The organism is Anaerostipes sp., assembly GCF_018381315.1.
In the GTDB taxonomy this organism is placed as follows: Bacteria; Bacillota; Clostridia; order Lachnospirales; family Lachnospiraceae; genus Anaerostipes.
Window position 1 is genome coordinate 1 of the sequence record NZ_JAGZSD010000025.1, and the last position, 42,867, is coordinate 42,867.

At 46.5% G+C, this 42,867-nt stretch carries 41 protein-coding genes; 9 read left to right on the forward strand and 32 right to left on the reverse strand.

Annotated features, from left to right (window positions below; all coding sequences use genetic code 11):
• Positions 1-222 precede the first annotated feature (222 nt).
• From KH180_RS14940 to KH180_RS14955, 4 genes are all read right to left on the reverse strand, one after another.
• On the reverse strand, positions 223-717 hold the full coding sequence (locus KH180_RS14940) for a hypothetical protein (RefSeq protein WP_290761694.1): 495 nt from the start codon (positions 715-717) through the stop codon (positions 223-225).
• Between the two features lie 99 nt (positions 718-816).
• Entirely contained in the window at positions 817-2,595 is a 1,779-nt protein-coding gene (locus KH180_RS14945) for an ABC transporter ATP-binding protein (protein WP_290761696.1), read from the reverse strand.
• Positions 2,588-4,318: an ABC transporter ATP-binding protein gene (locus KH180_RS14950; RefSeq protein ID WP_290761698.1), complete on the reverse strand. Its 1,731-nt coding sequence runs from the start codon at positions 4,316-4,318 to the stop codon at positions 2,588-2,590. Before KH180_RS14950 ends, KH180_RS14945 begins: the two co-directional genes overlap by 8 nt.
• The gene (locus KH180_RS14955; RefSeq protein WP_330624591.1) at positions 4,315-5,232 is read right to left on the reverse strand and encodes a cation diffusion facilitator family transporter; all 918 of its coding nucleotides are present in this window, start codon (positions 5,230-5,232) and stop codon (positions 4,315-4,317) included. The genes KH180_RS14950 and KH180_RS14955 overlap by 4 nt, the downstream gene beginning before the upstream one ends.
• A 156-nt stretch (positions 5,233-5,388) precedes the next feature.
• Here KH180_RS14955 and KH180_RS14960 point away from each other — a divergent pair, with 156 nt between their 5' ends.
• On the forward strand, positions 5,389-5,904 hold the full coding sequence (locus KH180_RS14960; protein ID WP_290761700.1) for a ferritin-like domain-containing protein: 516 nt from the start codon (positions 5,389-5,391) through the stop codon (positions 5,902-5,904).
• Between the two features lie 8 nt (positions 5,905-5,912).
• Here KH180_RS14960 and KH180_RS14965 read toward each other — a convergent pair whose 3' ends face one another.
• The 3 genes from KH180_RS14965 to KH180_RS14975 all read right to left on the reverse strand — a co-directional run bounded on the left by KH180_RS14965 (position 5,913) and on the right by KH180_RS14975 (position 8,784).
• Positions 5,913-6,719 carry an MBL fold metallo-hydrolase gene (locus tag KH180_RS14965; protein WP_290761702.1) on the reverse strand — a complete coding sequence of 269 codons (807 nt, stop codon included), beginning with the start codon at positions 6,717-6,719 and terminating at the stop codon, positions 5,913-5,915.
• Positions 6,716-7,501: a 4Fe-4S binding protein gene (locus KH180_RS14970; RefSeq protein WP_290761704.1), complete on the reverse strand. Its 786-nt coding sequence runs from the start codon at positions 7,499-7,501 to the stop codon at positions 6,716-6,718. The genes KH180_RS14965 and KH180_RS14970 overlap by 4 nt, the downstream gene beginning before the upstream one ends.
• A 152-nt stretch (positions 7,502-7,653) precedes the next feature.
• The gene (locus tag KH180_RS14975) at positions 7,654-8,784 is read right to left on the reverse strand and encodes a DUF6070 family protein (RefSeq protein WP_290761706.1); all 1,131 of its coding nucleotides are present in this window, start codon (positions 8,782-8,784) and stop codon (positions 7,654-7,656) included.
• A gap of 124 nt (positions 8,785-8,908) precedes the next feature.
• On the opposite strand from KH180_RS14975, the gene KH180_RS14980 reads away from it, so the two are divergent.
• Positions 8,909-10,036 (forward strand): zinc-dependent alcohol dehydrogenase, encoded by a 1,128-nt coding sequence (locus KH180_RS14980; protein ID WP_290761708.1) that lies wholly within the window; start codon positions 8,909-8,911, stop codon positions 10,034-10,036.
• Here KH180_RS14980 and KH180_RS14985 read toward each other — a convergent pair.
• Entirely contained in the window at positions 10,033-11,193 is a 1,161-nt protein-coding gene (locus KH180_RS14985) for an amidohydrolase (RefSeq protein WP_290761709.1), read from the reverse strand. The genes KH180_RS14980 and KH180_RS14985 overlap by 4 nt on opposite strands.
• 183 nt (positions 11,194-11,376) lie before the next feature.
• Between KH180_RS14985 and nox the strand changes: the two genes are divergently transcribed.
• Both nox and KH180_RS14995 read left to right on the forward strand, forming a co-directional pair.
• A complete protein-coding gene (nox, locus tag KH180_RS14990) occupies positions 11,377-12,717 on the forward strand; it encodes a H2O-forming NADH oxidase (RefSeq protein ID WP_290761711.1) in 1,341 nt (446 codons plus the stop codon).
• 31 nt (positions 12,718-12,748) lie between these two features.
• A complete protein-coding gene (locus KH180_RS14995) occupies positions 12,749-13,978 on the forward strand; it encodes a [Fe-Fe] hydrogenase large subunit C-terminal domain-containing protein (RefSeq protein WP_290761713.1) in 1,230 nt (409 codons plus the stop codon).
• A gap of 71 nt (positions 13,979-14,049) precedes the next feature.
• Here KH180_RS14995 and KH180_RS15000 read toward each other — a convergent pair whose 3' ends face one another.
• The 3 genes from KH180_RS15000 to KH180_RS15010 all read right to left on the reverse strand — a co-directional run bounded on the left by KH180_RS15000 (position 14,050) and on the right by KH180_RS15010 (position 15,656).
• Positions 14,050-14,877 (reverse strand): undecaprenyl-diphosphate phosphatase, encoded by an 828-nt coding sequence (locus tag KH180_RS15000; RefSeq protein ID WP_290761714.1) that lies wholly within the window; start codon positions 14,875-14,877, stop codon positions 14,050-14,052.
• 103 nt (positions 14,878-14,980) lie between these two features.
• Positions 14,981-15,244 carry a TfoX/Sxy family protein gene (locus KH180_RS15005; RefSeq protein WP_290761716.1) on the reverse strand — a complete coding sequence of 88 codons (264 nt, stop codon included), beginning with the start codon at positions 15,242-15,244 and terminating at the stop codon, positions 14,981-14,983.
• Between the two features lie 40 nt (positions 15,245-15,284).
• A complete protein-coding gene (locus KH180_RS15010) occupies positions 15,285-15,656 on the reverse strand; it encodes a MerR family transcriptional regulator (RefSeq protein WP_290761718.1) in 372 nt (123 codons plus the stop codon).
• A 176-nt stretch (positions 15,657-15,832) separates the two neighbouring features.
• Between KH180_RS15010 and KH180_RS15015 the strand changes: the two genes are divergently transcribed.
• Positions 15,833-16,198, forward strand: a complete 366-nt coding sequence (locus KH180_RS15015) for a carboxymuconolactone decarboxylase family protein (protein WP_290761720.1) — start codon at positions 15,833-15,835, stop codon at positions 16,196-16,198.
• Positions 16,199-16,271: 73 nt separating this feature from the next.
• On the opposite strand, the gene KH180_RS15020 is transcribed toward KH180_RS15015, so the two are convergent.
• Positions 16,272-17,141 carry an aldose 1-epimerase family protein gene (locus tag KH180_RS15020; protein WP_290761722.1) on the reverse strand — a complete coding sequence of 290 codons (870 nt, stop codon included), beginning with the start codon at positions 17,139-17,141 and terminating at the stop codon, positions 16,272-16,274.
• A gap of 125 nt (positions 17,142-17,266) precedes the next feature.
• Here KH180_RS15020 and KH180_RS15025 point away from each other — a divergent pair, with 125 nt between their 5' ends.
• Positions 17,267-17,962 (forward strand): GntR family transcriptional regulator, encoded by a 696-nt coding sequence (locus tag KH180_RS15025; protein WP_290761724.1) that lies wholly within the window; start codon positions 17,267-17,269, stop codon positions 17,960-17,962.
• 51 nt (positions 17,963-18,013) lie between these two features.
• Here the strand turns inward: KH180_RS15025 and KH180_RS15030 are convergent, their stop codons facing one another.
• The 6 genes from KH180_RS15030 to KH180_RS15055 form a co-directional block, all read right to left on the reverse strand.
• Positions 18,014-18,364, reverse strand: coding sequence for a PTS glucitol/sorbitol transporter subunit IIA (locus KH180_RS15030; protein ID WP_290761726.1), 351 nt, complete (start codon positions 18,362-18,364; stop codon positions 18,014-18,016).
• A gap of 13 nt (positions 18,365-18,377) precedes the next feature.
• Entirely contained in the window at positions 18,378-18,914 is a 537-nt protein-coding gene (locus KH180_RS15035; RefSeq protein WP_290761728.1) for a PTS sorbitol transporter subunit IIB, read from the reverse strand.
• Positions 18,915-18,936: 22 nt separating this feature from the next.
• A complete protein-coding gene (locus KH180_RS15040) occupies positions 18,937-19,302 on the reverse strand; it encodes a PTS sorbitol transporter (RefSeq protein ID WP_290761730.1) in 366 nt (121 codons plus the stop codon).
• Positions 19,303-19,353: 51 nt separating this feature from the next.
• Positions 19,354-19,983 carry a PTS glucitol/sorbitol transporter subunit IIC gene (gene srlA, locus KH180_RS15045; protein ID WP_290761732.1) on the reverse strand — a complete coding sequence of 210 codons (630 nt, stop codon included), beginning with the start codon at positions 19,981-19,983 and terminating at the stop codon, positions 19,354-19,356.
• A gap of 164 nt (positions 19,984-20,147) precedes the next feature.
• Positions 20,148-21,176 carry an iron-containing alcohol dehydrogenase gene (locus tag KH180_RS15050; protein ID WP_290761734.1) on the reverse strand — a complete coding sequence of 343 codons (1,029 nt, stop codon included), beginning with the start codon at positions 21,174-21,176 and terminating at the stop codon, positions 20,148-20,150.
• 189 nt (positions 21,177-21,365) lie between these two features.
• Positions 21,366-22,103 carry a glucosamine-6-phosphate deaminase gene (locus KH180_RS15055; protein ID WP_290761736.1) on the reverse strand — a complete coding sequence of 246 codons (738 nt, stop codon included), beginning with the start codon at positions 22,101-22,103 and terminating at the stop codon, positions 21,366-21,368.
• Positions 22,104-22,434: 331 nt separating this feature from the next.
• Between KH180_RS15055 and KH180_RS15060 the strand changes: the two genes are divergently transcribed.
• Positions 22,435-23,130 carry a GntR family transcriptional regulator gene (locus KH180_RS15060; protein WP_290761738.1) on the forward strand — a complete coding sequence of 232 codons (696 nt, stop codon included), beginning with the start codon at positions 22,435-22,437 and terminating at the stop codon, positions 23,128-23,130.
• Positions 23,131-23,190: 60 nt separating this feature from the next.
• Here KH180_RS15060 and KH180_RS15065 read toward each other — a convergent pair whose 3' ends face one another.
• A complete protein-coding gene (locus KH180_RS15065) occupies positions 23,191-23,577 on the reverse strand; it encodes a transcriptional regulator GutM (protein WP_290761740.1) in 387 nt (128 codons plus the stop codon).
• 279 nt (positions 23,578-23,856) lie between these two features.
• On the opposite strand from KH180_RS15065, the gene KH180_RS15070 reads away from it, so the two are divergent.
• Positions 23,857-26,751: an InlB B-repeat-containing protein gene (locus KH180_RS15070; protein ID WP_290761741.1), complete on the forward strand. Its 2,895-nt coding sequence runs from the start codon at positions 23,857-23,859 to the stop codon at positions 26,749-26,751.
• A 67-nt stretch (positions 26,752-26,818) separates the two neighbouring features.
• On the opposite strand, the gene treC is transcribed toward KH180_RS15070, so the two are convergent.
• Together treC and treP are read right to left on the reverse strand one after the other, a co-directional pair.
• Positions 26,819-28,459 (reverse strand): alpha,alpha-phosphotrehalase, encoded by a 1,641-nt coding sequence (treC, locus tag KH180_RS15075; RefSeq protein ID WP_290761743.1) that lies wholly within the window; start codon positions 28,457-28,459, stop codon positions 26,819-26,821.
• Positions 28,452-30,353, reverse strand: a complete 1,902-nt coding sequence (gene treP, locus KH180_RS15080; protein ID WP_290761746.1) for a PTS system trehalose-specific EIIBC component — start codon at positions 30,351-30,353, stop codon at positions 28,452-28,454. Before treP ends, treC begins: the two co-directional genes overlap by 8 nt.
• A 162-nt stretch (positions 30,354-30,515) precedes the next feature.
• Here treP and treR point away from each other — a divergent pair, with 162 nt between their 5' ends.
• Entirely contained in the window at positions 30,516-31,238 is a 723-nt protein-coding gene (gene treR, locus KH180_RS15085; protein WP_290761749.1) for a trehalose operon repressor, read from the forward strand.
• A 74-nt stretch (positions 31,239-31,312) separates the two neighbouring features.
• On the opposite strand, the gene KH180_RS15090 is transcribed toward treR, so the two are convergent.
• From KH180_RS15090 to KH180_RS15140, 11 genes are all read right to left on the reverse strand, one after another.
• Positions 31,313-32,182 carry a helix-turn-helix domain-containing protein gene (locus tag KH180_RS15090; protein WP_290761751.1) on the reverse strand — a complete coding sequence of 290 codons (870 nt, stop codon included), beginning with the start codon at positions 32,180-32,182 and terminating at the stop codon, positions 31,313-31,315.
• A gap of 100 nt (positions 32,183-32,282) precedes the next feature.
• Positions 32,283-33,083, reverse strand: coding sequence for an ATP-binding cassette domain-containing protein (locus KH180_RS15095; protein WP_290761753.1), 801 nt, complete (start codon positions 33,081-33,083; stop codon positions 32,283-32,285).
• Between the two features lie 10 nt (positions 33,084-33,093).
• Positions 33,094-34,632: an ABC transporter permease/substrate-binding protein gene (locus KH180_RS15100; protein ID WP_290761755.1), complete on the reverse strand. Its 1,539-nt coding sequence runs from the start codon at positions 34,630-34,632 to the stop codon at positions 33,094-33,096.
• Positions 34,633-34,635: 3 nt separating this feature from the next.
• Positions 34,636-35,289 carry a 4Fe-4S binding protein gene (locus KH180_RS15105; protein ID WP_290761756.1) on the reverse strand — a complete coding sequence of 218 codons (654 nt, stop codon included), beginning with the start codon at positions 35,287-35,289 and terminating at the stop codon, positions 34,636-34,638.
• A 122-nt stretch (positions 35,290-35,411) separates the two neighbouring features.
• Complete coding sequence (locus KH180_RS15110) at positions 35,412-35,678, reverse strand: TIGR04076 family protein (RefSeq protein WP_290761760.1); 267 nt, start codon at positions 35,676-35,678, stop codon at positions 35,412-35,414.
• On the reverse strand, positions 35,659-36,495 hold the full coding sequence (locus KH180_RS15115) for a pyridoxamine kinase (RefSeq protein ID WP_290761762.1): 837 nt from the start codon (positions 36,493-36,495) through the stop codon (positions 35,659-35,661). The genes KH180_RS15110 and KH180_RS15115 overlap by 20 nt, the downstream gene beginning before the upstream one ends.
• Before the next feature lie 15 nt (positions 36,496-36,510).
• A complete protein-coding gene (locus KH180_RS15120) occupies positions 36,511-39,708 on the reverse strand; it encodes a hybrid sensor histidine kinase/response regulator (RefSeq protein ID WP_290761764.1) in 3,198 nt (1,065 codons plus the stop codon).
• A gap of 89 nt (positions 39,709-39,797) precedes the next feature.
• Positions 39,798-40,400, reverse strand: coding sequence for a pentapeptide repeat-containing protein (locus KH180_RS15125; protein ID WP_290761766.1), 603 nt, complete (start codon positions 40,398-40,400; stop codon positions 39,798-39,800).
• Positions 40,401-40,410: 10 nt separating this feature from the next.
• Complete coding sequence (locus KH180_RS15130) at positions 40,411-40,755, reverse strand: TIGR04076 family protein (RefSeq protein ID WP_290761768.1); 345 nt, start codon at positions 40,753-40,755, stop codon at positions 40,411-40,413.
• Between the two features lie 31 nt (positions 40,756-40,786).
• Positions 40,787-41,527: a class I SAM-dependent methyltransferase gene (locus KH180_RS15135; RefSeq protein ID WP_290761770.1), complete on the reverse strand. Its 741-nt coding sequence runs from the start codon at positions 41,525-41,527 to the stop codon at positions 40,787-40,789.
• A complete protein-coding gene (locus tag KH180_RS15140) occupies positions 41,514-42,668 on the reverse strand; it encodes a glycerate kinase family protein (RefSeq protein ID WP_290761771.1) in 1,155 nt (384 codons plus the stop codon). The genes KH180_RS15135 and KH180_RS15140 overlap by 14 nt, the downstream gene beginning before the upstream one ends.
• Positions 42,669-42,867 lie beyond the last annotated feature (199 nt).

Sequence of the window (42,867 nt, forward strand, 5' to 3'; positions counted from 1 at the left end):
AGCCTCACTGTGCTGTGCACACCGCCTGCGAGTCTTTGCTGAAAGAAGAAAAACTAACATCCCTTCGAATGCAAGGCCTCCGAACTGGTCAAAATGGACATAATATCTGCTGGAGAAGGATACCCATAAAACAGTAGGTGCCTTTTAACGATAAGTTTTTCTTCACTGTCGGAAGGAGGCCTTTCCAGAGCCGACTGGAGATAGTGGAGAAAAACTCTTAATTTAAATGCTCAGCTGGATGATGGATAAGGAACGATTGATATATCCTAAAGCAGGGAAGTCTGAACTGATCTCTGCGCCTACTGCATCTCCGGCTGATAAGGAAGCCTGAACAACAAATGTCGAAGTGCTCCGGTTTGTCACTTTAAGATAGGTGGAGATATCACCGAAAATCGGTGCCCCATTCACGGTGATAATCGCAGTCAGATAAGGCTGATCCGTATCCGGTTCTGCTGTGGCCTCGGCGCTGATTGATAAGGATATCTGATAAATCCCGCTTTCTCCGGCCACTAGCTCATTGCCGGTCTGACTGACTTTGACCGTATCTGACAGCGGCCCAACTAACTGAAATGGTATGTTTTCAGGCGCTGCCCCGGGACTCTCTATACTGATTCCCCGCAAAGAACCAAAACCCAGTACAGAACCAGTCCCAGTGCATCCGCAGTGGCCTCCTTCGTTACAGGGGTTACAGTAATATTGCTTACATCTATTTGTCATAAATTTATCCTTTCTTGTCTGATTATGTGAAAATAACAGGAAAACTATCACTTTCACACTATCATTGTATGTGTACAGACAAGAAACGGTGATTGATGATTACACAGAAAACTGCGAATGGTACAGCTGTTCATAGTAACCTTTCTTATCAAGCAGTTCCTGGTGGGTACCGGTCTCAACGATCTGCCCTTCCTTCAGAACAAGGATTAAATCTGCATTTTTTATGGTGGAAAGCCGGTGGGCTATGACAAAGCTGGTCCTGCCGGCCAAAAGTTTATGCATGGCCTCCTGCAGCATTTTTTCCAGCCTTGTATCCACAGAGGAAGTTGCCTCATCCAAAATCAGAATCTTCGGATCCTTGAGCACAGCCCTCGCAATGGTAAGCAGCTGCTTCTCTCCCTGGGAGATATTGCTGCCCTCCTCGTCGATCTCCATATCGTATCCTTTTGGAAGCGTACGGATAAAGTGGTGGACATTTGCCGTTTTAGCCGCATCGATCACCTCATCTTTTCTGGCATCCAGACGTCCATACTTGATATTTTCATATATGGTCCCGGAAAACAGCCAGGTATCCTGTAAAACCATGCCGAACTGGCTTCTCAAATCTTCCCTTTTCATCGTTCTGATATCCACACCGTCGATCAGAATCCTTCCGCTGTCCGTGTCATAAAAACGCAGCAGCAGGTTAATAATGGTCGTCTTTCCTGCACCTGTAGGTCCTACAATAGCTACCATCTGCCCGTTCTTTATCTTTATATCCAGATCCCGGATTACCGGCGTATCCCCATATCCAAAAGACACATGTTCAAACACCACCTCTCCCTTTGTTTCCTTAAGGGGCACGCAGGGCTCAGGGTCCGGTATTTCTTCCGGTTCATCCAGAATTTCAAAAATTCTTTTCAGGCCCGCAAAAGCTGCCTGGATCTGGGATGAAAGCTGCGCTACCTGAGAAAGAGGTTCATTGCACTGCCATATATAACGGATAAATGCCTGGAGATTTCCCACTGTCAGCATTCCCTGAATAACAAAAACCGTACCCGAAACTGCTACACCGCCAATGCACAGATAAACACTCAGAGAAATGAGAGGGCTCATAATAGAGGATATAAACTGTGCTTTCAGTGCATGTTTCTGAAGCCTTCCGTTGATCTCCCTGAACTGCTCCAGTGAAGGCTTCTGTCTGCCGAATAAAATGATCTCATTGTATCCTGTGTAAAGCTCCGTAATAGCTCCGTTCAGTTCTCCCAGCGAATCCTGCTGGGCCTTAAACTGCTTCTGGCTCCTCTTTACGACAGCGATACTGATCAGAATACTGACAGGAATAATCAGCACTACCAGCCATGCCATCACAGGCTGGATGGTAAATACCATAACAAGAACCAGCACCAGGGTCAGAATTCCGCTGATCACCTGGATAAAGCTCTGCTGAAGACCGTTGGATACAGAATCAATATCATTGGTCACCCGGCTTAAGGTGTCACCAAAGCTGTGGGTATCGAAATATTTCACCGGCAGTCTCCGGATTTTATCCTGCACTGCATTTCTCATATCATGCATAGCGCTCTGGATCGAATTGGTCAGCAAAAACATACTGATGATCTGTGTCCCCATTTTTATAATATATATTACAGCCAGTATCAGAAGGATCTTAAGAATCACATCAAAATGAACTCCGGCTCCTGGAATTTTCCTTGTTATCTCCGATGCGTCTTTTGCCAGCTGAGTTGTAATCATTCCCTCAATTCTGGGCGCAGATGTCATAGCCGCCACACTGATGACCGCTGTCACAATTGTCCCCAGGAACCCCCATTTATACGGAGCAATGAACGGCTTTAATTTTTTCAGGACTTCTCCTGCCTGCTTCAGTTTTTTAATCATCGGCCAGTTCCTCCCTATCCAGCTGGGATGCAGCGATCTCCTGATAGATCCTGCAGCTCTGCAGAAGTTCTTTGTGGGTGCCGGCTCCGACAACCCGTCCTTCATTGAGCACCATAATTTTATCTGCATCCATGATGCTGGTGATCCGCTGCGCCACCACCATCATAATGGCATTTCCCAGTGTCTTTTTCAGTTCCTTCCTGAGCTTTGCGTCAGTCTTAAAATCAAGTGCAGAAAAAGAATCGTCAAATATATACACTTCCGGTTTTCTCACCAGCGCCCTTGCAATGGAAAGCCTCTGCCTCTGCCCGCCGGATACATTTGTGGCGTTCTCAGTAATCTGAACGTCAAATCCGCCTTTTTCCATAATAAAATCATAGGCCTGGGCCGTCCGTGCCGCTTCCTCCATCTCTTGAACAGAAGCATCCTCTTTTCCGAATCTTAAATTGTCTGCGATGCTCCCTGAAAAAAGAAGTGCCTTCTGCGGTATGAATCCGATGGAATTTCTCAGAGTACTGAGGTTTAATTCCCTTACATCTTTTCCGTTCACCAGCACTCTGCCCCCGGATACATCGTAGGCCCGGGGCACAAGACTGATCAGCGTGCTTTTCCCTGAACCTGTACTTCCGATAAAGGCAATGGTCTCCCCCTTTTTCACTGTGAAAGACACATCGGTAAGCACAGCTTCCTCCCCGTCCGGATATGCAAATGTCACATGGTCAAACTGAATCTCATCTATAGAAATTTTTTCGTCCGCCTCATTGGATCCGCCGGCTACTGCCGGGTGTGCATCAAACACTCTGGTGATCCTCTTTGCGCTGACGGCGGCTTTCGGATACATCATAAACACCAGACAGAACAGCATAATAGAAAACATAACGTGAAACAGGTAATCCATAAAAGCTACCAGCTGTCCAATATTCAGTCCTCCCTGCTGAATCATCACACTGGAGATCCAGTAGATCAGCATTCCTGCCAGATTCATAAGAAAATAAAAAGCCGGCTGTGTCACAGACATGAGTTTAAAAAGCTTTTTGGAATATCCCATGTAAGCACTGTTGGCTCCGTCAAACCGTTCTTTTTCATGCCGGTCGTTGGTAAACGCCCGGATAACCCGGATGCCGCTGATATTTTCTTTTGAAATCCGGTTGATCCATTCCAGTGAGGACTGCTGGCGTTCACTCAGCAGCTCTGAACGTTTTGCCACAATAATGACACCCACTATAATAAAAGGAATGGTTCCCAAAATAACCATGGAAAGTTTTAAGGATGCTTTCAGCACCAAAACGATGCTTCCCACAGTCATAACCGGAGTCATCAGGGCTGTGCGGAACAGAATGTTTAAAAACATCTGAATCTGAAAGGCATCATTGGTTGTCCTTGTAATCAGGGAGGCTGTGCCGAACTCCTTAAATTCCCTGTGTGAAAATTCCTGTGTCTTTTCAAACATATCGTTTCGGATATCCCTGGTGATGGATGTGGACAGATATGCACAGCAGTAGCCAAGCAGGATGGTTCCTGCGGTTCCAAGCAGTGAAACCAAAAGAATCACCCCGCCCATCTGAAAAATAAATCCTGTATCCTCTGCTGATACGCCCCGGTCAATCATCCACGCTACAATCGTCGGTATCCCCAGCTCTACCAGAGCAAAACCGAATACCGAAAATACATTCAGCGCAAACATTTTTTTGTAATTTTTCAAGTATGATAAAATCAGTTTCATTTTGTCTTTTCCTCTTCTATTCCCCCATCCTCATTCTTGACGGGATTCACATGTACCATACAATGTTTCACTTCTGCAAAATTTTCCTCTACTTTCAGATGAACCTGCTCTGCAGTTTCATGCGCCTGTTTCAAAGTCAGCGAGCCGTCCATGCATATTTCCACATCCACATATATCCTGGCTCCGAATTTCCTGGTCCGGATATCGTCGATTCCTTCCACTCCGGGCTGCCGGGATATAATCTGCTTCATTTGTTCCACAGTCTCCCTGCTGCAGGATTCATCGATCATCTTGCAGACAGAATCTGCAAAAATATCGTAAGACGCCTTTATGATAAAAATACAGATCACCACACTTGCCAGAGGATCCAGCACCGGAAATCCCATCCGTGCTCCCAATATTCCGATAAAGCTTCCCACAGAAGACAGCGCATCTGAACGGTGATGCCATGCGTCAGCCATCAGTGCCCCGGAATTTATTTTCACCGCTGTATTTCTTGTATACCAATACATTCCTTCTTTGACAGCAATAGAAACCAGAGCTGCGCCCATAGCTAAGGCCCCCGGAACTGCAAGGTTTTTTATATTTCCTGAAAAAATCTTTTGAAGCCCGGCAGCCCCTATGAGGATGCCGGTCGCACAAAGTACGGCTCCAAGCAAAATTGCCGCCACACATTCCATCCGTTCATGGCCGTATTGGTGCTTCTCATCAGCTTCTTTGGACGCCATGGCAACGCCTGCCAGTACAATGACTGTACTGAACACGTCCGATGCAGAATGCGCTGCATCAGAGATCATTGCGCCGGATCCGGCGGCCACTCCTGCAAACAGCTTGAATGCGGATAACATCAGGTTCACAAGAATGCTGTTGACAGAAACTCTCACTGCTGCTTGTTCATTTTTTGGCTGTTTCACGGGCCCTCTACATCCTTATTCTCTCAGTACCTTTATAATATGCAGAAGACCTCAGAACGTTTACTGACAGACAATCTTTTTTATTATAACATAGATTCACTGATTTCTTATCCCTGCATACTATAAAAACAACTGAAACAGCAAAGGATTTTTTATATGACATTTTCTGATTCTTACCGGCCGGAGGTTACTGCACCCCGTCCTTATCCGCCTGTGAAAGCAGCACGCAGAAATCCCCGCTACGCTGAAATGATCTTGCCGGCACTGCGGGCCCAGTCCAGTGAACTGACTGCTGTCACCACATATATTTATCAAAACTGGATCTTCCTTCAGAAATATTCTTCTTTAGCCGAAACGATTGCGAAAATTTCCAAGGTGGAAATGCACCATATGCAGATGCTGGGAACTCTTGTGACGCTTCTGGGCGGTGATCCAAAGTTTGCGGAAGACACCTGCCAGTGCTGGACCGGGAACGCTCCCGACTACACACACAACATTCGAAAAGCCTTGAAGGATAATGTAGAGGCAGAAGAAGCAGCCGCCAGCTTTTACCTGGAGACTGCCTCTAAAATACAGGATCAGTTCGTCTGTGCCGTACTGAACCGTATTGCCATGGATGAAAAGGTACATGCAAAAATCTTCCGGCATTACCTGAAAACCTTAAGCTGCTGAGAGAACCCTCACAGCTTCAGAACTTCCAGGTCATCCGGCACAAAAACATTTCCTGAAAACAGCAGTTCTGCCTCTTTTGTATACTGCTTTTTTCTGTTTTCTAAATCGGTATCCTCTGTATGATAAAGCACCAGATTCCCGGCCTTCAGTTTCTTTGCCAGATTTGCCGCGTCCAACGCCGTGCTGTGGTGCTTTTCATACGGATGAAATATATCCTTCTGACCATACAGACAGAATGCCTCGCACAGAAGCCAGTCTGCCCCCTCCACATAAGATCTGCACACACTGTTGTAAGGCTCATCCCCAAGACATGCCAGGGAAAGGCCGTCCTGCCAGTCCGCCCGGAATCCAAACTGTCTGGCCTTGGACGACTGAATATCGAAGAACCGGACCGCAATCCCGGAAATTTCCTGTCTCTCTCCGTCCTTTACTTCCTGAATCAGGATCTTGCTTCCAATAAACTTAAGAAACTTTTCTGCAAGAGTGAGCCTGCATATTTCTTTTAAAATATGCGCTGCCTCATCATGGCAGTAAATTATAAATCTCCCGTGATAAGCCTCTGCACCCATCATGGCAGCTATCTTTCTGACCATCCATACTGCTCCCAGGATGTGGTCTGTATGAGCATGGGTCAGAAACATGTGCCGGATCTGTTCAAACGGTATCTCTGCCTTTTCGATCTGGGCCAGTATCCCGTTTCCCCCGCCTGCATCCACAAGGAAATAGTCTTCTTCATTATGTATTGCAAAACATGTGTTAAAGCACTTTGTAACCATGGCATTTCCTGTGCCTAACATAATTAATTCGGGCCTCATAAGATCATCTCATTTCTTTTGGGCTCTGTACAGGCCTTTTTCAGCTTCATGGACGCCGCTGCCAGGACAGGCCTGCTGACACTTCTTGCATGTTCCAGGCAGACTGCAATACATCTCATGCAGGAGATACATTTGTCTGTGTCTGTTTCATTTGGGTGCTCTAAAGAAATGGCTCCCACCGGACACCGGACCGCACAGACGCCGCATTTTGTACATTTCTTTCCCGCGGAAGGCTTCATGGGGACCCCGCTGTATTCCCGGTATGGACGGTTTCCCTTTACAGAAAGCTCTCCGAAGTCTTTCAGCTCCTTTACCCCATTTACTTTATCCCGGATCTTTTCAGCAAATTCCTGCAGTTCTTTCCGGTCCTGTTCATCCGGCCTTCCTTTGGCATACTGGCGCATAATGGAATGCTCCGCCACTGCCGCCACCGCAGCAGCAGGCACAAATCCCTGATTTACCGCCAAATCCTTCATCTCAAGCAGGGTATCATCATAATCACGGTTGCCGAACACAGCCGCAAGAACAATGGGTGTCCCATTCCCTCTCATATTCCGGAATCTTTGGACCGCAGGTTCCGGAACACGTCCCCCGTAGGACGGAACACCGAAATAGACAATCTCGTCACTCTGAAATTCATACTGTTTCCCGGCATCCTTGTAACTGGATATGTCAATGGATTCACACAGTTCGTCTCCCCAGACATCTCCCAGAAGCCTTGTGATCTTTTCTGTACTGTACGTAGGGCTGAAAAATACAATATTAGCTTTTGATATCTCCATACCGTTCACTCCTTACCTGCTGTGGCTTTTCATATCTGCATTCCGGAAAACAAAACCTCTGCCGCAGATCACCTGCAGAAGAGGCCTTTTTTCATTTGTTTCATTATATCAGATATTCTTTTTTTCCGATAGAGTTTCTGCAAACATCTTTCCTATAGTTCCGGACGATGCTTCCGGTTCCTCTTTTCATACACCGGAAGCTTGTCCCTGTTTTCGGAAATAACCGTATTTTTTATAAACCGAACCCTTCCGTCTCCCTGCTTTTTAAGAACTACCTGATGGGTAAACGCCTGATCCGTGCCCTTTTGTCTTAAAAGAGCATCCACAGTCAGAACGGTAATGCCTCCCTTCCTGTGCACTGCCTTCACAACTTCCGGCACCGGCATTGACTGGGGTGTCAGATTCCAGCACCTAAGCGGCTCCCACAGATAAGCACGGTCACTCTCGCTGTAATCTGCTGCTTTCCGTATTTCCTGTTTTGTAAACGGCAGATAGTCCTGCAGGACAGCCTCAAATTTTTCAGCCGCTATCCTGTTTACGTCATTGTCATCCTGAAAATATCTGTGATGCTTCATATAATAAAAATATTCATACAGATCATTCAGATATAAATTTTTGTAATCTTTTCTGTCCCAGTCAGCCAGAAACAGATTATTTCCCCGATATCCCACAGGACTTATGTATTCTCTGCCCAGCCTCCGGCATTCACCGCTCAGCGGCAGCACCCTCACCATACAGTGGGTATCCATCTCTTCGTTTTCTGTAGGAACAGTCTCCCAGATCAGCCATCCTTTTTTTGTGTATTCCCATTTGGCAGCTGTTTTGAAATCCACATAGGACACACACGGTTTCTGCTTCTTATCCCAATCCAGATAAGCATCGGTTAGTTTCATTTTTTTATTCCGGAACTTCATTTCATACCGGTGAAGGCCTCCGGATGAAGTGACACAGTAAAATACAGTATGTTCTTCCTTTCCTTTTTCTGCACGTTTCAGCCCTCTGTTTATTTTCTGCATATTCTGCATATTGCAGTCGTTTTCCATACAGGCCGCTGCATACCCTTTTCTGCCCAGGCGGTCCACAATCCTGTGCACTTCCTTTTCAGGCAGGACAGCGTTTATCCCCCTGCCTTTCTCTGCCGTTTTATAAATGTCCTGATAGCTGCCGGCAGCCTTCAGAAGCTCTGTCTCAATGGTTTTATTTTTTTCTGTCTCCTTTTTCCCGCAGGCAGACAGTATACAGAAACTGCAGATCAAAATCAATAAACAAATGGTTCTTTTCATTGACGCTCTCCTTTTTCTTCGTTTTATAAATCTTACAACTGTAAGATTTAAATGTCAAGTATAGCCCGTCAAGCAGTAAGCCATATTATAACTAAGAAAATTTTTGAGAAAGGATGAAAATAAAATGGATGCAATCGTTTATCATGGAGTCAGGGACGTACAGGTGGAAAGAGTTCCTGACCCAAAAATAGAAAAATCTGACGATATCATTGTCAAAGTTACTTCCACTGCCATCTGCGGCTCTGACCTCCACCTGATCCACGGACGGCTTCCTGCTCTGAACCCTGGTTTTATCCTCGGACACGAAACCATGGGAATCGTAGTGGAAGCCGGAAAAGATGTGACAAAAGTGAAAAAGGGGGACCGTGTCATCGTCCCGTTTCCTGTGGCCTGCGGACACTGCTTTTTCTGTGAGCACGGAGAATACAGCCAATGCGATAACTCCAATCCGAATGGAGGAGCCGGCGGCTTATTTGGCTACAGCGATGCTTTCGGCGGTTATCCGGGAGGGCAGGCTGAATATCTGAGAGTTCCCTATGCCAATGTAGGCCCCGTAAAAGTTCCGGAAGAACTTGCGGATGAACAGGTTTTATTTCTGACAGATATCCTTCCCACATCCAGATGGGCTGTGGACATCAGCGGCATGAAACCGGGAGATACGGTCGTTGTCCTCGGCTGCGGCCCGGTAGGCCTTCTGACCATCAAATGGGCATTTCTGCTCGGAGCCAAACGCGTCATTGCTGTGGACAGCGTAGACTACCGTCTCAGACATGCGGCTTCCTACGGAGCCCAGACTATGAATCTTGAAGATTATGACAACACCGGCATGGAGATCAAAGAGATCACCCACGGCGGTGCTGATGTGGTCATTGACTGTGTTGGAATGGACGGCAAAATGTCCGCTGTTGAAAAAGTAGAATCTGCACTGAAGCTGCAGGCAGGCTCCAAATCCGCCATCGAAATTTCTTCTGAGGCAGTCAGAAAATGCGGCACTGTAGCAATGATCGGGGTCTATGGAGGAAGGTATAATCTTTTCCCTCTCGGAAACTTTTTTGACCGCAATATCACCCTGAAAATGGGCCAGTGCCCGGCTCAGCGCTATGTGGATCCGATCCTTGAACAGATCACTGACGGCACCTTTGATGCTACGGATATTATTACTCACCGGCTCCCTCTGAACAAAGGAAAGCACGCCTACACTATTTTTGATAAAAAAGAGGACGAGTGCATTAAGGTGATCCTGAAGCCCTAGCGGTCATCTTCTTCCCGGTAAACAACCTGACCGTCAATGATTGTATAAACCGTCTTTGTCAGGGTGTTGACCGGATTGTCTGAAAAAACAGCGATATCTGCGTCCTTGCCGGGCTCCAGGCTGCCGACTCTGTGATCCGCACGGCATATCTTTGCAGCATTGATGGTGATGGCTTTCAGAGCTCCTTCCATACTCATGCCCTGTTTTGCCGCAAGTCCTGCACAAAGAGGGAGACAGCCGATTAAGGATACAGGGTGATCTGTCATAATGGCCGTGACCACTCCTGCTTTTTCCAGAATCCCGTTGGTTTTAAAGCTCATATTCTGCACTTCAATCTTGGACCTTGCCGTCAGATCCGGTCCTATGATACCGGGAAAGCCTGATGCAGCAATCTCATCTGCCACCAGATGGCCTTCTGTACAGTGATCCAGCGTCAGGTCGATGTCAAACTCTTTGGCAATGCGGATTGCTGTCAGGATGTCGTCGGCTCTGTGCGCGTGGGTTTTCAGAGGGATTTTCTTTTCCAGCACCGGAATCCACGGCTCCATACAGAAATCTGTCTTTTCCAGTTTTCCCTCTTTCTTTTCTTTTTCATACTGTTTTGCCTTAAACAAAGTTTCTCTTAAAAGGGCTGCTGTGCCCATGCGGGTGGAAGGCATCTGCTTTCTTCCCCCGTATTCATTTTTAGGATTTTCTCCAAAAGCCGCTTTCATGGCAGCCGGCTGGAGTATGGCCATCTGGTCTATGCAGCGCCCGTGTGTTTTCATAAACACAGACTGGCCTCCCACCACATTGGCGCTTCCGGGTCCGGTCATCAGAGAAGTGATTCCTGCCTGAATCGCATCGTGAAAAGCAGGATCCATAGGGTTGACGCCGTCAATGGCCCGGATCTGCGGAGTGAGAGGATCTGTGACCTCGTTGCAGTCATCCCCGGCTTCTGCCCTCTTCTCTTCTATAATGCCGACATGGCAATGGGCATCTATCAGTCCCGGCATGACCCATGCACCGGCGGCATCGAGCACCTCTTCGGTCTTTTCCGGTTCCGGAGCCTGATCCATACATCCCAGCTCTTTAATCATCCTGCCTTCTGTCCTCAAATATCCCTGCTCAATTTCTTTTCCTGTCATTGGCAGGATTCTGCCATTAATAATAAGCATAAAACATTTCCTCCTGATGATTTCCTGAATAAGTGGTTTAAAAAAATATCGTCTTAAGTATTGCCCAAAGCAGAAAAATCAAACATCTGGCATCCTTTTCCTGCAAACCGCAGATAATTTTCTTATTTTTTGGAATACTGAATAACAGAAGAAATATTATTTGAATCAAAGGAGATTAGGATTATGCCAAAAAAAATTATCGTCATCGGTGCAAATCACGCCGGTACTGCAGCACTGAATACAATTCTGGATCATTATAAGGATGTGGATGTCACTGCCTTTGATGCCAATTCCAACATCAGCTTCTTAGGCTGCGGAATGGCCCTGTGGATCGGCGGACAGATCTCAGGCCCTGACGGGCTGTTCTATTCCAGCAAGGAAATCTTAGAGGGAAAAGGAGCTAAGGTCTACATGGAAACAACTGTCAGTTCTGTAGATTTTGATGAAAAGACGGTCTATGCAAAAGATGCGTCCGGCAAAGAATGCGGATATTCTTACGACAAACTGATCCTTGCCACCGGCTCTACCCCGGTAGGGCCTCAGCTCCCCGGCATGAGCCTTGAAAATGTCCAATTTGTCAAGCTTTATCAGAATGCTCAGGAAGTCATTGAAAAGCTCGGAGATACATCCATAAAAAAAGTTGCAGTGGTAGGCGGCGGATATATCGGAGTAGAGCTTGCCGAAGCTTTCCAGCGCAACGGCCGTGATGTCACTTTGATCGACTGTGCCGAAACATGTCTCTCCGCATACTATGACGATATGTTCTGCAAGCGTATGGAAAAACAGCTTTCTGACCATGGCATCCATCTGGCTTTTGAAGAAAAAGTTGAACGTCTTGCCGGAGATACAAGGGTGGAACAAGTCATCACAGATAAAAACAGCTACGATGCGGATATGGTTATTTTCTGTGTAGGGTTCCGTCCAAACACAAAGCTTGGAAACGGCCAGCTCAGACAGTTCAACAAAAACGGCGCCTATCTTACTGATCTCATGCAGCAGACCAGCCATCCGGATGTCTACGCCGTCGGAGACTGTTCTACCGTGTACAACAATGCCATTGAGGATACAGACTATATCGCTCTTGCCACCAATGCAGTCCGTTCCGGGATCATTGCAGCCCATAATGCCTGCGGCACAGAACTGAAATCTCCGGGTGTCCAGGGATCGAACGGAATCAGCATCTGGGGCTTAAACATGGTAAGCACAGGACTTTCCCTGAACCGGGCAAAAAAGCTTGGTTTTGATGCTGCGGCCACAGACTATGAAGACTGGCAGAAAGCCGGCTTTATGGAAAAGGATAATTATAAGGTGGTCATCCGGATCGTCTATGACAAAAAAACCCGGAGAATCCTGGGAGCCCAGCTTTGTTCTGACTATGATATCTCCATGTCCATTCACCTGTTTTCTATGGCAATCCAGGAAAAAGTCACGATTGATAAGTTAAAACTGTTTGACTTATTCTTCCTCCCGCACTTTAACCAGCCGTACAACTATATTACTATGGCGGCACTGAACGCAGAATAGCTGCAGCTTTTCCAGAACAGGAGGAAACAGATTGAAGACTTTTCAGGAATTATATAAAGAATTATTGAGAAATCAAATGAAGGATGAAGACATCAATGACGAGGACTATGATCCTCACCATCTTGACTGTCTTTTAAACCCGGACCAGTATGCTCCGGTCATTCACACAGACTCCTGCCAGGAATGCGCCTATGACAGGGCCTGTAAAAACAGCTGTATTTTTGATGCCATAGAAGAAAAGGACGGAAAGCTTACCATCGATCCGGACAAATGTGCGGGATGCGGAGTCTGCATAGAAGCATGCAGCCTGGATAAGTTGGCTGAGAGCAAGGATATCTTTCCGGTACTCAAGGAAATCCGCAGTGAGAAAAAGGATGTATATGCACTGATCGCCCCTGCATTTGTTGGGCAGTATGAAAATGCCTCCCCCGGACAGCTGAGAAGTGCCCTGAAAGCCGCAGGGTTTAAAGGCATGGTAGAGGTAGCCGTATTTGCTGATATCCTGACACTGAAAGAGGCACTGGAGTTTGACAAGCACATCCATACGCAGGATGATTTCCAGCTCACAAGCTGCTGCTGTCCTGTTTGGATCGCCATGATCCGTAAAATATACAATGAGCTCATGCCCCATGTACCGGGAGCTGTATCGCCGATGATCGCTGCCGGACGGACGGTGAAAAAAATTCATCCGGAAGCGGTTACCGTCTTTATCGGACCATGCATGGCCAAAAAGAAAGAAGCCAAAGAACCGGACATTGCAGATGCCGTGGACTATGTGCTCACTTTTCAGGAAGTACAGGATATTTTTGATGCTGCGGATATACGGCCGGAAGAACTGATCCAGAATGACCGGGAGCATTCCTCCAGGGCAGGCCGGATCTATGCCCATACAGGCGGTGTCAGTGAGGCCGTAAAATCCACCGTGGAACAGCTTCATCCCGGAAGAGAGGTTCCTGTTCATGCGCAGCAGGCAGACGGAGTACCTGCATGCAGAAAAATGATCGAACAGATCCAAAAAGGAGAAACCGATGCCAACTTCTTTGAGGGAATGGCCTGCAAAGGCGGCTGTGTGGGAGGCCCCAAGATCATCATCGACAAAGAAAAAGGCAAATCCAATGTAGAACAGTACGGAGAGGAAGCCCCTTACCGGACACCCCTTGACAATCCATATGTAATGGAACTGCTTCACCGCCTTGGGTTTAAAGATATGGAAGAATTTGTAGAACAAAGCGATATGTTTACACGAAATTTTGCCAACTAAGAAAAGCAAACCCGAAGGGCACTCTTTTTGCTCTTCGGGTTTGCTGTCTTCTTTTAGATTTGGTTATCTGCCTACATTAAAAATCCGAAATAAACGATCACTACGATACCGAGCAAAATCCGGTACACTCCGAAAATCTTAAAGTCATGTCTGCGGATATAACTCAGAAGCATCTGAATGGCCAGGATGGATACCACAAAAGATACCGCTGTTCCAACGAGCAGAAGAATCCACTCTGTTCCTGAAAACATGCCTGACTCCATAAAATATTTAATAAGCTTCAGTCCGCTGGCACCTGCCATGACAGGCACCGCCAGAAAAAATGAAAATTCGCTGGCAACATAACGTGAGCATCCCAGCAGCACTGCTCCCAGAATTGTTGCTCCGCTCCTGGATGTACCCGGTATCGCCGCAAGCACCTGAAAGCATCCGATAAAAAATGCGGCCTTATAGGTGAGGTCCTTCAGAGAACTCATAGACGGACGCCTGTTTCTGCTCTCAATGACAATAAATGCAATGCCGTAAAAGATCAGGGCTGCCGCAATCACATAGACTCCCGAGAGATAATCCTCCAGGATCATATCCAGCGGAAGACCCACAATAATTATGGGAATACACCCGACGATGACCTTTTTCCAAAGCTGATAAGTTTCTCTTTTCTCCTGCCTGCTTTTCCGGGCTGAAAAAGGATTCAGCTTATGGAAAAACAGTACAAGCACAGCCAGTATAGATCCAAATTGGATCACAACCTTAAACACCTCAAAAAATTCAGGGCTTGATGCCATCGGCCAGATTTGATCAAACAAGATCAGGTGGCCGGTGCTGCTGATGGGGAGCCACTCTGTGATTCCCTGAATAATTCCAAGGACAGCAGCCTTTACTATTTCAATCAGATTCATGAACAATTTCTCCTTTACAAGTTTCAATAACTCTTCTATTGTATTTCACTTTGACAAAAATTACAACTAAAAATCCTGTCACAATAGAATCCCCTGTAAAATCTTACCGTTCATTTTTTACACTGTCGAAAAATTCTTTCAGCTCCCTGCGTACCTCATCAGGAAGATCTTTTTTCTTCACTCCCTCAATGGCCGCCTCTATCCCCCACAGACGGTGAAGGCATGCTGACTCATCGAAGGCCCGGATCTTCAGCCAGGCCTCGCGGCTTCCCGTCTTCATTAACTGGTCTTTCGTATGGATTCCCGCTTCGTTCAGCTGTTCCTCAAGCTTTGCACCGATGTTCGGCAGTTCTCTTAATTCTCCCATTGTTTGCCTTCCTCAAAGTTCTATAATGAAATTCAGGTCATCAAGTTTCATTTTCCGAATCATTGGTAATCTCCTTTTCATAAAATGCTATTTTATCCTCCAGATTTCTAAAATGGTTTTCCCATTTTTCCCTCTGCCGGATCACATAGTCCCGATGGACCTTCAGCATCTGCATCCGCTCTTTCATTGTGGCTCTGCCCTCATACCGCAGTTCTGAATAAGTCCTGATATCCCTGAGAAGCATACCTGTATCCTTCAGTCTCTGAATAAAACGAAACCACTCTAAATCCTCCTCCCGGTAATCTCTTCTTCCGGCCTCATCCCTTCCAACCCGGATCAGCCCTTTCTTCTCGTAATATCTGAGTGTATATTCGCTGATCCCGGTTCTTTCCGCTGTTTCTCCGATCCTCATAAAAACCTCCTGTTCTTCAGTCCTATTATAAATCACCTGAGCACAATTGAAAATAAAAACCTCCAGCGTAGATCTGCACTGAAAACTGGGCCGGCCAAATAATTCTTGACTTAGACTATAGTCTATCCCTTACCATTTATCTGTCACATACAGCATCATCAAAAGGAGGAAACAAGATGAAAAAATCAAGATTAGAACAGGGCAGAGAAAACCTGCAGAAAATTGACGGAAAAGGAGGGGACGAGGTGATCCGTTCACTGCAGGACATTGCTCCTGACCTGGGACAGTATATTATCGAATTCGCATTCGGCGATATTTACTCCAGGGAAGGGCTGGACATTCAGGAGCGGGAGCTGATCACGCTTGCAAGTCTTTTGACAGCCGGCGGATGTGAGGCACAGCTGAAAGTCCATATTCAGGCGGCTTTGCATACAGGGATCCCAAAAGAAAAGATAATAGAAGCTTTTCTGCAGTGCATTCCGTATACTGGTTTTCCAAAAGTTTTAAATGCTGTTTTTGTGGCAAAAGAAATACTTGAATAAGTATATTCAGCTTTTTAATGAATTGCAGTGTGCTCTGTGAAAATGAGTGCAGGCCGGAGAAGCAGCCAAAAGATCAAAAGATTTCTATTGTATAGGATTTTGTGCAGCTTTCTCCGGCATTTAACGCTTGGATCAGATACTTGTTGCTGATATCTTGTACTCCCTGCCCTGCAAAATCATTGATGCCGCACCATGGTTCAATACACAGATACTCAGCTTCCTCAACATCAGACGGCATAGTCCAGACTGCTGCCGCCGGAAATCCCGGAAAGCTTACTTTCAGGTGGTAGTCTGCCTCGGCACAATCCAAAGTCATGGATGAAATCCCATCCTCAAAGATCAATGCATCCCTGCGGAGCAGATCAGGGCACAGTGCAAGCTCTCCGGCCTGTTTTGCCACAGGATATGTTTCCTTCGTCACCAGCCGGCCTTTCACCCGGTGTGTGTTCAGATCCAAAGCCCTGTCAAAAATCAGACGGTAATCTGAAAGCTTTGTGCCTCCGGCAAACTGAAATCCCGGATGTGCTCCGATGGAATAATACATTATATTGGTCCCGGCATTGAGAATCTTCCATGTGACAGTAAGCTTCTTTCCTTCCAGCCGGTGGGAAACCTGAAGGCAGAAATGATAAGGATAGATTTGATAGGTATCCTCACTGCTCTCAAGCTGCATAACGATCTCACTGCTGCTTCTGTGAACCGGTGTAAAATCCATATCGCGGGCAAAACCATGTGCCCTCATTTTATAAGCTTTCTCTCCTGCAGTATAGGTTTCATCATAGAACCCTCCGATGGAAGGAAACAGGAGAGGGCTGTGCTTAGGCCAGACCGGACCGGCCTTCCAAATATAGTCACGTCCCCTGGTTTTATCATACATTTCACAGAGTTCGCTGCCGTGTTCTTTCACCGAGATCCGGCATACTTCATTCTCTATCTGATACACTTTATTGTTCCTCGCTTTCTTAAAACATCTGGATTTTTGTCGGGGTATATAGTATAATGAAGCGGCAAAAATACGAATAAACCGTATGGTCATCTACACTTTTCTGCTCTATAGGAGGACCTATAATGAATCGAAAATTTATGTCAGTCAAACAATGCATTTTAGATAAAATACATCACATGTCCCCCAATGACAAACTGCCCTCTGAGCGTGATCTGATCGAAGAGTTTGGATTTTCACGCCCGACCATACAGAAGGCACTGTCTGACCTGGAGAACGAAGGGATTATTTACCGCATTCCCCGAAAGGGCTCCTTTGTCTCTGACCGCCGGCTGCGCAAGTCGCTGGATTCTCTCCAGAGCTTCCCGGAAGATCTGCGTTCTTCCGGCGATGTTCCCTCCACCCGTCTGATCGCCTTTGAGATCACAGAGGCATCCGAGGAAGTGGCCGAGAAACTGGAGATGAATGCAGGCGATCCGGTATACTATCTTGTCCGTCTGCGCTATAAAAATGGAGAGCCTATCATATATGACTATTCATATTATGCGCCGTTTTCCATCAAGGGAATCACCTGTGAGGTGCTGGTAGACTCCATCTATGATTTCATCGAGAAAAACGGCATGAAGGTGTCCATGGCCCACAAGACAGTAGATGCCATTCTGCCTCCGAAAGAGATCGCAGAAGCTCTGGGCCTTGAAAGCAACGAACCTGTGATCCGGATCGGAATGGTTGCCTATCTGGCAGACGGCCGGCCATTTGAATACACCATTTCACACAAAAATCCAAAAAAATATCTGTTGGAGATTAACTCCTACCGCTGAAATCCAAGTGTCAATCTTTCTGATTGACACTTTTTTCATTTCTTCACAATCCTATTCAATCACAACACTGTCGCCGACCTGGTATTCCGGATAATCTCCCTTTACATGTACAGTTCCCGGAAGCACCGCCTCTTTGGCTCCGTCAAAGCGCACGGTACAGTGTCCCAGATCTGAAAACGTCTCCGATGCTTTATCTCCTACAGCTGTAACCGGATACGTATTTTTACCGATCGTAAGTACATCTCCCGGGCAGATCGTAATTGTCTCCCGCGGTTCCTTTATGAGCACACTGTAGTCTTCAAGTCCTCCGTTTGCACATTGTCCAAAAAATATCAGCATCTTTTCATCTTTAAAATCGCGGGCCTGTCTGCCGATCCCTGCGATCACTGTTTTAAATTTCATGTATCTTTCCTCCTTAGAATACCAGCTGTCCGATAATCACCGCTATGATGATCTCAACAGGGGCCACAATAAACTTGGAAAACAGGACCGCCGATACTCCTACCTCAACTGTTTCAGGCTCAGCTTCACATAAAGACATTCCTACCGGAATAAAGTCTGCGCCGCAGGGCTGGTGGATTGTAAATACAGTGGGAAGCGCCATAGCAAGCGGCACCGACCCGGTACTGATCAGTCCTCCGATAAGAGCACCGATTACCTGCGGGATCACTGCCCCCGGCCCGATGATCGGGGAGAGCAGCGGAAATGTGATAATCAGTCCCATAATAACCAGACCGAACGGAGATGTTGCCAGCCCGGACAGCGCATTTGCAATAATATTTCCTACCCCGGTCCTTGTGATAAGGGTAAATACCGTGGATACAAAGATCAAAAACGGAATAATAGTCTCAAGGCAGAGCTTAAATGAGTTTCTTGCCGCCTGTACAACCGTCATGACAAATTTGCCGATGGCTGAAGCAACCTTTGTCATAAAAATGGAAACAACTTTCATATTATTTTCTCCTTCCCTCTGGTTAATCCTCTGCCGCAACGTTTTTTACAGTAGAGCCGGACACATAAAGCCCCTCTTTGCAGAATGCACCGAAAGGACCGCTGGGACCTGTTGGATTCAGGTTAATGGTCTTAAGCCCTTTTTTCGGGAACATCCCAAGCCGTAAACTTCCCCCGCAGTTTACGATCACACATGCTGTCTCAGCATCCGGAACCGGCTTGCGGAAGCCGTCAACTGCCTCTCCTCCGATGATTTCTGCTATTTTTTCAGCCAGCGGGTGGATTCCCGCACCCGTCATACATACAATTTTTGTTCTTTTGCCTTCTGCAGTGATTTCCAGCGGAGTTCCGAACCCTCCGCCGCCTTTTGATACAATAGCCTTTGCCATAACTACAAACCTCCTAAATAGATGATACATTTCATATTGTCAGCGTTCTTCTTAACAAGCTTCCCCGTGTTTCCGGGATTCAATCTCGTCCCAGTCAATGCCCTGGCGTTTCGCCATAATGCCATTGACAGTCTCAATGGTCAGTCCGATCAGGGAAGATGTACAGACTCCTACCAGGAATGTGCATACTGCCAGCAGCCCTCCGGCCTGTGTTCCGTACATTTTTACTACACCTTCATATACACCGAGCCACACATACATTTCTGCCGGGTTTACATGAGGGAACAGACACATCATCGGAGCCATATTCGTACGGTTTGCGACCTCAAAAAAAGCCGCCTTGTATTTCTCTTTTAAATAGCGCCCGAATGTAAATACAATAGGGCTTCCAACAAAGAAATTTCCCAAATACGGAAGCACCGTATAACGGGTAAAGAAATTTCCAGTCAGCTTTTGTGCAAATTTGTCGAAACGTTCTTCCCCTACCAGGCTTACGATCGCATTCAGAACAGTCAGTGCAATCAATGCCATTGGAAGGATGCTGTACATGTTGTCAATAAAAGTGGTTCCTGCCGCTTTAAAGAATCCTGTCAGACCTTTTGCAACGGCGACAAATGCGGTGATAATCCCAGGAAGCTGGAACGCTGTCTCATTTGCCACTGATCCGATTTGTAAAAGCATATATTTTCCTCCTTTTGCTTTATGCAGAGAGCCGATGCCCCTGCATTTGTTCCGTTCTCCGGATAGTTCCAAAGAATCAATATCTTTTCATCCAGTGGTTTGCAGGATTTCAAAAATGTTCTGGCAATCTAAGTATGTAAAGCCTGCACACAGTCCAATTCTTTCTAAGTGATATTAAAGTCTTTTTTATATTTTGCAACTGCCATGTCAACCCATTCTTCTGTGATCGGTTTTGCGTTGATGATTGTATAGCGCAGCCCTTCCCGCTCGGTGAATTCACGAAGCGTCAGCAGTCCGGTCCTCAGCTGTTCCTCTGTGATATCCAGACCTTTCAGTGTAACATCGATTCCCAGGCGCTTAAGCATCATGAGAGCCCGTTCATGCTGGTTTTCCTGGAAAAGTGACATAAAATAAACCGTAAGGCCGATGATCTGTCCATGCAGAAACGGCTTCCTGCATACATATTCCATATTGTCGAAGAAAGCATGCTCACTGGCACTTTCCCACATGGTATGGTTCATCTTTGCACTGTGTTCAGCGACCCACCGGAATGCTTCACACATAAAATAAATGCCGTCGTCATTGACTTCGCGGATATTGTCAATATTTTCAGACAGCATACCCAGAAGATACTGTGCACCGTCACAGATTTCCTGAGAATAGGCGTGGCTTTTGGTCACCATGCTGTTCAGTCTCCAGTCGTAGGAAGCCGTCAGGCAGGCCAGCAGATCTCCTGCTCCTGAAATATTTAAGTACTTTGGCGCCCCCTGGATAATGTCAAAATCAATATAAATCGCTTCCGGAAAGATCCGTCCCATATAGGTGACAACACTGTTGACTCTCATGGCAGATTTATAACAAAATGCAGCGTTTACGGACAGCACCGTCGGGACGCTGTGGATTTTCTTTCCCAGGTGCTCTGCCATCCACTTGCCGGCATCGATGGCCATGCCGCCTCCCATTGCAATGACCGCGTCCACACCTTCATATTCTTTTACGTCTTCTTCCAGTGTGGTGACTTCCACGTTTTTTACAATATAAGCTTTATGGTCATTCTTTAATTGATCCTTATATTTCTCATACACAAATCCATCGGCTACAACCAGATAGTTTTTAAGACCTTCTGTCAGTTCCGGCAGCAGATTTCTGCCGTAAACCAAGTGAAACCGGTCTCCAACATGCGGAAACATCATTTTCGTATTCCTCCTTTAAAAACCTGTTGAATGCGGCCATGATATGTGTTACAGTAATTTTAGATATAAGATTTGTATTACTGTGTACATATCATGTTCTGTACAGTGCCTGTCCTAAAGACACTGTATCCTGAAAGCCGGTTCCCGCCGAGGCCTCCCCAAAGGCTTCTGACGGAACCGGTTTTTGTTTTATGCCTGGTATCCAGCCGCAGCCGCAAGCTCTTCATCAATCACGACCGTCACATCTCTGTGCATTTTCAGCATGGTAGCCGGTACTTTACAGGTGACATTATCGTTTGTGAGCAGTTCTTTCATAACCGGTACTTTATTTTCTCCTGTCACGATCATAACTATCTTCTTTGCCTTCATAATATCGCCGATACCCATGGTAATAGATTCGCGCGGCACATCGTCAGGTGAATCAAAGAAACGTGAATTGGCTTTAATTGTGCTCTCATCTAAACTTTCAATATGTACTCCTGCAGTGAGACTTTCCCCCGGCTCATTAAAACCGATATGACCGCTGACTCCCACACCGAGCAGCTGTAAATCTACCATCTTGTCTGCGTACAGCTTTTCATTAAAAAGTTTGATCTCATCCTCTGGTTTGTTCATCCCTGAAGGACAATAAGTTCTCTCCTTGTCAATCTCTACCTGATCAAAAAACCAGCTGTCCATACATTTGCGGTAACTCTGAGGGCTTGTGGGATCCATGCCGATATATTCATCTAAATTAACAGTTGAGATTCCTGAAAAATCAACTTTCCCCTCCTTATAGGCTTCTACTAAAACCGGGTAAACATTTTCTGCTGTGCCGCCGGTTGCAAGTCCCAGCTTTGATTCCGGATCTTTCTTTACCTGTTTGATGATTTCTTCCGCTGCTGTTCTGCAAGATTCGTTATAGTTCTTTGTCACAATAACCTTCATAATGATGTACTCCTTTTCTTTTAATCTTTGATAATATGTTTCTTGGACCTGTCCACAAGTAGATTGTACTACACATGTCCAGATAAAGCAATATCTTTCTTTAAAATTTTTTATAATTATTTTTTGCATTGTATGGTTTATTTCAGATTATATCTTGTATTTTAGCCATTTTATCAAAATCCATATTTATCCTTTTCTTTCCTTGACCTTAAATCAGAATAATGCTATACTATGTTTCAACTGATTCTTTGGACAGTCCAATCTATTCTGGTCATGTCCATATAATCCTTTATATCAGAATATCTTATCATCCTTTTGAGGAGGATCTTAAATGGATAGAAAATTTATGTCAGTCAAACACTGTATTATGGAAAAAATCGATAAAATGTCTCCCAATGACAGACTTCCCTCTGAGCGGGACCTGATCGGAGAGTTCGGTTTTTCCCGTCCTACCATTCAGAAAGCGCTGTCAGAACTGGAGAGCAGCGGGATTATCTACCGGGTCCCCCGGCAAGGCTCCTTTGTCTCTGACCGGCGCCTGCGCAAATCACTGAATAAGCTTAAAAGTTTCCCGGAGGATCTCCGGACCACAGGTGATGTTCCCTCAACACGTCTGCTTTCTTTTGAGATTACACATGCAACAGAAAAGGTAGCTGAAAAATTGAAGATGCATACAGGTGATCCGGTATATTACCTCGTCCGCCTCCGCTGTAAAAACGGTGATCCGATTATCTACGACAATTCCTATTACGCACCGTTTGCCGTCAAAGGCATCACCTGTGAAGTTCTGGCAGATTCCATCTTCAGCTTTATGGAATCAAACGGCATGAAGATTTCAATGGCAGAAGAAACAATCAGTGCTGTAATCCCTCCGAAGGACATTGCCGTATCCTTGGATCTTAAAGACGGAGAACCTGTTATCAAAATTGAGATGGTGACCTATTTGTCAGACGGACGGCCGTTTGAATATACAGTCTCTCATAAAAATCCAAAGAAATACCTGCTGGAACTCCAGTCTTACCGTTAAAAAAGCGGGAAGGAATTCTTCTTCAATGAATTCCTTCCCGCTTTTTTAACAGTTCCGTAACTATTGCTCACTAAGCCCGATTTCTAAGTACTCCGCTGCCATCTGTTTTGCCTGTTCCAGCCTTGTAAGCTTTTTCTTTTTGGACAGATTGTCCATGATCTCTCTATAATTCCTCTCCTTCAGATCAGGATCCTCCTGAAATCCTGAGAAAACTGTATTTCCGCCGGTCTGATAGCCGCACATAATGTTCCCTTCCTTATCTGTGACTAAAACATAAGCACGGTTACCCCTCCAGTGGCGTGCCAGCCCTACGCTGGAAACGGGTCCCGACTTTTTGATCTCTGCAAGCTGCTTATTCAGCCTGTGGATCTGAGGCAGCGCCATCAGCCTGCTCACAGCAGCCATAGCTAAAAACAACAACACAACACCAAATAAATTACCGTTCATAAAGACTTCCTCCTTTTGTTTTCTCAAAGAACCACAGGGGCATATCTGCTCCGCTTTTATGGACATATCCATTGTTTTATCATCTTATGTGATAATTTCACTATTTATATCCTGTCACCACTTTTAAATAGATACCGTAAGAATTTTGGACATGTCCAGCATCTGTCTATATTGTACACGAAGCCGCATCCAAAAGCAACCGCTTTCTGTCAGATTGAAAAATCACATTTGCACCAGTTCCGGCATATATTATAACAGAACGATTTTCGGGTGGACGCAATGACGCAGGTTTCAACACAGCGGGAACTCCAAAATGCACTCAGTGCAAAGGATGATCTTATACAGATAGCCGCCGGCTTTTCCATAGCTTCTCAGATCAGCATAACCTATGAGGTAACCATAGAAAGCCTTACGCCAGACAATATTTTTACTCTCACAAAGGATGCTTCTTATTCCAGCTATCTTTTCCGGATCAGCGGCGGCGGCTCTCTGACCTTTCAGAATATTATCATAGACGGAGACAAATCAGCTCATGATGAGGGCAATACATCCAACCGCTCTCTGGTTTATGTTACAGGGGGCTCCCTCCACCTTGCCGCAGGATCCATTCTTCAAAATAACAATTCTGCATCCCAGGGAGGGGCCGTTAACCTTACAAGCAGCACATCCACGCCAAATACTCTTCTCATGGACGGCACTGCACAGATCCTTGGATGTTATTCTGTCTCAAACGGCGGGGGCATTATGATAAATTCCGTAAATCCACAGGACAGCTGCACCGTCACAGGCCAGGCTCTCATTAAAGGCAGCACTGCAGTCAACGGCGGAGGCATCTTCTGCCGTTCCTATGCAGAGGGTGTGCCTTCCCTGCTTTCCATAGACGGTAAAGCCCATATTGCCAACAACAAAGCTTCAGGCACCGGAGGCGGCATCTGCTTTTCCGGATTCAGAAACGGCGGCACCGTTTCATCCATCCTGACTCTGTCCGGCAGCTGTTTGATTTCAGAAAATCAGGCGGGCAGCGGCGGCGGTATTTACTATTATGCTTCCAATGCAGGTGACCGTCTGAATATAACAGAAAACAGTTCTGTGGCAAAAAATACAGCTCTCCAAAGCGGCGGAGGCATTTTCATGACCATTCCTCTTGGAAGTGGCACACTGGACATCCGCAGTGCATCTGTATCCGGAAATTCCGGAGGCACCGGAGGGGGAGTCTATCTGTTAGCCAATACTGATGCTTCCGTCACAGTTACAGGGGCAAAGCTTGAAAATAACAGTGCTGTCAACGAAAGATCCGGTTCCGGCGGAGGACTCTGGATACAGAATCAGTCCGGCCAGGCCATGACAGATGTTTCGTTTAACAACGTTCAGCTTGTCAAAAACCAGGCATCTGCCGCCGGCGGCGGCATATATCTTGCAGGCGGTTCCGGAACCCTGCATTTCAAGGCGGATGAAACCACCGTCAGAGGCAACCTGGCCTCTGACAGCGGCGGCGGACTTCTTGTGAGCAGTTCCGGCACTGCAGCCTTGGATTTTCACAGGAGTACCGTAAACGGCAATACGGCTGATACTTACGGCGGCGGCATGTACTATGCAAATCTATCAGAAGACACTTCCGCTCACATAGTGATGACCGGTACCACTGTCTCAGAAAACAGCGCAGGCCAGGAAGGCGGCGGTCTCCGTATCGGCTCCAGCGCCGGGACATTGGACACAGTGCTGACAGACTGCATAATTTCTGCAAACACGGCCCTTAAAAACAGCGGCGGCGGCATTTGGAACGGCGGAAGCCATGATACCCTGACCCTTGCCGGATCTACGTCTGTAACTCAAAACAGAACACAGATGGGAAACGGCGGAGGAATTTATTTTAACAGTGACAGCGGTTCCCTCTTTCTCACCGGACAGACGAAAATCACCTATAATCGGGCGGATGAAACATCCAGCACTTTTGGAAATCACGGCGGCGGAATCTGCGCTGTACCCGGCAGACTGACCATTCAGGATGATACTGAAATCGCCTACAACAGCGCTCTTGGCTATGGAGGCGGTGTAAGTGCCGCTGAAAAGACCAGTGTCTCCATGACAGGCGGCAGTATCCATGACAACCGCTCTTCTGAATACGGAGGCGGTGTATGGAATCATGGCGGCAGTATATTTTCGCTGGCCGGCGGCAGTGTGTATCAAAATCAGGCAGAATACGGGGGCGGATTTTATACTGACCTGAGCGGCACGCTTTTGCTTTCTTCCGGCTCAGTCTATGCCAATCACGCTGCCGCAGGAGGCGGCATCTATAATGCATCCTCCTCCAGTACAGCAATTTCGGATTCCTGCCTGATCGGAACAGTGAATCCAAATACCGCTTCTTCCTATGGCCAGGATATCTATAACGAAGGATCTCTGAATGTCCAGGGAGACCGGAAAATCTCCAACGGAGTTTATCTGGATAACCGGTCCGCTGTTGTGAGGATACAGGCAATTTTAACACCCGGCTCCGTCATACAGCTGGAAAACTCCGGGTACGTGGCTCCAAACACCCAAAATGTGCCTATCGTTATAGGAGAAGCCACAGCTTCCTATCCGCTGCTCACGAAGGAGGACGCTGATGCTTTCCGGAAACCTCCTGCCGGTTTCGGCGGATGGGAAATCCGCCTCAGCGAAGACAGCACCCAGGTTCTTCTGGCACCTGTGAATTATGCCATCCGGTATGAGAATCTAATGGGAGCACAGAATACAAATCCGGTATTTTATACGGTAAATACCCCGGATATCCACTTAAGTGCACCTGGCCCGGTTTCCGGCTATCGTTTCCTGGGATGGTTTGATGCATCTTCCGGCGGCAGCCGCATCACCGTAATCTCCCAGGGAAGCACAGGAGATCTTACTCTGTATGCCCGCTGGGAAGCAGTAAGTTTTTATACAGCCACTTATCATGGAAATGAGTCCTGCCGTCCGGTGGCCCACTGTATTCCATGGCCGGTAACTGTGGAAGAAGGCAGCAGTTTCCTCATATCCAGACAGCGTCCGGTAAGAAAAGGATACCGCTTTCTGGGCTGGAATACAGATCCCTGCGGCAGCGGCATTTCCTATCTGCCGGGTATGCCCGTTCCCGGCATACATGCAGATCTGAACCTCTATGCCATATGGAAAAAATGCTGTTCCTTCTGTCTCTGATTCAGGATGCTGAAAAGGGACCTCAAACGAATAAACTTCGTGCGGGTCCCTTTTCTTATAAACAGGATCATTTTTCTATTGCTGCTGTTTCATATGGCCTCAGTTTCAAACCTTCCTCTCCTATAGAGGGCTCTGAATAGTTTCCAAGAACAAGCCGATACCCATCAGCTCTGTTTTCTATGGGCAGAAGAATTTCTTTATCTGTCAGATTGTGAAAGGCAAAAATTTCTTCCCTTTCGTTATAACGTTTGTAGGCAATCACATCCGGATTTTCTCTGAAAAGGAATTCGATCCTCCCATCTGCAATTACAGGCCTTTCCTTCCGCAGCCGGATTAATTTCCGGTAAAAGTTATACACAGAATCCGGGGCTTTTCTTTCTGCCTCTGCATTAATCTTATAAAAATTTTCCGGAACAGAGATCCACGGTTCACATTTGGAAAATCCGGCATACTTTTTATCGGACCACTGCATAGGTGTTCTGCTGTTATCCCGGGATCTTGCACTTAAGACTTCCAGCGCCTCCTGTTCTGTTTTTCCCTGTTCTCTCATGATCTGATAGTAGTTCAGGCTTTCCACATCCCGATACTGTCCGATTTCCTGATATCCCGGATTTGTCATGCCGATCTCTTCTCCCTGGTAAATATAAGGGGTCCCCCGGAGCAGATGAATACAGGAAGCAAGCATTTTAGCAGACTCTTTCCAATACTTTCTGTCATCTCCCAATCTGGAAACAATCCGGGGCTGGTCATGGTTGCACCAGAACACAGCATTCCATCCGTCATGCTCCTGCATGCTCAGCTGCCAGTCTTCCAAAAGCTGTTTCAGTTTCAAAAGGTCCGGCTCCATAAGTTCCCACTTATTTCCGTCCTTATAATCAATCTTTAGATGGTGGAAGTTAAAACACATGGACAGCTCTTTCTCCTCCGGCTTCGAGTATCTGATGCAGTTCTCAATATCGGTTGAGGACATTTCGCCCACAGTAACCATATCCTCAATGCCGGTATCCCTCACCAGTTCCTTTAAAAACTCGTGTACATGAGGACCGTCTGTATAAAACCTGCGCCCGTCTCCCTGCAGATCATTTTCAAAAATCTCCGGTTTAGAGATTAAATTCACTACATCAAACCGGAATCCTTTAATCCCTTTGTCCTTCCAAAAACGGATCACATTCTTTAACTCATCCCGCACCTTAGGATTGTTCCAATTCAGGTCAGCCTGGGTTTTATCAAACAGATGGAGATACCATTTTTTTAATTCCGGAAGGTATTCCCATGCAGGGCCTCCGAATTTGGAAATCCAGTTGGCAGGCGGCATATCCGGTTCTCCATCTTTGAATATATAATAATCCATGTATTCCGGATCTCCTGAAGCCGCCCGGCGAAACCACTCATGGTCGGTGGATGTGTGATTAAACACCATATCAAACATCAGGCTGATGCCCCTTTGTCCTGCTTCCCTTATAAGCTCCTCTAAGTCTTTCATAGACCCGAACAGCGGATCAATACTGTAATAATCTGAAATATCATAACCGTTGTCATTTTGCGGAGAAGTAAAGAATGGGGTCAGCCAGATAATATCCGTTCCCAGTTCCTGCAGGTAATCCAGCTTTTCTGTGACTCCTTTTAAGTCTCCGAATCCGTCATTGTTGGAATCTTTAAAAGATTTCAGATAAATCTGGTAGATCACCTTATCCTTAAACTCAGTCATTTTCAGTCCCTCCTGTATTTTCATATGAAACAATCACTGTCTCTCCGGCTTTTGCCTTCATTCCTGTATAGATCTCCAGTTTTTTTGTATTCCCCTGTTCCGGCATTACACAGATAACTGCATCAGAGTATCCTGCCTTTTTGATCTTCTCCCGGTCAAATCTGATCAGGGGCTGCCCGGCTTTCACCTGCTCACCCTGAGCAGCCATATATTCAAAGCCGTCACCTCCCATAGCAACGGTATCAATTCCAATATGAATCAGAATCTCCATGCCGTTTTCCAGAGAAATACCGCAGGCATGCCTGGACTCTTCCATTAAAACAGATATCCTGCCTGCTGCCGGTGCATATACAATCTCTTCCTCCGGAAGGACCGCCAGTCCCTCTCCCATAACTCCCTCTGAAAAAACGCCGTCCTTCACATCTTTAAGAGGAATAACTTCTCCGCTTACAAAGGCCTTTAAATCTGATGGCATTTCCTTCCCGATTCCTTTTTTCTTTCCCACAATAACAGTCAGAATAAAAGGTATCACAACTGCCGCCGCCATGCCTGCTGCAAAGGAAATCATAGAAGCCGGTTTGATGGATAAAATACCCGGAATTCCTCCCACCCCGATAGCATTTGCTGCTGTACCGGTGGCCACACTGATAACCGCAGCACAGGAGGATCCGATCATCCCGCATACAAACGGAAATACATATTTCAGATTGACACCGAAAATGGCAGGTTCCGTGACACCCAAATAACAGGATACACACGCCGGAACATTGACCTCCTGGGCATCTGCTTTCTTTCTCTGAAGGAAACACATTGCCAGAACAGCAGATCCCTGTGCAATATTGGACAGGGCGATCATAGGCCACAGCATCGTCCCCTTATAATCTGCAATCAGCTGCAGATCAATGGCATTGGTCATATGGTGCAGCCCGGTGATCACAAGCGGTGCATAGACGAATCCAAAAACTGCACCAAAAACAACTTTAAAGGAGCCTGTGATCCCTGCATATACAACGCTTGAAATGGCAGATCCTATTTTCCATCCGATCGGTCCGAGAATAAAATGGGCTGCAATTACAGAGAGTACCAGACTGAAGAACGGGACAACAATCATCGATACGACCTGCGGCGTGATCTTTCTGAAAAACCGTTCCAGATAAACCAGGGTCAGGGCCGCAAGAATCGCAGGAAGAACCTGTGCCTGATATCCGATCATATCTACCCTGAAAAACCCAAAATCCCAAAAAGGAATATCTGCTGCTGCAGTTGTGGCCACAGAGTATGCATTCAAAAGCTGCCCGGACACAAGAGTTAAACCGAGGACAATACCAAGCATCTGCGTTGTCCCCATCTTCTTTGTAACAGACCAGCAGATACCCACAGGAAGCATATGAAATACCGCTTCGCCGATCAGCCAGAGAAAACTGTCAATTCCTTTCCAGAACTGACTGATATCACAGAGGGTCTTCGTGCCGTTTTCAAACAGATACATACTGTCAATGCAGTTTCTGAACCCAAGAATCAAACCTCCCACAATGATGGCCGGGATCAGCGGTGCAAAGATCTCTGCCACCACGGCCACGCCTCTCTGAAGCAGATTCTGGTTTTTCCTGGCCGCCTGTTTCACTGAGTCTTTGGATACCCCTTCAATTCCTGCTTCCTCAGTAAAATCCTTATAAAACTCTGAGACCGTGTTTCCGATGATGACTTGGAACTGCCCTGCCTGCGTAAAAGTTCCTTTCACCGTTTTCATAGCCTCGATGTTTGTTATGTCCGCTTTTTCCGGGTCATTCAGTACAAATCTCATACGTGTCACACAGTGGGTGACAGCCGCTATATTGGACTTTCCTCCCACCAGCCGGAGAAGCTCTTCTGCATCCTGTGAATACTTACCCATTTCCTTTCCTCCTACAATTCATACTTGTTTAAACAAGTTCCATGTTTTATTTATACCACACTTGTTTAAACAAGTCAATGGTATTTTCCATTTTTCTCGTTTGACATACCGCAGGGATTGTCTATAATAGTGTTAGATGTTTAAACAAGCAGGGGGATTGTCATGCCAAAATCAAAGTTTGAGTCTATTTTCAAAGATTTAAAAGAAAAAATAGAAACACAGCAGTACGCTTATCAGGAGCTGCTTCCGTCAGAAAATGCTATGGTAGATATCTACAGCTGCTCCCGCAACACCGTCCGGCGGGCAGTGAAGCTCCTGGCCGATTCAGGTTATGTGCAGTCACTGCACGGAAAAGGAGTCCGCGTTATCTATCAGCCGGTGGATCAGACTTCTTTCACCATCGGAGGAATTGAATCCTTTAAAGAGTCTGCGGTCCGCAACCACAGAAATGCCTCTACCAAGGCTGTGCTTTTTACAGAGCTTGTTTCTGATGAAAGAATCTCCAAAAAAACGGGCTTTTTAGAGGGGAGTGAGCTTTACTATATTCAGCGGATCCGGTATCTGGATGGAAAGGCTCTGATTCTGGATGTAAACATGTTTCTGAAATCAGCGGTTCCCGGACTCACCAAGGAAATTGCAGAACATTCTGTCTATGACTATATTGAAAAAGAACTGGGCATGCAGATCGTCACAAGCAAACGGAAAATGACGGTGGAGCGCAGCACCCAGATTGATGAGAAATATATGGAATTGGGAGATTACCACTGTCTGGCCGTCATTACCAGCCAGACCTTCAATGCGGACGGAGTCATGTTTGAGTATACCCAGTCCAGACACCGCCCGGACTACTTCTGCTTCCAGGATACGGCAGTGAGAAAGCGTTGAAAACTACATGTTGGGAGAACTTTCCTATGTAATAAAAGAGAGATTCTGAATTAGAAATTCAGAATCTCTCTTTATCATTCCATGATCTTCGCCCACAGCTCAATATAACAGTCATCCTGCATCGGCCTGAAATACTTCTGGACCAGAATCGGTTCCGGCACCATGCCTTTGCTTGGAAGCCAGACATCATATAAATACCGGCTGGCCTTATACAATGCCTCTGATACCAGAGACTCAAAATCCTCTGCCTCATAAGTACAGACAATATAGTTTCCCTCAGGCATAGTTCTTGTTTCCGGTCCCTGGGCACCTTCGGGCTTTTCTGTACCGACAAAATAATCAAAATACTCCGGATCTTCACCCGGCGTCAAAATATCCGCATGTTCCCTGCTGCTGTTTTGGTCTTCCGGCAGCTGTTTCCATAATTCAGTCAGCAGATTGATCTTTGGTTCACCCAGTTCTTTCACCGATGCCATCCTGCTCTTTCCGGTAAATATAATATCCTGCTCCAGTCTCTGCTCCCGGATTTCCAGAACCATCTGGTCCACTGCCAGAGGAACCCCGGTTTCTGCCAGTGTGTGGTTCAACCTCAGGTCTGGCTTTACAAAAATATCCAGCGTTATATCATTCCTGCGGTATTCATCCGGAGTGACACCATAGGTCTCCCGGAAAGCCCTGGTCAGGCTGCTGTGGCTTAAAAATCCACAGTCCAGGGCCACATCAAGAATCGTCCGTCCCGGTTTCCTCAGTTCCTTTGCCGCCTTAGCAAGACGTCTCAGCCTGAGATATTCACAGACATTTTTACGGACCAGACGGAAAAACAGCCTCTGGTAGTAATACTTGGACAAATGTGCTTCTGCTGCCAATGCATCCACCGTCACTTCTTCTGCGCAGTGTTCCTCAATATAATCCAGTGTCGCCTGGACCGCTTCCCATGCGTACATAATTTTTTCCTCCTTGATCTTTCTTTGATAAAATAAGTTTAGAGGATTCTGAAACGTTATGCTTGCCCGGGAATGCCCTGTTGACAGCGTAGGAATCTTCTCACAGGATCCGGCCCGCAGCTCCGCTGTGTCCGCAGTCGGCCAGCCGGCTGTCCGGAAGAGTACACACTCTCCTCTCTTTTTCCACCAGCCTGCCCACAAAATCAGTGGCCGGAGCCCTCAAAAGTTCTCCCGGCTCTGCATACTGCTGGATCTTTCCTTTGTCCATAACCAGCACTTTTGTACCCAGCTTCAGGGCCTCAGAAATATCGTGGGTAACAAACATCACAGTAATCCCCGTTTTTTCATAAATCTGCTTAAGCTCCGTCTGCAGCTGGCTCCTGGTAATCTCATCCACCGCTCCGAACGGCTCATCCATCAAAAGAATATCAGGTGATGCAGCCAAGGCTCTTGCGATTCCCACCCTCTGCTGCTGCCCGCCGGAAAGTTCCGCCGGATACCTCTCCTTCATATCCTCATCGAGGCCCACAATGCCCATCCACTTTTCCACCGCTTTTTTTGTGCGCTCCTTATCCTTTTTGTTGAGCAGGTCGGGAACATAAGAAATGTTCTGTTCCACAGTCATATGCGGGAACAGGACACTTCCCTGGATTGCATAGCCGATATTCCTTCTGAGGCTGATCATATCCAGCTCAGAGATATCCCGCCCCTCTACAAAGATCCTGCCTCCGTCCGGTACCACAAGACCGTTTACCATTTTTAAAACCGTGGTCTTGCCGCAGCCTGAGGATCCTATAACGGTCACAAACTCGCCCCGCTGTACTGTGAGGTCAAACCCTTCTATAACCATCTTTTCCCCATACACTTTTTTTATTTGACTGAATTGAATTGCTGCGTCCATATGGCCCTCCTCACTTTAACAGCCCTTTGCTCTTAAGGAAATCTTTTGCCGCTTCTTTCGGCTCTTTTTCTTTTGTCTCTACTTCATAGTTGATCTTTGCCATCACATCGTCAGACAGAATCCCATCCAGTTTTTGAAACACTTCTTTCAGCTCCGGATGCTCCTTCAGCACATCGTTTCTTACTACATTCCCGCAGGAATAAGAAGGATAAAAGTTCTTGTCATCTTTTAAGACCGTCACGTCAGATACACTCAGCTGGCCGTCTGTAGTAAAAATAATCATGACATCAATCTTCTTCTGTGCCATAGCCTTATATTTCAGGCCGATATCCATATCCACCGTCTTTTTAAACTTCATTCCGTAAGTCTTGCAGAGAGCATCGTAACCGTCCTCCCGCTCAAAAAAGTCGTATTCAGCCCCGAACGTCAGCTGTGATGACACAGCCTTTAAGTCTGAATTCGTCTTCAAATGATATTTTTCAGCAATCTCCCGCCGCACCGCCAGACCGTATGTGTTGTTAAATCCATACATTCCAAGCCACTGCATACGGCATTTGTCATTATAGCCGCTCTTCAGCTGGGGAAACATATCTTCCGTATATACACCGCTTTTTTTCAGCACCATATTCCATCCGGTCCCTGTGTACTCCGGATAGATATCAAATTCTCCTTTTTCCATGGCCGGCTGAATGTTGGATGTACCGCCTCCCACACCCTGGGTCAATTCTGCCTTCAGGCCTGTATCCTGCTCGATGAGAATACTCAGCATCTCACCCAGCACATACTGCTCTGTCATAGGCTTTGTGGCGATGTGTACGGTATCTTTTTTCCTCTGACCGAACAAAGATACAGCCGTCATGGAGACCAAAGCTGCAAGGACCAGGAGCAGCAAAATTCTGTTTGTCTTCTTTGCTCTTTTATCTCTGGTCTTCATCCGCCTTTCTGCAAATCCCAGAATGAGATCCATAACCAGTGCCAAAAGAGCAATCAAAAGGCTGCCTGCCATGGTCATGGCCGGATTATTTGTGGTGATTCCCCTGTATATGGCCACTCCCAGGCCTCCTGCCCCTATAAAGGATGCAATACCGGTAAGGGCAATGGTCATGGTCACCATATTTCTGATCCCTGACATAATAACCGGCATGGCAAGAGGCAGTTTGATCTTAAATAAGATCTGCGCCCTGGTGCTTCCCATCCCTTTGGCCGCTTCCAGGATTCCTTCATCTATGTGGCTCATTCCTGTATGGGTATTTCTGACCATCGGAAGCAGCGCATAAACCGTCAGTGCAATCACCGCTGTGGCATTTCCGATGCCGGAGAACGGAATCAAAAATCCCAGCATGGAAATAGACGGAATTGTATAAAGAAAATTAATCAGTCCCAGCGCCGGCTTGGCATACCTCTGATACTCACTGATCAGAATGCCTACGATCCCTCCGAAAAGTATGGCAATAAAAATCGCAATCAGCGAAATCTCCAAATGTTCCAAAGCCAGACTCAGGAAAAACCCTCTTCGTTGTGTAAGTACAGTCCACATTTGCTGCAGCATAGATTATCCTTCCTTCCTTTGAATTGCCCCTGCAGGACACTGTTCTTCACACAGCCCGCAGTGCAGGCAGTGTTCTGCCTGTATCTCAAACGGCTCACCTTCCCTGATGCACTGCGAAGGACACGCTTCTTTACATGCCCCGCAGCCTGTGCAGGAATCCGTGATGCAGAAACCTTTGTCCTCTTTTGTCATCGTTCCTATGGCAAACTGCTCTCTGTAAACAGGATTTCTGCCCAGGTCAAAAAATTCCAGCTGTGCGTCCTCTATACAGAAAGCTTCCAGAATATAACGCTTTTTCTCAGGATAAAGCTCCTTCATGGAAGGATTCTCATCAAAGATCCTGTCAATCCACATCGTTTGGTCTGTCAGTCTTTTTACCGGCCCGGACAGACGGATCATCTGATACTCCCTGTTCATGCCGGTAACCGCTGTATATTTCTCTGCTGTCAGCTGTCGGTAAAAGTCTTTCCCTCTTGCAGTACAAAAATACAGCTTTTCTTCCTCCACAAGCATAACATCGATAATACGTACCCGGGGACGGCCATGTTCATCTACTGTGGCAAACGCCGCATCTTTTATTTTTCTTAATAGTGCAAGGCAGTCTTTTGCTGTCATCTGTTTATCCTCCTGTTCTAAAATCAATCCTGAAATTATCATAAGCCTGCAATCTCCAAACGTAAAGTACGCACAAAAAAGTTGCCTGGGCACCAGGAAGATACCCGGTTTCTTTCAGATACTGTAAAAGGAGCGGCTAACTTCTGCAAATTAACCGCTCCTTTTTATTCCTCACTGATTACTTCTGCTTTAAATACATTGATCGTATCTGCATCCGGACAGCAGAATACTGCCGTTTTCTCAGGCTGTCCCGGGATGGATCCTCCGTACCTCAAAATGTCAACATACGGAAAAGCCACATGCATGGCCATGGGACAGAGACTGCCCCTCTCCGTATCAAAATCAAAACTGTCTCCGATGCTGTGGCCCCGGTGGCAGCCTTTATTTCCTTTTCTGTCAATCAGTGTAATGTTAATCTTGGGACGACTCAAAATTCAGCACCTCCAGATTTTTCTCGATAGGGATCCCCTTGAACTTATCCGCGGTATCTTTGTTTAAAAGGATCAGCTGCCTCACTGCGGACATGGCTCTTTTCACAGCCTTCTCAAGAGGGATCTGGTTCAGCACCTGGCTTACAAGAATCGCAGAGAAAATGTCCCCGGTTCCCGGGAAACGGACAGGAACACATTCAAACGGAATCTTTGAGACCGTCTCTGTCTTATCATCATAGACAAACACAAAATCCCCGTGTTTTGTCTTTACACTTGTGATGACCACAGATTTTGCTCCGAGCATGCGCAGCCTTTTAAGCAGTTCTTCTGCCTCCTGGTCCGACACAACTTCCTTTTCCTGATAAATATCAGCCAAAAATGCCGCTTCTGTCAGATTGGGCACGATCACGTCAGCCAGAGAACAGAGATCTCTCATATACCCTATGGTTCTGCTGTCGATGCCGTTATAAAGCTTTCCTTCATCCCCCATGATGGGATCTGCAAAGATCCAGGTTCCTCTCTTTTTCTGCTCCCTTAAGTATCCGCAGATCAGCTTTCCCTGCTCTTCTGAGACAATAAATCCTGTACAGACAGCATCAAAGGAAAAGTTCAGCTCTTCCCAGACATTTAATGTCTGCCTCATATAATCAGTCGTCTCTAAGATCTCAAACCTTCCGTAATCCAGAGTATTAGATACAAGAGCCGTGGGAAGGCTGTACAGATTCAGCCCTGCATGGGTCATCACCGGAAGCATGGCAGACAATGCCACCTTGCCGTATCCGGCCATATCATTGATTAAAAGTATTTGATCTTTCATTTCGTTCCTCTGCTTTCATAGCTTCATATTCTTTTCCAAAACCTTGATCAGCAGTCCGTAATCAATCGGTTTTGATACATGGTCATTCATTCCGGCCGCCAGCGCCTTTGCCATGTCCTCTGCAAACGCATTGGCTGTCAGTGCAATAATCGGTATTGTCCCAGACTGGGGATGACTGCTTCTCCTGATTTCTTTTGAGGCTGTGTATCCGTCCATAACCGGCATCTGCAGATCCATCAGCACCGCATGATAATATCCGGGTTCAGAGTCCGTAAACATTTCCAAAGCCTGTCTGCCGTTCTCAGCCTTATCCACAAGAAACCCTGCCTCCGTCAGGATCGTCTCTGCAATTTCCATATTCAGCTCATTGTCTTCCACCAAAAGGAGCTGTTTTCCTTTCAGTTTTTCCAGGGTCCGTACCCCCTCCTGTGTATCCCCGTAGGAATCAAGGCCTGACATTCTGTGTTCCACGACCTGATCCGGATCAGCAATCTTAAGATTCAGTGTCACGATAAAACGGCTTCCTTCACCCTTTTTACTCTCCACCTGAATATTTCCGTTCATGGCGGAGACGATTCCGTGGGCAATCGACATGCCAAGTCCCGTTCCCTGTACATTGCGGGCTTTGGAATCATCAGCTCTGGAAAACGGTACAAAGATATAACTCAGGAACTCTTCATCCATACCGATTCCGTTGTCCTCCACTGTAAAAACAAAGCTGGCATGTCCCGGAAAGCGTCCTGAGACTTCCTGTACCGTGACAGTGATCCTGCCGCCTTCCGAAGTGTACTTGACAGCATTTGTGATAAGATTGATCAGAACCTGGCGAAGCCTTCCCGCATCTCCTTCCAGATTTACGTGAACAAGATCTTTTGTTTTAAACAGCAGTTCATGTTCTTTTTTCAAAGCCTCAGGACGGGTAATGGAGTTGATGTCCGTGATCAGTTCCCTCATGCAGAACGGCCCTTCCGTCAGTTCAATCTTGCCTTTCTCAATCTTTGACATATCCAGGATCTCATCGATCAGGTCCAGCAGATGCCTGCTTGACATATCAATTTTTTCAAGACAGTCTTTTACCTTCTCCGGTTCACCGATCCTGGATGCGGCAATCGAAGACATTCCAATGATTGCATTCATGGGAGTCCGTATGTCATGTGACATCTGAGCGAGAAAACTGCTTTTTGCTTCATTTGCATTTTTAGCGGCCTCATAAGCTGCCAGCAATGCCTTTTTGTTCCGTTCCTCCTGCTCCTTTTCCTCTTCCACACTGTGGGCAGCCAGGATCACCTTCACCGGCACTCCATTCCTGCTTTCCGCCAGAATCACATGCATCCGCATCCATCCATAGCATCCGTCATAATTTCTTCTGAATTCCTGGGCATAGATCGTCTCCCCTGCACCTACCCTTTTCTGAATGGACTCAATGGAAAGCTCCCGGGCAAACTTCTCCTTCTCTTTTTCATGAATCAAAGCCATATAGGCTGATTTGAGCATATGATAACTGTCGCTGCCCTTCAGATAATCCTCCAGATCTTTTCTGATTCGGAAAGACTGAAATGTGCCTTCAGTGAGATCTACATAAAAAACAGAGTGATAGAAGGAGGAAAGCCCCTTGATGATATTTCTTGATTCGAAATAGAGCTTTTTCTGTTTCTCTTCTTCCATTTCCACCATCTTCTGTTCATTGATATTCATATTGGCAAAAACGACCTTGGTTACCGTCCCGTCCCGCATTTCCCCAATACTGAAGCGGGAACGCACCCAGCTGATCCGGTCCGGATAAACTCTCCGAAAATCCACATCATAGACCGGCTGATCCGCCGAAAGAGTCCGCCTGAGAAAATCAGGATTCCCTGCTCTGCGCATCTTTTCCTGATCTTCCTCATAAACGTGCTCACATATAAACTTTTCGTAATACAGGCTGAGACTTCCTTTTGGAAACTCTCTGCGCCTGTAAATATCAGCTTCCTGCCAGATGGCCTCTTCTATGTCATTTTCCAAATCAAACAAATAAATAGAATAATAACACTCACATAGATTGGACAGCACATTTTCTCTCAGCTGCGACTCCCTCTTGTCATCAATACAGCGGAGAGTCAGCAGGATATGCTCTTCCCGGTTCTGCTGGATGCACGCAGAATAATAATCATAGTAATGAAGATTCCCCCCGTCATCAGCAACTCTCAGTACTCCTTCCAGATAACTTTTTTTCCGGTAACTCTGCTTATCAAAAATCTGATCCAGCAGTTCCCTGTCTTCCAGAGGCATCTTCTGCTTCATCCTGCTCTGGAAATCCCCGAATGTCCCATGGCTTTCAAGACAAATCAGGTCTTCTGACCCATGGATACAGCTGTACTCTGATTTCCTCAGATCCGCACTGATGACCAGCTGATAGATCTGGGATACCGCAACCTGAGCAGTCCTTGCGTTGATCCTGGCCTCCATCTCCTTATCCTGCTCATCAAAAGCCACGATCACCCACGGAAATTCCTCAGAATAACCTGCTGACGGCACAATTTTAATTCTTTTCCAGTCTCCGGTTCTGCTGCGGTAAAATTCTTCAATCTGTGTCTCTCCTTCAAGAATCCGTTCTTTTATGTAATGGCTTTTCACAATATTGGAAATCGTCTTCTCATACCTGTATGACGCCTCATTGGCAGCATAACAGCAGAAAAACTCTTCATAGTCTGAAAACATCTGTGTAAAAAGCCGGAAAGAGTCTGATGTCTTAATCGTCTTATACGTCCTGTCCTGCACATTGCACAGAAAAATGCCGGTATAGCTGTCACTGAGGGACTGAATCACCGCATCATACTCCTGTTTGAGCATAACTGTGTTGGTGATATTCTGGTGATACCCCCTCAGGCGCACTCCCTGTTTATAATTCCAGTCCCGGACTCCCCCGCAGCGTACATAAATACGTCCCCATTTTGGATGTTCCCAGGGATACTGTACTTCTGCCTGTTCATCCTTTATCATTTTTTCCACTCCGGACTCAATGATCGGATAATAATCATCCTCAATGCGGTCATACCATTCCTGATAGCATTGTTCCGGCGCAGGCTCCGATTCAAACCCCAGCAGCCCGAGCATAGAGCTGTCGGCGTACATTCTCGGCTCTTGGCCATCATCTAATTCAATTACCCAAAGCCCTGTCTGGGCCTGGCGCAGAATCTCCTGAAGTTTCTGCGTGTCTCTGAAATGGTCAAGCATATCTTTTTCCTTTCCTAAATAAGGTGAACTTTGTCATAAATAAGTATATCATGATTTATGACGGATGCCTAATTGCTTTGTAACAAAAATCAGATAATTTTGACGCCTAAAAACCGCACAAGATCCATAGCCTGCCACGGGCTGATTTTCAGTCCGTACAGCTCCCGAAAGCTGTCTGATATCATTATCCCCTCAATATTGCTGTCAGACAGGTCAATGCCATCCAGCTTTGTCTTAAAAAAGTCTGTTTTGGACAGATTGACTTTCTCAAACTTTACTTTTTTAAACTTTACTTCCGCCAAAAATGCTTCACAAAAATCGCATCCTCTGAGCCTGCAGCTGTCCCAGAGTGTCCCCTCATAGTTTGCATAGTGGTAACATCCTTCCTCAATCAGGGTTCTGCGGAATGTACTCTGGCTGAAGTCCCCTCCGTCCCCCTTGCATCCCAATATTTCCGTGTCTTTAAAATAGCAGGACTGAAATCTGCAGTTGGAAAAGTCACAGTTCAAAAATTTCACATGATAAAACATAGAACCGCTGAAATCACAGGCCGTAAACCTGCATTTTTTAAAAGTAACATGATCCAGTTCAATCTTTATGGAGCTGTCCGGACACAAGACTTCTCCCTCGTAGTTTTTCTGTACCAGCGGCTCTTCCTCCTCATCCGCTCTTCTTATATCCTCTTCCAGCATCCTGATCCCCCTAACGTACCGGTTCGTAATCTAATTCTGATTCTTCTTTTGTTGCCTCCAATTTAAATATGACAGGCCGCAGTCCGTCGTTGCAGCTTACAACAGCCACACCGGGCTTCCTGATCCAGTCGCCGTAATAAAACAGGCCCTCCCCGGCACCATGCGATAAGGCAAACACATACTGGTAAATGGCTTTCCAGGCTTCATCACACAGCCCGTCAGGCTTTGCGTAGTCCGCATAGAATACCTGGCCTTCCTTCATCATCGGACAGGCCGTGAGCCCCTCTGCGCCGTATTCTTTGGCTAAGTCTTCATGAAACAGTGTCTTTAATACCGTAATCTTTACTTTTTTCATACAATACCCTCCTGTCAATGGTTATGGATACTTACTGTCTGCTGTCTTTTTCTGCGGCTACGATCAGCATCATCGGACGCCGCATCTCATCCTGCATACCCGGAAGATCCATCATTTCCTCTGTCGGCTTTGGTTCTATAATATGCCGCAGCACAAAGCCGCAGCAAAGCAGTGTATTCAGGTATCCAGTCAGTGTTCTGTGGTATTTTACCACCTGTTCTCCGAGAAAGACTGCATCCCTTTTTCCCTCATAAAAATACCGGTCTACGGGAAAATGAAGAATCTCTCCATTTTTATCGTAATACCAGTCCTGGGTCCCATATGCAGTAAAGACCGGATGTTCTGCCGAAAATACAAACTGTCCGCCGGGTACTGTCCATTGGCTGATCTTTTCTGCCAGAGCCTCAAAGTCTTTCACATAATGAAATGCCAGGGAACTGATGACTGCGTCAAAAGAATCCTTTGGAAATTCTAAATCTTCCATAGCACAGCGGCGGTACTCAATCTTTGCATGACTGTTTTTCTCTTTGGCTGTCTCCAGCATTTTCTTAGATATATCGATACCTACAACGGATTCTGCTCCGTGTTCAGCCGCATACATACAGTGCCATCCGTATCCGCAGCCCAGATCCAGCACCCTTTTTCCTGAGAAATCGGGCAGCACCTTCTGAAGCTCAGACCATTCGCCTGCACCTTTGAGTCCTTTTTTTGAACGGTCCATCTCACTGTATTTCTTAAAAAATTTATCACTGTCATATTTATTTTCTTTCATGATTTTCTCTGCACCTCCACAGCCGCATGACCTGCTCCACTGCAGCCGTCATATTTTTCTTTGCATTTTCAGTCTCCATTGCTGTCTCTATAGATGATGCCTCTCTTAAAATGGGGAAAAATGCATCAATTCCATGCCTGTTGCATTCTGAGGCATCGTCTGCTGCACACCCTGCAAAAGCAACGACAGGCTTTCCATACTTTTTTGCCAGCTTTGCCACTCCAGCCGGAGCTTTTCCCATTACAGTCTGGGCATCCAGCCGTCCTTCTCCGGTGATGACCAGATCTGCCTTCCGGATATATTGTTCCAGTTCTGTTTCTTTCAGGACGATGGTAATTCCTGATTCCAAAACTGCATTTGTAAATGTGAGAAATGCAAATCCCAGCCCTCCGGCGGCCCCTGTTCCCGGCTGTGAAGGATCGGCCCTGACAAACGTTTCCCCTGCCAGATCAGCATAATGCTTCAGCCATTGATCCATAGCTTTAATCATAGAGGGATCTGCCCCCTTCTGCGGCCCGAACACCGCACTGCATCCCTGATCCCCGCACAAAGGATTGGTCACGTCACAGGCTATTTGGAATTCACATTCCTTTAACTCCGGCAGAACCCGGGCATCCGAAATGGATTCCAGTTCTGAAAGCCCTTTGGCTCCCGGCGAAACCTGTTCTCCCCGGCCGTTTAAAAATCCATACCCCAACGCCTGCAGCATACCGATCCCGCCGTCATTGGTGGCACTTCCTCCTATCCCCACAATAAACCGGCGGCACCCCTTTGATATGGCATCCCTGATCACTTCTCCTACGCCATAGGTTGTTGTAAACAGCGGATTTCTCTCCTTTTCCGAAATCAGAGTGATCCCTGCTGCACCGGACATCTCAAGGACAGCCGTACCTGACTTTTCTATAATTCCATAACAGCACTCCACAGGACGTCCAAGAGGTCCCGTAACCGTGATCTTTTCCCTTCTGCCTCCCATTCCGCAGACAAGTGCTTCCACTGTACCTTCTCCGCCGTCCGCAAGGGGCCGGACCCATACATCTGCCTCCGGATACACCCTCAAAATGCCATCCAAAACAGCTTTTCCTGCCTGCGCCGAAGTCAGGCTTCCTTTCAAAGAATCCACTGCCACTGCTACTTTCAACTGCCCTCGCCTCCTGTCAAATAGAAAAATTTATGATAATATCTCATCTCGATTATACATGATCGTACACAGCACGTCCATTCAAAGGATTTGAAATACAATGACATTTTGACCAGTTCTCCGGCTTGCTGTCTCAGGAATGTAAGATTTTCTAACTTTCAGCAAAGTCTCTCCGGCGGCCCGTTCGGAACTCGCTGAC

What these genes read in the sequence shown, in the direction of transcription:
- KH180_RS15095 (WP_290761753.1), bottom strand. Translation starts at nt 33,083, where the DNA reads ATGGACGCAGCAATTCAATTCAGTCAAATAAAAAAAGTGTATGGGGAA.
- KH180_RS15015 (WP_290761720.1), top strand. Translation starts at nt 15,833, where the DNA reads ATGAAAAAATCAAGATTAGAACAGGGCAGAGAAAACCTGCAGAAAATT.
- KH180_RS15000 (WP_290761714.1), bottom strand. Translation starts at nt 14,877, where the DNA reads ATGAATCTGATTGAAATAGTAAAGGCTGCTGTCCTTGGAATTATTCAG.
- treP (WP_290761746.1), bottom strand. Translation starts at nt 30,353, where the DNA reads ATGGGTAAGTATTCACAGGATGCAGAAGAGCTTCTCCGGCTGGTGGGA.
- KH180_RS14970 (WP_290761704.1), bottom strand. Translation starts at nt 7,501, where the DNA reads ATGGAGATATCAAAAGCTAATATTGTATTTTTCAGCCCTACGTACAGT.
- treR (WP_290761749.1), top strand. Translation starts at nt 30,516, where the DNA reads ATGCCAAAATCAAAGTTTGAGTCTATTTTCAAAGATTTAAAAGAAAAA.
- KH180_RS15060 (WP_290761738.1), top strand. Translation starts at nt 22,435, where the DNA reads ATGGATAGAAAATTTATGTCAGTCAAACACTGTATTATGGAAAAAATC.
- KH180_RS15100 (WP_290761755.1), bottom strand. Translation starts at nt 34,632, where the DNA reads ATGCTGCAGCAAATGTGGACTGTACTTACACAACGAAGAGGGTTTTTC.
- KH180_RS15135 (WP_290761770.1), bottom strand. Translation starts at nt 41,527, where the DNA reads ATGAAAGAAAATAAATATGACAGTGATAAATTTTTTAAGAAATACAGT.
- treC (WP_290761743.1), bottom strand. Translation starts at nt 28,459, where the DNA reads ATGACTGAGTTTAAGGATAAGGTGATCTACCAGATTTATCTGAAATCT.
- KH180_RS15065 (WP_290761740.1), bottom strand. Translation starts at nt 23,577, where the DNA reads ATGAACGGTAATTTATTTGGTGTTGTGTTGTTGTTTTTAGCTATGGCT.
- KH180_RS15115 (WP_290761762.1), bottom strand. Translation starts at nt 36,495, where the DNA reads ATGAAAGATCAAATACTTTTAATCAATGATATGGCCGGATACGGCAAG.
- KH180_RS15105 (WP_290761756.1), bottom strand. Translation starts at nt 35,289, where the DNA reads ATGATAATTTCAGGATTGATTTTAGAACAGGAGGATAAACAGATGACA.
- KH180_RS14985 (WP_290761709.1), bottom strand. Translation starts at nt 11,193, where the DNA reads ATGCTTATTATTAATGGCAGAATCCTGCCAATGACAGGAAAAGAAATT.
- KH180_RS14980 (WP_290761708.1), top strand. Translation starts at nt 8,909, where the DNA reads ATGGATGCAATCGTTTATCATGGAGTCAGGGACGTACAGGTGGAAAGA.
- KH180_RS15010 (WP_290761718.1), bottom strand. Translation starts at nt 15,656, where the DNA reads ATGAGGATCGGAGAAACAGCGGAAAGAACCGGGATCAGCGAATATACA.
- KH180_RS14940 (WP_290761694.1), bottom strand. Translation starts at nt 717, where the DNA reads ATGACAAATAGATGTAAGCAATATTACTGTAACCCCTGTAACGAAGGA.
- KH180_RS14965 (WP_290761702.1), bottom strand. Translation starts at nt 6,719, where the DNA reads ATGAGGCCCGAATTAATTATGTTAGGCACAGGAAATGCCATGGTTACA.
- KH180_RS15120 (WP_290761764.1), bottom strand. Translation starts at nt 39,708, where the DNA reads ATGCTTGACCATTTCAGAGACACGCAGAAACTTCAGGAGATTCTGCGC.
- KH180_RS14960 (WP_290761700.1), top strand. Translation starts at nt 5,389, where the DNA reads ATGACATTTTCTGATTCTTACCGGCCGGAGGTTACTGCACCCCGTCCT.
- KH180_RS14975 (WP_290761706.1), bottom strand. Translation starts at nt 8,784, where the DNA reads ATGAAAAGAACCATTTGTTTATTGATTTTGATCTGCAGTTTCTGTATA.
- KH180_RS14950 (WP_290761698.1), bottom strand. Translation starts at nt 4,318, where the DNA reads ATGAAACTGATTTTATCATACTTGAAAAATTACAAAAAAATGTTTGCG.
- KH180_RS15070 (WP_290761741.1), top strand. Translation starts at nt 23,857, where the DNA reads ATGACGCAGGTTTCAACACAGCGGGAACTCCAAAATGCACTCAGTGCA.
- KH180_RS15090 (WP_290761751.1), bottom strand. Translation starts at nt 32,182, where the DNA reads ATGTACGCATGGGAAGCGGTCCAGGCGACACTGGATTATATTGAGGAA.
- KH180_RS14945 (WP_290761696.1), bottom strand. Translation starts at nt 2,595, where the DNA reads ATGATTAAAAAACTGAAGCAGGCAGGAGAAGTCCTGAAAAAATTAAAG.
- KH180_RS15055 (WP_290761736.1), bottom strand. Translation starts at nt 22,103, where the DNA reads ATGAAGGTTATTGTGACAAAGAACTATAACGAATCTTGCAGAACAGCA.
- KH180_RS15125 (WP_290761766.1), bottom strand. Translation starts at nt 40,400, where the DNA reads ATGCTGGAAGAGGATATAAGAAGAGCGGATGAGGAGGAAGAGCCGCTG.
- srlA (WP_290761732.1), bottom strand. Translation starts at nt 19,983, where the DNA reads ATGCTTTTACAAATCGGATCAGTGGCAAATGAGACAGCGTTCCAGCTT.
- KH180_RS15130 (WP_290761768.1), bottom strand. Translation starts at nt 40,755, where the DNA reads ATGAAAAAAGTAAAGATTACGGTATTAAAGACACTGTTTCATGAAGAC.
- KH180_RS15005 (WP_290761716.1), bottom strand. Translation starts at nt 15,244, where the DNA reads ATGGGAGAATTAAGAGAACTGCCGAACATCGGTGCAAAGCTTGAGGAA.
- KH180_RS15040 (WP_290761730.1), bottom strand. Translation starts at nt 19,302, where the DNA reads ATGGCAAAGGCTATTGTATCAAAAGGCGGCGGAGGGTTCGGAACTCCG.
- KH180_RS15050 (WP_290761734.1), bottom strand. Translation starts at nt 21,176, where the DNA reads ATGATGTTTCCGCATGTTGGAGACCGGTTTCACTTGGTTTACGGCAGA.
- KH180_RS15030 (WP_290761726.1), bottom strand. Translation starts at nt 18,364, where the DNA reads ATGAAATTTAAAACAGTGATCGCAGGGATCGGCAGACAGGCCCGCGAT.
- KH180_RS15025 (WP_290761724.1), top strand. Translation starts at nt 17,267, where the DNA reads ATGAATCGAAAATTTATGTCAGTCAAACAATGCATTTTAGATAAAATA.
- KH180_RS15035 (WP_290761728.1), bottom strand. Translation starts at nt 18,914, where the DNA reads ATGAAAGTTGTTTCCATTTTTATGACAAAGGTTGCTTCAGCCATCGGC.
- nox (WP_290761711.1), top strand. Translation starts at nt 11,377, where the DNA reads ATGCCAAAAAAAATTATCGTCATCGGTGCAAATCACGCCGGTACTGCA.